Annotated in this window: 59 protein-coding genes and 1 other annotated feature (2 of these 60 only partly in view); of the genes, 40 read left to right on the forward strand and 19 right to left on the reverse strand. The window is 53.2% G+C overall.

What is annotated here, in order from left to right:
* The 3 genes in view from NNL35_RS04035 to NNL35_RS04045 are tightly spaced (each overlapping or abutting the next) and all read right to left on the reverse strand, a layout consistent with a single transcriptional unit that may run on beyond the window.
* Nucleotides 1-379, reverse strand: partial view of an ABC transporter ATP-binding protein gene (locus NNL35_RS04035; protein WP_006678581.1) — the 5' portion only. It extends 494 nt beyond the left edge of the window; 379 of the gene's 873 nt are visible here — the first part of the coding sequence; it begins with the start codon at nucleotides 377-379; its stop codon lies off the left edge, out of view.
* Complete coding sequence (locus tag NNL35_RS04040; protein WP_006678582.1) at nucleotides 363-1,190, reverse strand: hypothetical protein; 828 nt, start codon at nucleotides 1,188-1,190, stop codon at nucleotides 363-365. The genes NNL35_RS04035 and NNL35_RS04040 overlap by 17 nt, the downstream gene beginning before the upstream one ends.
* A complete protein-coding gene (locus tag NNL35_RS04045) occupies nucleotides 1,168-1,746 on the reverse strand; it encodes an RNA polymerase sigma factor (protein ID WP_238535414.1) in 579 nt (192 codons plus the stop codon). The genes NNL35_RS04040 and NNL35_RS04045 overlap by 23 nt, the downstream gene beginning before the upstream one ends.
* Nucleotides 1,747-2,108: 362 nt before the next feature.
* Between NNL35_RS04045 and NNL35_RS30315 the strand changes: the two genes are divergently transcribed.
* Nucleotides 2,109-2,237: a hypothetical protein gene (locus NNL35_RS30315; RefSeq protein ID WP_276540119.1), complete on the forward strand. Its 129-nt coding sequence runs from the start codon at nucleotides 2,109-2,111 to the stop codon at nucleotides 2,235-2,237.
* A 120-nt stretch (nucleotides 2,238-2,357) separates the two neighbouring features.
* On the opposite strand, the gene NNL35_RS04050 is transcribed toward NNL35_RS30315, so the two are convergent.
* Nucleotides 2,358-2,561: a hypothetical protein gene (locus tag NNL35_RS04050; protein ID WP_006678585.1), complete on the reverse strand. Its 204-nt coding sequence runs from the start codon at nucleotides 2,559-2,561 to the stop codon at nucleotides 2,358-2,360.
* Nucleotides 2,562-2,737: 176 nt separating this feature from the next.
* Nucleotides 2,738-4,105 carry an amidohydrolase gene (locus NNL35_RS04055; RefSeq protein ID WP_006678586.1) on the reverse strand — a complete coding sequence of 456 codons (1,368 nt, stop codon included), beginning with the start codon at nucleotides 4,103-4,105 and terminating at the stop codon, nucleotides 2,738-2,740.
* A gap of 285 nt (nucleotides 4,106-4,390) precedes the next feature.
* On the opposite strand from NNL35_RS04055, the gene NNL35_RS04060 reads away from it, so the two are divergent.
* On the forward strand, nucleotides 4,391-4,843 hold the full coding sequence (locus tag NNL35_RS04060; protein ID WP_254552937.1) for an SRPBCC family protein: 453 nt from the start codon (nucleotides 4,391-4,393) through the stop codon (nucleotides 4,841-4,843).
* Nucleotides 4,844-4,930: 87 nt separating this feature from the next.
* Here the strand turns inward: NNL35_RS04060 and NNL35_RS04065 are convergent, their stop codons facing one another.
* The 8 genes from NNL35_RS04065 to NNL35_RS04100 form a co-directional block, all read right to left on the reverse strand.
* Nucleotides 4,931-5,368, reverse strand: a complete 438-nt coding sequence (locus NNL35_RS04065) for a carboxymuconolactone decarboxylase family protein (RefSeq protein WP_006678588.1) — start codon at nucleotides 5,366-5,368, stop codon at nucleotides 4,931-4,933.
* A gap of 102 nt (nucleotides 5,369-5,470) precedes the next feature.
* A complete protein-coding gene (locus NNL35_RS04070) occupies nucleotides 5,471-6,418 on the reverse strand; it encodes a polysaccharide deacetylase family protein (protein WP_006678589.1) in 948 nt (315 codons plus the stop codon).
* Nucleotides 6,415-7,722, reverse strand: coding sequence for an MFS transporter (locus NNL35_RS04075; protein WP_006678590.1), 1,308 nt, complete (start codon nucleotides 7,720-7,722; stop codon nucleotides 6,415-6,417). Before NNL35_RS04075 ends, NNL35_RS04070 begins: the two co-directional genes overlap by 4 nt.
* Before the next feature lie 196 nt (nucleotides 7,723-7,918).
* A complete protein-coding gene (locus tag NNL35_RS04080; RefSeq protein ID WP_006678591.1) occupies nucleotides 7,919-8,431 on the reverse strand; it encodes a DUF4825 domain-containing protein in 513 nt (170 codons plus the stop codon).
* Nucleotides 8,432-8,477: 46 nt separating this feature from the next.
* A complete protein-coding gene (locus tag NNL35_RS04085; RefSeq protein WP_006678592.1) occupies nucleotides 8,478-9,707 on the reverse strand; it encodes a hypothetical protein in 1,230 nt (409 codons plus the stop codon).
* On the reverse strand, nucleotides 9,694-10,311 hold the full coding sequence (locus NNL35_RS04090) for an ABC transporter ATP-binding protein (protein WP_006678593.1): 618 nt from the start codon (nucleotides 10,309-10,311) through the stop codon (nucleotides 9,694-9,696). The genes NNL35_RS04085 and NNL35_RS04090 overlap by 14 nt, the downstream gene beginning before the upstream one ends.
* Nucleotides 10,308-11,249 (reverse strand): hypothetical protein, encoded by a 942-nt coding sequence (locus tag NNL35_RS04095; RefSeq protein ID WP_006678594.1) that lies wholly within the window; start codon nucleotides 11,247-11,249, stop codon nucleotides 10,308-10,310. The genes NNL35_RS04090 and NNL35_RS04095 overlap by 4 nt, the downstream gene beginning before the upstream one ends.
* Nucleotides 11,250-11,346: 97 nt before the next feature.
* Nucleotides 11,347-11,580: a hypothetical protein gene (locus tag NNL35_RS04100; protein ID WP_254552938.1), complete on the reverse strand. Its 234-nt coding sequence runs from the start codon at nucleotides 11,578-11,580 to the stop codon at nucleotides 11,347-11,349.
* Between the two features lie 719 nt (nucleotides 11,581-12,299).
* Here NNL35_RS04100 and NNL35_RS04105 point away from each other — a divergent pair.
* From NNL35_RS04105 to NNL35_RS04130, 6 genes are all read left to right on the forward strand, one after another.
* Nucleotides 12,300-13,007, forward strand: coding sequence for a DNA alkylation repair protein (locus NNL35_RS04105; protein ID WP_006678596.1), 708 nt, complete (start codon nucleotides 12,300-12,302; stop codon nucleotides 13,005-13,007).
* A gap of 12 nt (nucleotides 13,008-13,019) precedes the next feature.
* Complete coding sequence (locus NNL35_RS04110) at nucleotides 13,020-13,256, forward strand: DUF6953 family protein (RefSeq protein WP_006678597.1); 237 nt, start codon at nucleotides 13,020-13,022, stop codon at nucleotides 13,254-13,256.
* 2 nt (nucleotides 13,257-13,258) lie between these two features.
* On the forward strand, nucleotides 13,259-13,903 hold the full coding sequence (gene rnhA / locus NNL35_RS04115; RefSeq protein ID WP_006678598.1) for a ribonuclease H: 645 nt from the start codon (nucleotides 13,259-13,261) through the stop codon (nucleotides 13,901-13,903).
* Between the two features lie 46 nt (nucleotides 13,904-13,949).
* Nucleotides 13,950-15,230, forward strand: a complete 1,281-nt coding sequence (locus tag NNL35_RS04120; RefSeq protein ID WP_006678599.1) for a hypothetical protein — start codon at nucleotides 13,950-13,952, stop codon at nucleotides 15,228-15,230.
* Nucleotides 15,231-15,359: 129 nt separating this feature from the next.
* Complete coding sequence (locus tag NNL35_RS04125; RefSeq protein ID WP_050979474.1) at nucleotides 15,360-15,806, forward strand: spore coat protein; 447 nt, start codon at nucleotides 15,360-15,362, stop codon at nucleotides 15,804-15,806.
* 227 nt (nucleotides 15,807-16,033) lie between these two features.
* Nucleotides 16,034-16,747 (forward strand): YebC/PmpR family DNA-binding transcriptional regulator, encoded by a 714-nt coding sequence (locus tag NNL35_RS04130; protein ID WP_006678601.1) that lies wholly within the window; start codon nucleotides 16,034-16,036, stop codon nucleotides 16,745-16,747.
* Nucleotides 16,748-16,813: 66 nt separating this feature from the next.
* Here NNL35_RS04130 and NNL35_RS04135 read toward each other — a convergent pair whose 3' ends face one another.
* Nucleotides 16,814-17,149: a DUF6054 family protein gene (locus tag NNL35_RS04135; protein ID WP_202947084.1), complete on the reverse strand. Its 336-nt coding sequence runs from the start codon at nucleotides 17,147-17,149 to the stop codon at nucleotides 16,814-16,816.
* 540 nt (nucleotides 17,150-17,689) lie between these two features.
* Here NNL35_RS04135 and NNL35_RS04140 point away from each other — a divergent pair.
* Together NNL35_RS04140 and NNL35_RS04145 are read left to right on the forward strand one after the other, a co-directional pair.
* Nucleotides 17,690-18,709, forward strand: coding sequence for an IS110 family RNA-guided transposase (locus tag NNL35_RS04140; protein ID WP_254552939.1), 1,020 nt, complete (start codon nucleotides 17,690-17,692; stop codon nucleotides 18,707-18,709).
* A 37-nt stretch (nucleotides 18,710-18,746) separates the two neighbouring features.
* Nucleotides 18,747-18,923, forward strand: coding sequence for a hypothetical protein (locus tag NNL35_RS04145; protein WP_254552940.1), 177 nt, complete (start codon nucleotides 18,747-18,749; stop codon nucleotides 18,921-18,923).
* A gap of 384 nt (nucleotides 18,924-19,307) precedes the next feature.
* Here NNL35_RS04145 and NNL35_RS04150 read toward each other — a convergent pair whose 3' ends face one another.
* The 3 genes from NNL35_RS04150 to NNL35_RS04160 all read right to left on the reverse strand — a co-directional run bounded on the left by NNL35_RS04150 (nucleotide 19,308) and on the right by NNL35_RS04160 (nucleotide 23,131).
* Complete coding sequence (locus NNL35_RS04150) at nucleotides 19,308-19,475, reverse strand: hypothetical protein (RefSeq protein WP_254552942.1); 168 nt, start codon at nucleotides 19,473-19,475, stop codon at nucleotides 19,308-19,310.
* A 652-nt stretch (nucleotides 19,476-20,127) separates the two neighbouring features.
* On the reverse strand, nucleotides 20,128-20,799 hold the full coding sequence (gene pgmB / locus NNL35_RS04155) for a beta-phosphoglucomutase (protein ID WP_006678701.1): 672 nt from the start codon (nucleotides 20,797-20,799) through the stop codon (nucleotides 20,128-20,130).
* Nucleotides 20,800-20,842: 43 nt separating this feature from the next.
* The gene (locus tag NNL35_RS04160; RefSeq protein WP_006678700.1) at nucleotides 20,843-23,131 is read right to left on the reverse strand and encodes a glycoside hydrolase family 65 protein; all 2,289 of its coding nucleotides are present in this window, start codon (nucleotides 23,129-23,131) and stop codon (nucleotides 20,843-20,845) included.
* Nucleotides 23,132-23,297: 166 nt separating this feature from the next.
* Between NNL35_RS04160 and NNL35_RS04165 the strand changes: the two genes are divergently transcribed.
* From NNL35_RS04165 to NNL35_RS04200, 8 genes are all read left to right on the forward strand, one after another.
* On the forward strand, nucleotides 23,298-23,990 hold the full coding sequence (locus NNL35_RS04165; RefSeq protein WP_050979477.1) for a helix-turn-helix domain-containing protein: 693 nt from the start codon (nucleotides 23,298-23,300) through the stop codon (nucleotides 23,988-23,990).
* Nucleotides 23,991-24,014: 24 nt separating this feature from the next.
* Nucleotides 24,015-25,922 (forward strand): sensor histidine kinase, encoded by a 1,908-nt coding sequence (locus NNL35_RS04170; RefSeq protein WP_254552944.1) that lies wholly within the window; start codon nucleotides 24,015-24,017, stop codon nucleotides 25,920-25,922.
* Between the two features lie 5 nt (nucleotides 25,923-25,927).
* On the forward strand, nucleotides 25,928-27,475 hold the full coding sequence (locus NNL35_RS04175; protein ID WP_254552946.1) for a response regulator: 1,548 nt from the start codon (nucleotides 25,928-25,930) through the stop codon (nucleotides 27,473-27,475).
* A gap of 186 nt (nucleotides 27,476-27,661) precedes the next feature.
* Nucleotides 27,662-28,915 carry an ABC transporter substrate-binding protein gene (locus NNL35_RS04180; RefSeq protein WP_254552948.1) on the forward strand — a complete coding sequence of 418 codons (1,254 nt, stop codon included), beginning with the start codon at nucleotides 27,662-27,664 and terminating at the stop codon, nucleotides 28,913-28,915.
* Between the two features lie 135 nt (nucleotides 28,916-29,050).
* On the forward strand, nucleotides 29,051-29,995 hold the full coding sequence (locus tag NNL35_RS04185) for a carbohydrate ABC transporter permease (protein ID WP_006678695.1): 945 nt from the start codon (nucleotides 29,051-29,053) through the stop codon (nucleotides 29,993-29,995).
* Between the two features lie 4 nt (nucleotides 29,996-29,999).
* The gene (locus NNL35_RS04190) at nucleotides 30,000-30,824 is read left to right on the forward strand and encodes a carbohydrate ABC transporter permease (RefSeq protein ID WP_006678694.1); all 825 of its coding nucleotides are present in this window, start codon (nucleotides 30,000-30,002) and stop codon (nucleotides 30,822-30,824) included.
* A gap of 18 nt (nucleotides 30,825-30,842) precedes the next feature.
* Nucleotides 30,843-32,966: a beta-glucosidase BglX gene (gene bglX, locus NNL35_RS04195; protein WP_006678693.1), complete on the forward strand. Its 2,124-nt coding sequence runs from the start codon at nucleotides 30,843-30,845 to the stop codon at nucleotides 32,964-32,966.
* A gap of 74 nt (nucleotides 32,967-33,040) precedes the next feature.
* The gene (locus NNL35_RS04200; RefSeq protein WP_254552950.1) at nucleotides 33,041-35,107 is read left to right on the forward strand and encodes an amylo-alpha-1,6-glucosidase; all 2,067 of its coding nucleotides are present in this window, start codon (nucleotides 33,041-33,043) and stop codon (nucleotides 35,105-35,107) included.
* Nucleotides 35,108-35,194: 87 nt separating this feature from the next.
* Here the strand turns inward: NNL35_RS04200 and trpS are convergent, their stop codons facing one another.
* Entirely contained in the window at nucleotides 35,195-36,187 is a 993-nt protein-coding gene (trpS, locus tag NNL35_RS04205; protein ID WP_254552951.1) for a tryptophan--tRNA ligase, read from the reverse strand.
* Nucleotides 36,188-36,293: 106 nt separating this feature from the next.
* Nucleotides 36,294-36,545: a binding site (T-box leader), on the reverse strand.
* 188 nt (nucleotides 36,546-36,733) lie between these two features.
* On the opposite strand from trpS, the gene NNL35_RS04210 reads away from it, so the two are divergent.
* The 3 genes from NNL35_RS04210 to NNL35_RS04220 all read left to right on the forward strand — a co-directional run bounded on the left by NNL35_RS04210 (nucleotide 36,734) and on the right by NNL35_RS04220 (nucleotide 39,148).
* Nucleotides 36,734-37,282 (forward strand): NADPH-dependent FMN reductase, encoded by a 549-nt coding sequence (locus NNL35_RS04210; RefSeq protein WP_111156459.1) that lies wholly within the window; start codon nucleotides 36,734-36,736, stop codon nucleotides 37,280-37,282.
* A gap of 253 nt (nucleotides 37,283-37,535) precedes the next feature.
* Nucleotides 37,536-38,066, forward strand: a complete 531-nt coding sequence (locus tag NNL35_RS30605) for a tubby C-terminal domain-like protein (protein ID WP_420832852.1) — start codon at nucleotides 37,536-37,538, stop codon at nucleotides 38,064-38,066.
* Nucleotides 38,067-38,380: 314 nt separating this feature from the next.
* Entirely contained in the window at nucleotides 38,381-39,148 is a 768-nt protein-coding gene (locus NNL35_RS04220) for a hypothetical protein (protein WP_254552955.1), read from the forward strand.
* A 472-nt stretch (nucleotides 39,149-39,620) separates the two neighbouring features.
* Here the strand turns inward: NNL35_RS04220 and NNL35_RS04225 are convergent, their stop codons facing one another.
* Entirely contained in the window at nucleotides 39,621-40,823 is a 1,203-nt protein-coding gene (locus tag NNL35_RS04225) for an IS256 family transposase (RefSeq protein WP_111155816.1), read from the reverse strand.
* 836 nt (nucleotides 40,824-41,659) lie between these two features.
* Between NNL35_RS04225 and NNL35_RS04230 the strand changes: the two genes are divergently transcribed.
* The 19 genes from NNL35_RS04230 to NNL35_RS04320 all read left to right on the forward strand — a co-directional run.
* The gene (locus NNL35_RS04230; RefSeq protein WP_254552957.1) at nucleotides 41,660-42,337 is read left to right on the forward strand and encodes a helix-turn-helix transcriptional regulator; all 678 of its coding nucleotides are present in this window, start codon (nucleotides 41,660-41,662) and stop codon (nucleotides 42,335-42,337) included.
* 36 nt (nucleotides 42,338-42,373) lie between these two features.
* Nucleotides 42,374-43,162, forward strand: coding sequence for a molecular chaperone DnaJ (locus NNL35_RS04235; RefSeq protein WP_254552959.1), 789 nt, complete (start codon nucleotides 42,374-42,376; stop codon nucleotides 43,160-43,162).
* A gap of 182 nt (nucleotides 43,163-43,344) precedes the next feature.
* Complete coding sequence (locus NNL35_RS04240; RefSeq protein WP_254552961.1) at nucleotides 43,345-43,803, forward strand: hypothetical protein; 459 nt, start codon at nucleotides 43,345-43,347, stop codon at nucleotides 43,801-43,803.
* A gap of 31 nt (nucleotides 43,804-43,834) precedes the next feature.
* Nucleotides 43,835-44,233: a nucleoside 2-deoxyribosyltransferase gene (locus NNL35_RS04245; RefSeq protein ID WP_111156809.1), complete on the forward strand. Its 399-nt coding sequence runs from the start codon at nucleotides 43,835-43,837 to the stop codon at nucleotides 44,231-44,233.
* A 221-nt stretch (nucleotides 44,234-44,454) separates the two neighbouring features.
* The gene (locus NNL35_RS04250; RefSeq protein ID WP_276540120.1) at nucleotides 44,455-45,198 is read left to right on the forward strand and encodes a DUF4184 family protein; all 744 of its coding nucleotides are present in this window, start codon (nucleotides 44,455-44,457) and stop codon (nucleotides 45,196-45,198) included.
* A 76-nt stretch (nucleotides 45,199-45,274) separates the two neighbouring features.
* Nucleotides 45,275-45,829 carry an RNA 2'-phosphotransferase gene (locus tag NNL35_RS04255; protein ID WP_254552965.1) on the forward strand — a complete coding sequence of 185 codons (555 nt, stop codon included), beginning with the start codon at nucleotides 45,275-45,277 and terminating at the stop codon, nucleotides 45,827-45,829.
* Between the two features lie 14 nt (nucleotides 45,830-45,843).
* Entirely contained in the window at nucleotides 45,844-46,332 is a 489-nt protein-coding gene (locus NNL35_RS04260; protein WP_254552967.1) for an effector binding domain-containing protein, read from the forward strand.
* A gap of 41 nt (nucleotides 46,333-46,373) precedes the next feature.
* Nucleotides 46,374-46,919, forward strand: a complete 546-nt coding sequence (locus NNL35_RS04265) for a GrpB family protein (protein WP_254552969.1) — start codon at nucleotides 46,374-46,376, stop codon at nucleotides 46,917-46,919.
* Between the two features lie 180 nt (nucleotides 46,920-47,099).
* On the forward strand, nucleotides 47,100-47,486 hold the full coding sequence (locus tag NNL35_RS04270; protein ID WP_111156822.1) for a VOC family protein: 387 nt from the start codon (nucleotides 47,100-47,102) through the stop codon (nucleotides 47,484-47,486).
* A gap of 60 nt (nucleotides 47,487-47,546) precedes the next feature.
* Nucleotides 47,547-47,801, forward strand: a complete 255-nt coding sequence (locus tag NNL35_RS04275; RefSeq protein WP_254552971.1) for a hypothetical protein — start codon at nucleotides 47,547-47,549, stop codon at nucleotides 47,799-47,801.
* A gap of 136 nt (nucleotides 47,802-47,937) precedes the next feature.
* The gene (gene yqeK / locus NNL35_RS04280) at nucleotides 47,938-48,573 is read left to right on the forward strand and encodes a bis(5'-nucleosyl)-tetraphosphatase (symmetrical) YqeK (RefSeq protein WP_254552973.1); all 636 of its coding nucleotides are present in this window, start codon (nucleotides 47,938-47,940) and stop codon (nucleotides 48,571-48,573) included.
* Between the two features lie 154 nt (nucleotides 48,574-48,727).
* Nucleotides 48,728-49,666 (forward strand): phosphotransferase enzyme family protein, encoded by a 939-nt coding sequence (locus NNL35_RS04285; RefSeq protein ID WP_254552975.1) that lies wholly within the window; start codon nucleotides 48,728-48,730, stop codon nucleotides 49,664-49,666.
* A gap of 48 nt (nucleotides 49,667-49,714) precedes the next feature.
* Entirely contained in the window at nucleotides 49,715-50,674 is a 960-nt protein-coding gene (locus tag NNL35_RS04290) for an alpha/beta fold hydrolase (RefSeq protein WP_254552976.1), read from the forward strand.
* 78 nt (nucleotides 50,675-50,752) lie between these two features.
* On the forward strand, nucleotides 50,753-51,031 hold the full coding sequence (locus tag NNL35_RS04295) for a Rossmann-fold NAD(P)-binding domain-containing protein (protein WP_111156832.1): 279 nt from the start codon (nucleotides 50,753-50,755) through the stop codon (nucleotides 51,029-51,031).
* Between the two features lie 128 nt (nucleotides 51,032-51,159).
* Nucleotides 51,160-51,705, forward strand: a complete 546-nt coding sequence (locus NNL35_RS04300) for a GNAT family N-acetyltransferase (protein ID WP_254552978.1) — start codon at nucleotides 51,160-51,162, stop codon at nucleotides 51,703-51,705.
* Nucleotides 51,706-51,798: 93 nt separating this feature from the next.
* Nucleotides 51,799-52,611, forward strand: coding sequence for a GNAT family N-acetyltransferase (locus NNL35_RS04305; protein WP_254552980.1), 813 nt, complete (start codon nucleotides 51,799-51,801; stop codon nucleotides 52,609-52,611).
* Between the two features lie 40 nt (nucleotides 52,612-52,651).
* A complete protein-coding gene (locus NNL35_RS04310) occupies nucleotides 52,652-53,464 on the forward strand; it encodes a class I SAM-dependent methyltransferase (RefSeq protein ID WP_254552982.1) in 813 nt (270 codons plus the stop codon).
* 36 nt (nucleotides 53,465-53,500) lie between these two features.
* Nucleotides 53,501-54,049 carry a nucleotidyltransferase family protein gene (locus NNL35_RS04315; RefSeq protein WP_254552984.1) on the forward strand — a complete coding sequence of 183 codons (549 nt, stop codon included), beginning with the start codon at nucleotides 53,501-53,503 and terminating at the stop codon, nucleotides 54,047-54,049.
* Nucleotides 54,050-54,223: 174 nt separating this feature from the next.
* On the forward strand, nucleotides 54,224-56,931 hold the 5' portion of the coding sequence (locus NNL35_RS04320) for a copper amine oxidase N-terminal domain-containing protein (protein WP_040734634.1). 709 nt of this gene lie beyond the right edge of the window; 2,708 of the gene's 3,417 nt are visible here — the first part of the coding sequence; the start codon lies at nucleotides 54,224-54,226; its stop codon lies off the right edge, out of view.

Consider the following 56,931-nt stretch of genomic DNA (forward strand, 5'->3'; position numbering starts at 1 on the left):
TCGCCTGATCCGCCAAGCCGACTAACTGCAGCATCTCATCGACCTTGCCGACGGCATAACCTCGATCCATTCCTTTCAACGAAGCGATATACATCAGAAATTTCCGGGCCGTAAACTCCTTGTAGTATCCGCATTGCTGCGGCAGATAGCCCAGTATGTCGCGATAGGCTTCTCCCAGCGTACGAATATCGTGATTGTTCAAGCGAATGCTCCCGGAGGTCGGGCGCAGGATATCGGCGAGCATGCGAAGCAGCGTTGTCTTGCCCGCTCCATTGGGGCCCAGCAATCCGTATACGCCAGGGGTCAGTTCTGCCGTAAAATGTCGCACCGCCTGCTTGTCCTTGTATTGCTTCGATATGTTGTCAATCGTTAGCTCCATAATTCAGACTTCCCTCCACGATAAATGAATGGCGCCGGACAAGGTGCATGCCCTCCCGAATGAGGAGCAGGAGGGCTCCGGCATTGATGATAACGGTGATGCCGATGTTGATTCCCATCAAGTACGGCATGACATTCGAATTCGTCAGCACGATCATGCCCAGCGCCATCCAGACGGCGGTCAGAACCATGATGGCAGATGTGCCGCGGATGCGCATGGCGATCCATAGGGAAATGGAGGCGATGATGATGAACGGCGTGAACCAGCTCCATGTCAGACTCCAGAACGAAAAGTCATCCCGTACCAAATAAAGCAGGCCGGACAAGCATGTGTTCCATACCAGGCTGTGCAGCAAAATGAACAGCAACCGCGACAGCATAATCTCTTGAACGGATATTTTGCAGGCCAGCTCGACTTCGAGCACTCCCTGCTCTCGGCCCTTGAATACTTCTATCAATCCGATAATAAACGGAAGCGGCGCTAATAGGATGACTGCAGCATAGGAAGAATGAGCAGCCGCAATCGTGAACCACAGCCCTGCTCCGAATAGAATCAGGCAGCCGAGCCAGTACAAGCGGCTGAACATTGCGATGTCTGCTCCCGCCCGGCGCATCAATTCGCCCCATCGCCGCTTCGGAGGCGGCACTGCTGCCGATTTTACAGGGACATGTCTTCTTAATGCTTCGATTGTCCGCTCTACCTCATTGTCGGTCGGGAGCTCTACCCGATAGGGCTTCAGCAGGTTGCGGATAGCTTCGTAATCGGCGTCATGCAGCTGTTCTGTTGGCTTACCCTTGCTTCCTGTGGTCACTGCCCTCACCTCCGGCCAGCAGTATTTGTTTGAGCTTGGATATTCCCGCTTTGATGCGGTATTTGATCGTAGACTCGCTCGTGTCCGTCATCTCCGCAATCTCTCGAATCTTCATATCATGATAGAAGTTCAGTATAATCGCGTCCCGCTGCTTCTCCGGCAAGGAGAGTACGGCCTGCTTCGCTTGCTCCTGCTGATAGTGGCAATGGAACAGATCCCATACATTGCTGTTCTCATCCGGCATGTCCACTTCCAATTCCGTATGCGCATGCCGGTGCCGGTACTGCTTACTGCGGTAATAGTCATAGCAGTGATTGACGGCGATTTTCAACAGCCAATGCCGGAATTTCCCCTTGTCACGGTAGTTGCCGAGCGATTGCATCATCTTGATAAATACTTCCTGGGTCAGATCGTAAGCGGTATGCCGATTCCCGATTTTTCGATACAGATAGGAGTAGACGTCCGAATAATGGCGCTTCACAAGCACTTCCATCGCAGCTTGACTCCCGTCTCGGATCTCTTCAATTAATTCCTCATCGGTAAGCACGGTGCTCACCCCCTCCTCTAACTGTAACGAAAAAAGTCGAAAAAAAGACGAAGGGCTTGCGATTATTTTTGTGTAATGAGGTGTAAAGCGAAAAGAGGACCGGGCTCTATATGAAAAATTGCCCGGCACCGGAAGCACAAACAGAGGCATACCGTTCGTATGCCTCTCGCTCAATCTACATATGACACTTTGGCCACATGCCCAAAGTGGATAAGGCGAATAGACTGCACTCGAATGGCGTCTCGAAGAATTGGAGAAGTCAGAGCCCGGAGTTCCCCATCCTTGGCCTCCGGTGCGATGCGGAGCGGATGATCGTCCCCTCGGTACCGGGGGTGGCACATGATCTCGGTCGTTGTTCCCTCTTGCAAATAATGGATATGATGCAGGAGCCGGGCCAGATGCGAATCCAGGTGGGTAGGCATAATTCCGGCAGTGACCAGCTTGTTGAACTGATGATTCAGCTCGACTTCAATCTCCGCTTCTCTTCATTCACGAGATGAACATGCTCTATCGTATGCGGGGGCTTATATAGGAGTACGCTGCCCGCACCATGAATCCATGAATGCGGGGTCGGCCTGTTTCCCAACTTCGGATTTCCCTGTCAAAGCGTTCACGCCATGTTACAGCGTATGCTTCCGGTACAAGCGGCGAAGAAGCTTTCTCGTGATCAGGTACGAGATGATAACGGAGATCACCAAGGAAAGCGAGTATCTAAACTGAGGTGTCTCGATTGAGCCAAGGATCGGGGTAATGAACGCTTGGGTAAGGATGAGAACGACGACAAAGCTGAGAGTGGCATGCACAATCTTTTTCGACCGGTTCACGGTTATACCTCCTGCTGTTGAATGAGATGTTTCCTGAAATGAACGATAATCATAATTATCGGAAAATATGAGAAAATAGTGAAGAGCAGGGAGGCGGGCGGAGAGATTACCGAACAAAAAACCGCCATTCCCCAAAAATGAGAAAATGGCGGCTCCAAGGATAACCGTGTCTAAAATTAACGCACTTTCGTGACCGGATAAGGGTGCGGAAGCTCGATGCCCGCGCGCTGAACGATCGCCCGGGCCGTGTCCTGCACGCGATCGAGAATCGCGTCCTCGTCCAAGGTGACAATGCGGCAATCCTTCATAATCCATTGTCCGTTGCACATCGACGATTCGACGTTGCTGGAATGCATCGCGTAGACGAGCGTCGATACTGGATCATGCACCGGCAGCACGCCCGCGCTGCGTGGATTGATGATGATAAGATCGGCTTTCTTGCCAACCTCCAGTGATCCGATCTCATCCGCCCACCCGAGACAGTGCGCTCCGTTGACCGTCGCCATCTCCAGCACCTGCACGGCCGGCAGCTTCGTCGGCGTAAGCGTGCGGCCTTTGTGAATGAGCGCGGTCAGCAGCATCTCGTCGATCATGTCCATCCGGTTGTTGCACGGCGCGCCGTCCGTAGCGATGGATACGGTAATGCCGCGTTCCAGCATCTCCGGAATGCGGGCGAAGCCGAGCACGCGCATCGCCGCTGCCGGGTTGTGGGATACCTTCACATCGTGCAGGCGGAACAGATCGATCTCCCGATCCGTCATCCATACGGTATGAACGGCCAGCATATTCGGGCCGAGCACGCCGAGATGGGCGAGATGTTCTACGGTCGTGCGGCCGCGCTGCTCTTCCACGAAGCGGATCTCCTCCGGAATCTCCGCCACGTGCATATGGATCCCGACGCCATGGCGATCGGCCAATTCCTTCGTGCGCACAATCAACTCGTCCGAGCAGTTGAAGATCGTGCGCAGGCCGAACCAGACGCGCAGGCGCCCGTCCGCCTGGCCATGCCAGCGCTCGAACAGTTCTTCCTGCACGGCGAGCGAATGCTCCGTCGACTCCCGCCATGGCTCCGGCAGTCCTTCCGGCATATCCATCGTCGCGCGGCAGAGCACGGCGCGAATGCCTGCCTCCTGCACCGCCCGGGCGATGCCGTTCACTTCCTTGCCGCCCGCCTCTGCGAACGTCGTTACACCCGAGCGGATGAGCTCCAGGCTGCAAGCCAGTGCGGACAGATACGCTTCTTCCTCCGTCATGCAGCTCTCATAAGGGAAGACGCGCTTGTACAGCCAGGTGAGCAGATCGACATCGTCGGCAATCCCGCGGCCGAGCTGCTGCATCGTATGGACATGCGTATTGATAAGTCCCGGCATAACCGTCTTTCCGTTCAGCTCTACCACTTCCGCATCCGCCCGCACCTCGGACGGATCAACGGCGCCTATCGCCTTGATGCGATCGTTCTCGATCAGTACATCACCGTTCTGGAAGACGCGGCGCTCCCCATCCATCGTCAATATCCAGCCGTTCTTCAACCATACTTGTCTCACCGGATAATCCCTCTCTTCGCTTCTGCAAGATGTATATCGTCATCGTCGAGCAAATCACTTTATTCCTTGTTTACGATACCAGTCTACCCGACCCGATGTCAATTAAATCACGAACATTTATCAATGGTAATAGATATAACGTTCGCTTTTACCAAAGATCGGGAGCGGCGTACAGCTTGTCGCATTTTTACAATCCTTGCTGTACAGAAGAAGCTATAATCGAAGCAATATCGCGGCACTATATGGAGAGGGAGCCTTCTCCCTGAGAGCAGAGGAGTGAGTGACATGGAAGATTTGAAATACGAGTTCTATATCGGCGCCCCTGCCGACACGGTCTGGAATACGCTAGTGTCGCCGGAAGGGACGCGCCAGATCTTTTTTGGCAGCGAGCTTCGGTCTACGTTCCAGGTCGGGGATACGTACGAATACGTAGGCCCGGGCAATGATGGTGAAGAGACAGTCCACGTGTATGGCACCGTGCTGCAGTACGAGCCGAACAAGGTCTTCAGCGGAACGGAACATCCGGGCCCGTCCTATTATAGCAATCACGCCGAGCTGGAGACGAGAATCACCTTCACGCTGGAGACCGTTGGCCAGTGCACGAAGCTGACGCTAGTCAATGATCAGTGGCCGGCCAATCATCCTTCCTATCCCAATGCGAGTTCCCATTGGTGGATGATTCTGTCCAACGTCAAGACGCTGGCCGAGACGGGCAGAACGCTGGATCTCGGGTGGTAGTCCGCTGCATTGCACGAGAATAGAGAGCCTTACATGAGAGAAGAGCACCTGCATATCGCGGTGCTCTTCAATATGGGTAAGACACTATTACTGGGGCATCTTGCGCGTTGAGATCGCAATGCGGTTCCACGCGTTGATGGTGATGATCGCCATAATAATATTGCCGAGTTCGGCGGGTTCAAAATGCCGTGCGGCCTCATTATAGACGTCATCCGGCACATGAGTCTCCGCCACCAGGGTGACGGCCTCGGTCAGGGCCAGCACGGCTTGCTCTTGCGGACTAAAGTAAGGCGTCTCGCGCCACGCGGGAAGCGTATAGATGCGCTGTTCGGTCTCTCCCAGCTTCCTCGCGTCCTTCGTGTGCATATCTAGGCAGAAGGCGCAGCCGTTGATCTGGGAAGCCCGAATCTTGATTAATTCCAGCAGGCGCGGCTCCAATCCCGAGGCGGCAACGTATTTTTCGAGCTGCCCCATCGCCTGGTAGGCCTCGGGGTTGGTTATATTCATTTGCGGTCTCTGAGTCATTCGAATCTCCTCCATCGATTAGATTGCCTGATCAGGCAGTTACACCCTTAAGACAAGAGAGAGGAGCCGTTTGTGACACAACGAGATTATTTTTCCGCGTTCTCATCTGGCTCCGTTCTTGGATTCGGGGAGAAGCAGCGCGAGCAGACGCAGCGCTCCTCTCAGCCTGACCGGCTTCCGAGTCTTCCGGACATAACGGTAATCGGTCAATTCCACCCCTGCATCACGCCTCGCATAGGCGAAATCATCGTCCAGCATGAGCCGGTACTCCCACACTCGCTTTTCCCAAGAAGGAATCCGCGCCGCCATGAAGCTGTCTTCTACCCCCGGGTGGATATAGGTCTCGACGATGCCTTCCGGCAGATCGTACAGCTTGCCGATCAGCATCCGCTTGAAGCTGTCATAGGTTTCTCCTACTTCAATAAAATACGGGTGCGAGAGCAGGTAGTCGGGCAGGGGAACGCCCAGCGCATCGGCGAGGGCAACCACCTTCCGCAAGGTCTGGTGCGCCCCGGGGATGGAGGCGAGGAGCTGATCCCGCTCATCGATGCGCCGGAACAGCCGGAAGGGCAAGCCCCAGCGGGAGCAGCGCCACAGGACATAGGGCAGGAAGCTTCGGCCCGTGGCCATCCCGTACAGGCTCCCCATATGATTGTCGACATGAGAGATGTCGATGCCAGCTTGGCGGGCGGCCTCGTACTGGGCGTGCAGCTCTCTCTTCACGTCGGGAGCGCTCGCATTCTGTTCGAACGCTTCGACGGTGGCGTGCAAATAGCCGGACTCATCATGCAGGGACGGACCCCCGGTCAGACCGCTCCAGCGGTAGCCCTCGAATTCGCTGGTCAGCGTGAGGTGCAGGCCGACATTCCGCTGACCGGTCCGTCTGCACCATTCCGCCGCTTCCCCGAAGGCGGGAGCAGGGGGCATTATCGTAGCGGAGGAGACAGTGCGCTCCTCCAGCAGGTGAATGATGGCCTGATTAGCTGCCGGGCTCTGTCCGAAGTCGTCGCAATTGAGGATGAGTCGGGTTCGAATAGGGCGCTGAGTCATGATGAATGGTTCCTTTCAAAAGAATGGGGATGATCATTCGGCTTCACGGCCAAGGATAAGAGAAAGGCGACGGCCAGAAGGCAGAACGGGACGACGCTGATTAATACCCGGAACGTCCCTTCCGGGTTCGGTCCCGGGTTGTCACCGCTGACGTAGCCGAAGAGCAGGCCGACGACCCAGAACGAGAGGGCCGAGATGAGTCCGCTGGAGCGGGTGATGAAGCCGCCGACCGCCGTATAGACTCCTTCACGGCGCTGTCCCGTCTTCGCGAAATCCCGATCGATGATCTGGCTGCTCAGCACCGGCGGCGTGACGAGGAAGCCGGCCAAGCCGAACCCAACGATGATGCCGGCGGCGATGCCGCTGGCCAGACCGCTGCCGAACCAGAGCGGAATGACAGACAATCCGTAGACGGCGAGCGCCAGCCGCCAGCCGCGGACGCCGCCCAGCCGGTTCACGATCCAGTACCAGACCGCGACGAGCGGGATGACGGAGACGAAGACGGCTGCCAGCAGCAAGGATACCCGCGATTCGGGAATCATCAATACGTATTTTGCATAGAAGGGGATCATGGAGCTGACCAGGCCATTTACGGTCTGGGCGAACGAGTTGGCGATGTTGAAGATCCAGAATTCGCGATTCTTCAGCGTTTCGCGGAACGCTTCCTTCAGCGGGAGCTGCGGCTCCTGCTGAATATTCATATTTTCCTTGACGGAGCCCATGCATAGCAGCATGAATACGGCGAAGAGAAGGGCGTAGACCAGGGACATATAGCCGAAGCCCATTATGGCGAACAGAATCGGAGTCAGGGCGGAGCCGATCAGGATAGCGACGATCTGGAAGCCTTGCTGAATTGCGGAGGCCTTGGCCCGGAGGCGTTCCCCCCGGAACAGCTCCGGGAACAGCGCCCCATAGTTGACCCAGATGACGGTCGACACCGCTTCGAAGAGCAGGAGTGCGACGAGGAACCAGAGGAACAGGCTGTTCTGGTGCTGCGCCAAGCCTTGCGGCACGGCGAAGATCATGCAGAACGTCATCATGAACAGCGGGATCGAAGCCCAGATCCACGGCTTGCGCCGCCCGAACCGCGTTCGGGTGCGATCGGACCAATGGCCGAACAGCGGCTGGTTGACGGCATCCCAGACTAAATAGATCGTGCGGGCCAGCGTAGCCAGCCCGACGCCGAGTCCCAGCTTCTCGACGTAATAGTAGCTGTAGAAGGCGCTGAAGGCTTGTGTCGGCACCATCATCGCGAACATACCGAGCGCGTAGGACAGCGGGGAATTGAGCCACGTTCCGCGCATCAGGGGCTCCTCCGTTCTTGGGAACTGTCTGCCGTCTTATGGAACGTTCGCAGAACCGCTCCCATACGGCGTTGAATGAATCCGCTACTTACGTATGTATGCGGCCGGAGCGCGAATTAGAATGAGATTAAGCCTGCCGGGCGGCAGCCGCCGGGCCGCGGTTTCGCGGGCCGGCCTGCGAGCTCTTCCCCCGCTGTCACTGCTGCTGCAGTTTCGCAAATAATTGCTCCACTTTGTCTGTATCCGGTATGAACTCCTGCGTCAAATTTCTGAGATCCTGTTCGTTCTCGAATTGATCCAGGTCTTGGCCGTACCAGCTCTGCAATTGTTCTCTGGTGATGAGGTAGCTCTGGCCCTCGAGCTCCAGGTGGACTTGGTCGACATTCCGTACCAAGGCGAACAAAAAGGTAGCGTTGAAAATGACGGTCTCTCGAATATCGCTTTCGCTCATCGGAGAAGCTGCCTCATTGTACTGCACCGTGATACGGTAAGGCTTCTCAGCCGTGCTCAGCGAGAACTGCTTCACTCGGTCGCTCTGCGGCAGCATCCCCAGAATGCTGCCGATGGCGCTGTTATCGCCGACATAAGAATTTTTGTACTGGAAAATGTCTTTGTCTCCAGCTCCTCCGCTACGGCTGTTGGAGTCGCAACCCGCGAGCGCTAACAATAGGACAAATAAAAAAATCAAAGGTCTGCTCACTTTTTTCATCGATGATCCTCCCTGTTCGGTCTGCCCTCGATTTCGAAGGATGGCGTCATTCGAATTCCTTGTTCGTCTTCAGCAAAGTCAGAATATCTTTGGACGTGTAGCCTTTGGCAATGACAAGCACAATAATCCGATTAATTATAAATAATACTATCATTAGAAAAAATAGTAAAGAAAATGAATATAGCAAAAGCCGTTCCTTAACGAACAACAGGCAGATGATCGCGGTGTATGCCGCGATTCCCGCGGCAACCTGGCCAAAAATACGATTAATGTTGCCGGCGTATATATGTTGAATCATCCGATTTCCATATCCGAACTGTTTTAAGATGCCCATGTCTTTCTGCTGCACCTTTAAAAAGGAATGAAACGACAGCAGCACATGGGACGCGGTAATGATGAGAATAAGACTGGCCAGCGAGACGGACAACACAAGCGTATTGTTCATCGATTGGCTGAAATCGTCGAAAGCTTTGAACGTATAATTGGTATTATACCCCTTGTCGTTCACGAGCTCGGCAATCTTTTCGACTTGGGACAAATCCTCCACATAGATATACATCTTCCTCAGCGCTTGAATGCCGAAGGGATTGTCCTCGTCGTATTGCGTGACGAATTCGTCCCACGAGACGGAATACGCCGCCTCAATCATATCCTTGAACGTTGCGCTGCCGACGTACACGCTATCCAACTGTTCGTCATTATACAGGGAGAAGGGGTTGTTCTCGGCTACCCCGGTGTTGTGCGTGACGGTATAATCCGCGAAGCGGCTGCTGCTCAGGCCGTCTTCATGAATGTCAATCACGGGAATCCTCAAGGTGGCCGCGGGCCCCTTATCGGTCTGGCCGCAGGTTACCGCACGCTCCAGGCTGCAGTCTCCCAACAAGGCGGCGGCGTCCTCGTCCAGGCCGTAAATGAAGTGAGTATTTCCCTCGCTGTCCTGAATGCCGAAATTAAACTGATATTCTTTGAACAGACGGTACTTCGTCCCGGACCCCAGCGAAGAAATGTGATCGCGCAAAACAGGTTCATCGGCAAATTGCAAGGGCACGGCGTGCATGGCGTTCCCTCTGGCCGAAGTAATCTCGATCGTATGCGTATTATGATTCGCAATAAAATCTTTTTCCACTTGCAAGTACTGGTTAATGAAAAAGACAGACGCCGTTGATATTAACACGAGCGAGACGACAAAGAGTAAAATCGATATTTTCAGGTGCGAGCTGGATTTCTTCCGGATTAGACGAGAGATGTTTGCCGCTATTTGTTTATCGCTTTTCATCATGCAATCTCCCATGCTCCAACGTTAGATTGATGCTGGCATCAATGAGCCGGTTGTTTTCATGACTGACGATGATGACTAATTTCTGATGAAACACTGACATGATCGCTTCATAAATCGTTTTTTTATTGTGCAGATCCAGCTTGGACGTCGGTTCATCCATCAAAATAATATCGGGATCCGAGATGAGGATGGAGGCCAACTGGACTCGTTGTTTTTCTCCGCCCGAGAGCATCGATATTTTCCGGTCCGCCAGATCGAGGATATTGAACTGGGCCAACGTGCTCTCGGCAAGCGGCGTGAAGCCTGCGTCATCGCGGTTGCGCGCCCTATACTTAATATACATATTCTCTCTTGCCGTCAGATTCGAGAACAGCATTTCATCCTGGAACAGATATTCGATTTTTGTATTCGGCTGCATTTCCAGCCTGCCGGCATCCGCTTCAATATATCCCGCGATAATATTCAACAGGGTCGTCTTGCCGGAACCGCTCTCCCCTCTGATGATATAGATACGGCCAGCATGGAATTCGAAATCGATGGCGTCGAGCAGCAATTTGTCTCCGAACTGCTTGGATATGTTAATCAAACGCAGACTGCTCATTGGTCCCCCCTCGGCTTCAATGGAATGTGACCGATATGGCCTTGGCCGTAGACCGTAATCTGATGGTCCTCAATCGCAAAATCAATGATGTTGCTTACGGTTCCAATCACTTGCTTGGTGGCGGTATCGATGGCGTCGAGGGCGAGGTTGGCATTGCTGTCAGGATAGATTTGAATCAGGATGCCGTTCCCGGAATCGAAATAGTTGAGGGGCTGCTTCACAAAACGTTCCTCGTCGTTGTAAATATATTGATGATCCGACACCAGCAGGCGGCCATTCAAGGCATATAATTCGCTTGCTTCCAGATTCTCTCCGACGAGCTGCGGCTTGCTTGACAAGTCAGTGACGTCTAACGCATACAGGGAGTAAGCGTTGATGGCTTCCTCATAGGTGGTGTAGAACAGTTGCTGGCCGATGAGGACGCCCGAAGACACGAGCCCCGTTACATTTGAAAAGTCGGACAGCGTATTGTCCGGGTTCAACTGCGCGATAGAGCGCTTCGATTCCATACCATCATTGTCATAATAGCTCCGAATGAATAGATGCTTCCCGCCGTCCGTCGCCAGAGGGAACACGGCTTCGTTTTTCTCGTCTGCGAGGCGATGGACCTCTGTGATCTCCTTCCGGTCGACCGATAGAATGGCAAAGCCGTTCGTGAGGCTGTTGCCGGCGGTAAAGTAACGGTTCTTCGCCTCATTGAACTCATACTGGATGTAATTGACGATATTGGACTGCTGTTCAACGGTTTGGGCATCTACATTATAGGATAATAATTTCTGGGAATAGCGGTTATACAGGTAGATGCAATTCTCCGTTGAACCGCACTCCGGCAGCGCGATCCTGGGTGGAGCGTCTGCTATCGTGCCGGGGCTGCTTTTGCCGCAGCCCGTGGCCAAGGAACAAAGAATGAACAGGAATGCGAGCGTGAACTTTTTCATTTCTCCCCCTCATCGCAATGGTTGCCGTCTATTGTGACAAATAAAGAATCGACAGATGCGTCTGCCGATTCTTTATTTAATTGGATACGTTCTTCAATTATACGCCGGCGCTGATCTCGTATGTTTTCGGATCGCTTGAGAGCTTCACCTGTGCCTTGTTGGTCGTTACAATCGTTCCGCTCCGGTAGTCTTTCTTCGGTCCGATGACGATGTTCGAGCGCCAATCCGAGGATTTGGAGCCGTTGGAGTTCTCCCAATATTTTTCCTTCGTAGATATCGACTGCCATGACGAGCTGCCGCCGGCGCTGGCTCCGTCAGCGGATACGCCCATGCTGATGGAGGCGGAACTTCTTAGTGACGCGGTGCTCTTCCAAGAGGCTCTTACTCTTTGCACTGTTTTGGAGCCGCTATAGACCGCCGATACTTGCCAATCCCATTGATACGTGTTCCCGGAGGATGTCGGCGACGTACTTCTCCATACATTCGACGTTAATTTGCCTTGACCTCCCGGAATCGTTAACGGTTTGGACTGGGAATCAGCGAAGGATACCCCGGAAAATAAGGACAAGCTAAGAACAGGTACGGACAATAGTGCCAATAAGGATTTGTTTACTATCTTCTTAGTACGCATCACCAATGAGACCTCCATGAATAAAGTGATATATTTGAAAGCTGGCCAGCTAATCAAATCATACCGAAGCATGGATCGAACCTAAGCGATGATGAGATGGAATCGCTGCTGAAGTTAGGCAAGGGAGCATCAGTATCGGTTTATGCCGCACACGGAGTATGTCAGAATCGGAGCGTATGGAAGCTAAGACGCTTCCCCTATGTAATGTTTAAACTAGCGTCCATAAGAAATTGCTTATTATGCTGCGGCAAGACTGCATTCCGTCGTAATGGAACGCGGAATAAGAGTCCATTATGGGGAATTATTGGAAAACATGCACATCAATAACACTAGCATCAAACTCCACTTTTGTAAAGATTTATTTTTTGACGGCATGATATAATACACCCATAATCATTCCGCTCAGAGAGGTGAAGCGCATGACCGTAGAAGACATCATGAAGAAGCTGGAAGCGATGGGGTCGGAGCAGACGAAAAAAACGTTCCTCCGGCATGGGGCCCAGGAGCCGCTATTCGGCGTCAAGGTGGGGGACCTGAAGAAGCTGGTCAAAGATGTGAAGAAGGATCAAGCGCTCGCCCGAGCGTTGTACGAGACGGGCAACAGCGATGCGATGTATTTGGCCGGGCTGACGGTGAACCCGAAGACGATGGACAGGGAGACGCTGCAGGCTTGGGCGAAGCGGGCCAATTGGTATTTACTTGCGGAGTATACGGTAGCAGGCGTGGCGGCGGAGAGCCCGTATGCCCTTGAACTGGCCCGGGAATGGATGCAGTCCAGCGACGAGATGATCGCTGCTTGCGGCTGGAGCACGTACGCGAACTATATCTCGATTACGCAGGATGAAGACTTGGATCTGGAAGAGATCCGCCGGCTTCTGCAGCAGATTGCGGCAACGATTCATAGCGAGAAGAATCGGGTGCGCTATACGATGAACATGTTCGTGATCGTCATCGGATCTTATGTCCGGCCTCTGCACGAGGAGGCAGTCCAGGTGGCCGAGGCGATCGGGAAGGTCCAGGTTCATATGGGGCAGACCGCATGCAAGGTGCCGGATGCCGTGCCTTATATCGAGAAGACGGTCGCCGCCGGCAAGCTGGGGACCCGGAAGAAGACTTGTATTTGTTAAGGAGTGGACAGGATGGAAGCGACCGCACAGCAAGTGGCGGAATGGATGGTATCCGAGATTCAGGCGAAGGGAGTCGTCCATCAGAGCGATGTGATTGCGTATGTGCGCGCTCATTTCGGCGAAGCGTTCGTGTTCGTCAATGAGAGAGGCAATGCGTCGCTGGACAAGGAAGTGAAGAAGGCATTCCGGAAGCTGCACCGCGGCCGGATTGCCTGGGATCGGGACGGCTTCTGCTGGGGGTGGACATAATCGTGGCACAGGCAAAATATTACGTCGTATGGGCCGGTCATCGTCCAGGCATCTATGCAAGCTGGGCGGAATGCAAGGCGCAGACGGATAACTATAAAGATGCCAAGTACAAATCTTTTCCTTCCAAGGCCGCGGCGGAGCAGGCCTATCGGGACGGCTGGCAGAAGCATTGGGGCAAGAAGAAGGACGGGACAGGCTCGCCAGCCCGGGGAGGCGCGGCTTCCAGTGCCCCGCCGGCCGAGGTGGATTACGACAGCATCTCCGTCGATGTCGGCACGAGGGGCAATCCGGGGCCGGTGGAGTACCGGGGCGTGTCAACGCGGACGGGCGAGGTGTTGTTTGCCGTCGGTCCGATCCCGAACGGTACGAATAATCTGGGAGAGTTCCTGGCTATCGTCCACTCGCTGGCGTATTTGAAGCGGAAGGGCAGCAACCAGACGGTGTACAGCGACTCTCGAACCGCCATGAAATGGGTGCGGGAGAAGAAGGTGGCCACCACCCTGGAGCGCAACGAGTCTACGAAGGAGATCTGGAATCTCGTGGATCGGGCGCTTGGCTGGCTCCAGACGAACACCTATAACAACAAGGTGCTGAAATGGGACACGAAGGCATGGGGCGAGATTAAGGCCGATTACGGCCGGAAATAGGGAGAGCCGCCATGGCGGCAGAGTAATACGGGGGAGGAGTAAGCGAATGAGCGAACGCATTCCTTGCCGGACGGAAGGATGCTCGGCGACGATTCTGCCGGCGACGGCGGAGAAGACGGGCGGCATCTGCATGCCGTGCCACCAAGAGCTTCTCCGGCTTGAGCGCGAGGCGTATATCCGGGAGAACCGCAAGGATATTGACGTCTATGCAGGGATTACGGATCCGGTGGAAATATTGCGGCTGATGCATACGCCGCGGCCCTACAATCCATTGGAGCGGGTTCTTCCTTATGAGAAGAGCCGCGAGGAGATGTACGCCTCGCTGTCGAGCGGGGATATCGAGCGGCTGAAGGCGTATGCCGCTGCGTTGATCGAGGAGGATGAACTGGATACGGCGCAAGAGATTTTGACAGCGCTCGTCTGCTGGACGGAGGCGTCCATTGCGGACTGTCTCCCCTTGCTTATGCGCCGGCAGGAGTACCATCCGAGCATCCTCTATATGCATGCCTCCGCCGAGATTCGGGACGAGTTGATCCGTCAAGTGAATCTCGATGCGGAGAACCGCAACGCCATTCTTCTCGCTTTGGCCTGGATTGGCGACGACAAGGTTGTTGAGCTGTTCCGGGAATGGAAGGCTCACCCGCCGGAATGGGCGAAGGAGCTGTATATCGCGCCCGAAGCGTATGCACGGGAAGCGGGCTGGGAGCTGACGGCGGACGGTCAGCGGCGGAATTTGTACAATTCGGAGTGCTACCCGGTAGTATCGGGGATGCCGCCCGGGGAGGAAGGCGAAGCGGCGGCGATCCTGCAAAAAGCCGAGCAGCAGTGCCGGTGGTGCGGGAGCGAGTTGACCGTATTGTTCGATCTGGATATGACCCACCCGCTGTTGCAAGGTTTTGGCCTCCCGTGGAACAGACTGCGTATCGCCACCTGCATCAGCTGCACCTGTTACGGCTATATTTATACTGATGTCGATGCTGAAGGGCAGGTTCAGTGGAGTCCATGGAACCGGGAGCCCGACTATTGGGTGGAGCCGGATGAAGAGAGCCCCTTCGCGGAGACCACTCATTCGCTCGGCCTGTCCGCTTCGAAGCGAAGCGCCTTCCATGCGGCGAGTTGGACGCTGGAGGCGGCCTCCTCCCAGCTCGGGGGACATCCGACCTGGATCCAGGACGCCGACTACCCCGCCTGTCCAAGCTGCTCGGCCACGATGAAGTTCGTTGGGCAGCTGGACTGGGAAGACGTAGAGGAATACGGGGAAGGAATCTATTACGCCTTCATCTGCCCGGATTGCCGCATCGCCGCCACGACTTATCAGCAGACATAAGCTGCGGCGCCCCCGGAGTGGGCAGGCACCACCCGCCTAATATAGGCATATGCTACCCCATAATCGAAGGTGGGGGGATTAGGATTGGCTGAGAGTGAACGGAAGAAGCATCTGGCATGGCATGAGACAATGGAAATGCACGAGTTGACGGCGTTCCAGGCAAACCATCTGATGGCGTTCAAAATGATGCTGGATGACGTCAAGGATGCGAAGCTGCGCGGATTATATGAGGAAGCGATCTATGCAATGGAGAACAACTTGAAGGAGCTGCTTGGATATTACCCGATGGCCCCGGCATTTGTTCGTCATGTGGGGGACGGCGCGGATATGACCGGGTTCTACGCCGGGCATCTGCTCGCCTTCTGCAAGACGACGGTCCGGAGCTACGCCATCGGCATTACCGAGACGTCGACTCCGTCGCTGCGTCAGACGCTGAAGAAGCAGCTCAATGCCGCGATCGACCTGCATGCGAAGGTGTTCCATTATATGCTGGATCGCGGATATTATCCTTCATACGACCTGCCGAAGCTGCTGGAGAACGATATGAAGAACGCCAACAAGGCATTGTCAATGTGAACAGGATAGACGCATTAAGGCTCTTAATCCTCTTGCCGGGGAAAGGGCCTTTCACTATTTAGCGGGACTTGCTTCGGAACGGTACCGTTGTTTGACCTGGAATTGGCCAGGCCCGTTCATCGCAAATCTTTACTGTGTTTTGTGACCATTGTTGCTCAAGATTCGGTGAAGAGATATTATTATAAATATGATTGTGGACATTCAATGTGGAAAGTGAGCGAGTACAGATGGGGCGTAAATGGAATAACATTAAGGAAAAGAAAGCATCCAAGGATACTAACACGAGTCGTATATATGCCCGATTCGGCAGAGAGATTTATGTGGCTGCGAAGCAGGGGGAGCCGAATCCCGAATCCAATCAAGCCTTGAAGTTTGTAATAGAGCGCGCCAAAACATACAATGTGCCGAAAGCAATCATTGATCGTGCGGTTGAGAAGGCCAAAGGCGGCTCGGATGAAAATTATGATGAGCTTCGCTACGAAGGCTTCGGTCCGAATGGGACCATGGTGATTGTGGATGCCTTGACCAACAACGTGAACCGGACAGCGTCCGAGGTGCGTGCCGCATTCAACAAAAACGGCGGCAGCCTGGGTGTTAGCGGATCGGTCAATTATATGTTCGATCAGACGGCCGTCATTGGCTTGGAAGGCAAGACCGCCGAGGAAGTGCTGGAGATTCTGATGAATGCGGATCTGGATGTCCGCGACATCCTCGAAGAGGACGAGACGGTCATCATCTATGCAGAGCCCGATCAGTTCCATGCGGTCCAGAATGCGCTGCGCGAAGCGGGCACTGAAGAGTTTACTGTGGCGGAGCTGACGATGCTGCCTCAAACCTATGTGTCCCTTCCGGAAGACGTGCAGGGGCAATTTGACAAAATGATTGATGCGCTGGAAGATTTGGACGATGTGCAGCAGGTCTACCACAACGTCGATCAATAGAAGCTTGCCGCTGAAGGCGCGCTGAATGAATTGCATCTCTTAGAGGACAAGCCCGCCATGGATGGGTCATGTCTGAAGTGCACCCCTTAGAATAGACATTGGAACCCCCTTAGGTATCCAATGAATTCTAGGTGGTGCATTTTTATTTGAGCGCTCAACGGAAGAAGTGAAGTTCGATGCCGCACCCCAATCGATATTGAAAAACAATCCTTCGGAGCTTCCTGTCGAGATCGCACGGACGTGGGTTCGCCCGTAGAGGTTATCGATAATGACTACTAATGCCACCCTGTTTTTGGAGCGGAAATAATAGTTTTCGTACCCTTGCGTACCGATGAATGTCCCCTTTTGCAGATCATGATATTCCTCATGAACCAGATTGGCATTTTGATTGTCCTTGACCAATTCCAGAGCCTTCCCGATCCGGTCGATAAGAAGGAACACCGAAAACTCCGAGTGGTATGTTCAGTATATTATCGAGCAGCGGCGGAAGGCGGGGCTTCCGGAGCTCCATGGAGTAGACGAGGCCAGGCCGTGAGGAAAGCGTTCCTGGTTCGGCCGGCTGGCTGTGACCCATCGCGAGCCGTCAAATGGCCGGATAATGCAGACACCAAACGGGGCTGTCCCAGAAGTTTTATTTAGTTACAGTGCGACAGCCCCCTGATTCTCAAAGCTCAAATGGCCGAAAACTGCAAAAACTCCCATGACGTCTACGACGTCACCCCCCAGAATGAAAATAGGTAGATGTAAACTTTTAAAGTTACTGTAGATGGTAATCATGAGACTAACAAATCCAAGGACGACTGTATTATTGGGGTACGACCCTGTTGCAAAAACCGTTCAATTGCGATCGCGAGAACCGCCCAATGCACACCCAAGTGCGTGTATAAAATTTCTTTATTCAGATCGCATGATTTGTTAGTACACATGAAAGCAGGTGCAAGCATGGATGCCGTACGCGAATGCTGTTGCGGATTAGATGTCCATCAAAAAACGGTAGTTGCCTGTATCCTTTACGGGGATTTAGAATCCAAGCCCAAGAAAGTCATCGAAAGCTTTGGAACAACGACTACCGAACTACTCCGACTTCAAGATTGGCTTAACGCACATCAGTGTAAAGAAGTAGCCATGGAGAGCACAGGTGTGCTGTGGAAACCGGTATGGAATATTTTGGAGTCTAGCTGCCATTTAGTGTTGGCTAACGCTAAACAAATCAAGAATACACCAGGGCGTAAGACAGACAAGAAAGATGCGGAGTGGATTGCACAACTTCATCGTTGTGGTCTCATTCAACCAAGCGTGGTGTTGCCGCAGCATTTGCGGGATTTACGAGATCTAACGAGGTATCGTCTGAGAATCGTGGCGACCATTGCTTCTGAGAAGAATCGTATCCATAAAATTCTTCAAGACGGAAACATCAAGCTTACGAGTTTTATGAGCGATTTGTTCGGCGGTTCCGGGCGTCTGCTCCTGGAAAAGCTCATGGACGGAGAAGTACTCGTAGAAGATGACGTACGCGAACTCGTCAAAACCAAGCTAAAAACAAAAGTGCCTCAGTTAGTTGAAGCTCTGAATGGTCAGCTACGGCGACATCATCGTGTTATGATGCGTGCACACTGGAAGCACCTGCTGTTTGAGGAAGCACAACTGCAAGAAATTGAATCATTAATCGACGAACAGCTTGAGCCTTATCGAAAAGAGATTGAGTGTTTAGACAGCATTCCCGGAATTGACAAGTCTTGTGCTTCCGCTATATTTGCAGAAATGGGGCCGGATATCGCCACGCGTTTTCCCACGGTCGAGCAATTCACCTCATGGGCAGGGGTATCTCCAGGTAATAATGAGAGCGCGGGGGCGCAAGAAAAGCCGGAAATGCCTGCAAGGGAACAAGTATCTGAAACGCAGCATAACGCAAGCGGCATGGGCAAATTACAGGTCAAGGAATCGAATCGGGGAGCACTTTAGACGGATACGGAAACGACGAGGCGAGAAAACAGCAAGTGTGGCAACCGGACATCTCATAATTAAAATCATATATGCCATGATGAAAGAAGGAACGCCATACAAAGAAATAGACATGCAGGCACGCATGTCTAAACAAAGAACAGCTAATTTTTACGTAAAGAAACTCCAAGAGCTGGGCTTTGCACTTCAACTAACTGAAAACGAAACAAGCTAAATTTTGAAAATGATGTGATCATTTTCGGGGGGTGAGTCTTTTTTTGCTTTCTTAGAGTAATAATGGCCCGAAAAAGTTCTATTCATACATTTTGAAAGGACTGTCGTGCTTACTTCAACGTTTTTATTTTCGTATAAAATACAGCTTTCCCTTATGACATTGACTTCGTGACAGGAATTTCTGCAAAACCCAGACTGTTGAGAAAGTCCAAGGGATTTTTTGGCACTTCATTTTTTATGTGGTGGATCTCGTCTCTCAGTAGAAAAAATCGAGGTAAAACGCTATGGGTGCCAAGTTTTGAGTAGGAAATGGACAATCTCCACCCCTTAATAAAAACAGGGGTTTTCCAACGGCCTGAAAGCTGGACCATTTCCCTAGACACGCCTATTCGGTAAGCGAAATCCTGTGAAAATACAGCAATTCGATGTGGACGACTTTACCAGAAAGGGAATCCTGCAAAACTGCAGGAATTTCACCCGTTTTGCTTCGGCTTGAAGCAAAAGGGCCATAAATGATGTAGATTTGCAGCAATTCCTCGGGATGCGGACTCATTGAGCCGAAATTCCTGTAAAATAGCAGCAATTCCCTCCACACGTTCAAGCCTCGAGAGGCAACGATGCCTCCTGAAGGCAACGAGGCGATGATACCTCCTGGAGGCGATGATGCCCCCAGGATCCGAGCTGTCTCTTGGATCCCGTAAAATCAGGCCGTTGAGAATTCTGTGGGAATTTTCTCTACTTCCATTTTTTATATGGTGGATCTCGTCTCTCAGTAGAAAAAATCGACTTAAAACGCTTTGAGTGCCAAGTTTTGATTATGTAAATGGACATCTCCACCCCTTCGTAAAAAACAGGGGTTTTCCAACAGCCTGAAAACCGCATCAATTTCGGCAATTTGAAAGAGGTAGGAAGCAGAATCGGCGAGAATAATGTACTTTTGCAGGAATTGAATAAAATATCGGATCAAAGAGCGTAAATTGCTGCAGTGACGCAGGATTTCACTGGATTATCCATCTGACTTCATTACATTATGCGTCTGATTCACGGCGTCATTCATCTTCCGCCGCTTCCCCCGGCACTTTTTCTGCTTTTTTTCCTACAGCTTTCCCTACCACAACTAATGGGACAGCCTCGTTCCATTCAAGCGAGTTATACAAAACAGGCAGAGACGGATGTCTCTGCCTGTTCGCGTGAGATAACGCGGCTTAGGTGAACCGCTTCGCCAAGTCTTCGAACCGAAGCTGCGACGTGCTCTCCAGCACCAGGTCGGCGTGCGGGAACGCGGCCGGGCTTCCGATGGCCACCGCGAACATGCCCGCGGCCTTGATGGCGTCCACGCCCGCGACCGCATCCTCGACCCCGATGCAGTACTTCGGATCGGCGTTCAGCGCCGCTGCGCCGGTCAGGAAGATTTCCGGATCGGGCTTGTTGTTCTTCAATTTCGCGGCATCCACGATGACGTCGAACTGATCCGCGATGCCGAGGCGGCTGATGACCGCCAGCGCGTTTTTGCTGGCGGAGGCGAGCCCCATCTTCACGCCGTGCCGCTTAATATCGGCAATGAAATCCGCGATGCCGGGCAGCAGGTCGGCGGGCGTCACCTTGTCGATCAGCTCTTGGTACAGCTTGTTTTTCCGATCCGCCAGCTGATCCAGCTCCTCTTCCGTATAGGACGGCGGTGTTGGCGCTTGGCTGAGCAGGAGCTTCAAGGAATCCATGCGTGAGACACCTTTGAGATTCTCGTTGAATTCGCGGCTGAACGGGATTCCCAGCTCTTCGGCAATCGCATTCCAGGCCAAATAATGATACTCTGCTGTATCCGTAATGACGCCATCCAGATCGAACAGGACAGCCTGCAGCGAACTTGTCTGATTCATCGTTATCGCTCCTCCCATAGGTTCCGGTTTCTTCTTCGATGTCTTACTTGGCGCCAAGCGGACGGTGAACCGCCCCGGTGTTGTCCAGGCTTACCGGCTTGCCGTACAAGGCGATGTCCAGCTTGTCGCCTTCCAACAGCTCAAGCGTGACGCCATTGCCGGCGACGCGCACCGCGATCAGGCGTCCGCGGAACGTAAGGCGGAAGGCGTATTGCTCCCATGCTGCCGGCAGAACCGGCGCGAGCGACAGCCCGCTCTCCTTCAGGCGCATTCCGGCGAAGCCGTAGACGATCGACATCCATGTGCCGCCCATGTTGGCGAGATGCAAGCCGTCCTTCGTATTGCCGTGCGTATTGTCCAGATCGAGGCGCGCCGTCTCGATGAAGTAGTCGTATGCCTTGTCCACGTCGCCGATCTTGGCGGCCATAATGCTGAAGATGCAGGAGGACAAGGAAGAGTCATGCGTTGTGATCCGTTCATAATAATCGTAAGACCGGCGGATGGTGTCGAGATCCTGCTCATCCTCAAGCAGGAAATGCGCCAGCACCGTGTCCGCCTGCTTACAGACCTGATAGCGGTATATGGTCAGCGGATGATAATGAAGCAGGAGCGGGTACTTGTCCTTCGGCGTATTCTCGAAGTCCCAGACCGCCTTGCGCAGGAACGTATCATCCTGCGGGTTGATGCCCAGCTCTTCATCATACGGAAGCAGCATTGCCTCCGCGGCCTTCTCCCATGCCTCGATTTCCTCGGAAGTGACGCCGAGACGATCGCACAGCGCCTGCAGCCCCGCCGTATCGTAGGATTGCAGGATAGCACAGCTCTTGGCCGCCCATTTCAGGTTATGCTTGGCCATGACGTTCGTATAGTAGTTGTTGTTGACCAGACAGGTGTACTCGTCCGGACCGGTGACCTCGTCGATATGGAAGGCCCCTTGATGGTAATGCCCGATCTCCGCCCATAGGCGGGCCGTCTCGATGAGCACCTCGGCTCCATAGGACAACAGGAACTCGTTATCCAGCTCGGCCAGATAATATTGGATATAGCTGTAAGCGATATCGGCGCTAATATGGTACTGCGCGGTGCCTGCCGGGAAGAAGGACGAGCATTCCGTCCCTGCGATCGTGCGCCACGGGAACAGCGCGCCCCGGCGATGCCCCATCTCCCGGGCTCTCGCTCTCGCCTGATCCAGAATCGAATAGCGGTACAGCAGCAGCTGCTTCGCAATCTCCGGCTGGTTCATGAGGAAGATCGGGAACATATAAATTTCCGTATCCCAGAAATAATGGCCTTCGTAGCCTTCTCCGCTCAAGCCTTTGGCCGAGATATTGCTGTGCCGGTCCCGTCCCGCCGATTGAAGCAGCTGGAACAGATTGAAGCGGATGCCTTCCTGCAGCTTGTCATCCTTCTCGATGACGATGTCTGCCGACTTCCAGAAATTCTCCATATAATGCGCTTGCTCCGCAAGCAGTTCGTCGAACGACAGCGCCGCAAGCTGATCTTGAAGCGCGATGCCTTGCTTCACCAGACCGTCCCCATGGCGCAGCGTGTCGGTATAGATGCTGTATTTGGTGAAGCTTACCGGACCGGATACATCGGCCGTTGCCGTATAGACAACCTGGCCGGATGCGGCTTCCCAAGCTTCCTTCGCCTCGCCATCGAAGCGGTGGCAGGCCACGCAGGCCGCCTGCAGCGAGGACGTCATCGTCTCGTCCACGACATAGCCGTACGAGCCCTCGGTTCCGAAGTCCGCTACGGTCAGACGCTTGGCATGGCCTGCGCCGACGCGGGGATCATTCGGGTTGGTGTAGTTGGTCACATTGCCGTTGACCGTCGAGACAATCTTGATGCCGCCCGTGAAGTTGACCGGTTCAATCAAGATGTTGATGGCGAACAGTTCCCTGCGGATGAACGATACCAATCGGCGGAACGTCAGCTTCAACTCCTTGCCCGATGGCGAGGTCCAGCGCACCGTGCGTTCGGCATACCCCTTGTCCAGATGAAGGCGGCGTTCGAAGGCCGTCACTCGGCCTTGATCGAGGCGGAACGGCTCTTCCTCCTCGCCGACATAAATCTGGATAGTCTGAGCGTCGATGAGATTGACCAGCTTTTGCTGCGTATCCGGGAAGGCGAAGAGCTTCTCCCCGTAAGGAATATCGATAACATCGTGAAAAGCGTTCAAATAGGTGCCGCGAATCGTCGGCATGGCTTCCCCGTAGCCTTCTTCGAAGTTGCCCCGCACGCCCAAGTAACCGTTGCCAAGAGCAAAGATACTTTCCATATTGAGCAGTGCGTCCGATGTCAAATCACGGTTGGAAATTGTCCAGGTCATGGTTGCGCAGCCTCCCTTGTGTGATTATGATTTGAATTTTAGTTCGTAAAAGAATAAGATTATACTAAAATATTCAGATTATTATCAATATTTTTAGGTGAATGGAGAGAGATGCGTGAACAAGTCGTATCATGCCGGAGATCGGCCGAGTTTCTTGTCGTCCCGCATGCAATACTTGCGGGATAATTATGTTCATCCTCCGTTCGATTATGAACAAGAATTGCTGGAGGCGATCCGGTTCGGCGACGAGAACAAGGCGCTCGATATGCTGAACCGCATCAACAAGCTGGAAGGCGCGGTGCTGGCTACCTATCCGCTGCGCTCCAGGAAGAATGCGCTGATTGCTTCCTGCACGCTGTTCACCCGGGCGATTATTAAGGGCGGCGTGGATGCGGAGACCGCCTTTCAGCTTAGCGATACGCTGATTTTGGAGATCGAGCGGATGAGCGACGTCGAGCGGCTCAACCTGTTCGAATACGAAATGCTGATGCAGTTCATCGCCACGATCCGGCGGGAGAAGGAAGTGCTGCCCTATTCGCATATTGTCAATCTATCGGTGCATTATATTCGGGAGCATATTTTCCAGGATCTTGCCTTGAAAGGGATCGCGGACCATATAGGCGTGCATCCGAGTTATTTGTCGGATCGCTTCAAGCGCGAGACCGGCATGTCCATTACTTCGTTCATTCACGCGAAGAAGGTGGAGGAATCGAAGCATCTGCTCATTTATACGAATCAGTCCATTTCCGAAATCGCTTTCCTGTTCAAGTTCTGCAGCCAAAGTTATTATACACAGATCTTCAAAAAATTTACGGGCATGACGCCGAGGGAGTTCCGCAGGGACAATTCCGGCAAGTAAACCTGAAAAAAGTAGGAATCAGCTATGAACAAACTGAAGCAGAAAATATTGCATTGGAGCCTCGAGAAGAAATTAATCGCGGCATTTTCCTGTTTTATTATCGTCCCGCTGTTGCTGATCGGCGGCATTGTATCCTGGGTATATGTGGACAATAACCGAAATACGATGCTGGATGCCGCGGTCGAGAACAACCGGCAGATTATGAACAATATCGACACGTCAATGCAGCCTCTGCTGCGCTTGTCCATGTTTCCGCTGCAGGAATCGACCATATACCAGATTATGCGCAAGGAATACAGCATGATGCCTTATCCGATGCTGGAACGCGGACGGGACTTCGACACGGTGAACGGTCTGATCCTCAATGGCATGATGCTGTACTCCGATCTGATCGATTCGGCTATCATTTACCATGGCAATGACCATATCATTATTGGCCGCAGCAACAGTCAATACTTGAACATGTCTTACCTGGACAAGGAATTCATCCACGAGCCGTTCGTGCAGAGGATTAGAGAGGAGCACGGAGGATATGTTCCTATCGGGATTCACCAGGAACGGCTGCTGTCGCCGCATGGCCAGCCCGTCGTGTCTGTCGGGAGAGCCATTCGTGATCCATATACAAAAAAAGACCTGGGATTCATCCTGCTGAATATATCCGTCGACAAGCTGAAGACGCTATGGAGAGATTCCTCCATGACGGAGAATACGAATTTTTATTTGATCGACGAGGACAACCGCATTATATACAGTAAGGATCCGAACGGGATGAAGACGCTATGGAGAGATTCCTCCATGACGGAGAATACGAATTTTTATTTGATCGACGAGGACAACCGCATTATATACAGTAAGGATCCGAACGGGATCGGCCAGCCGGCTTCCAAGATTCTCGGGGAACCGTTCCAGGAGCTGCCTGGCGAAACGCTGACTCAAGAGAAGAAGGATACGTACCTGATATCCTCCTCCTCCAAGCTGTCGAACTGGAAGGCGGTTACCGTCATTCCGAAGCATGAGCTGTTCTCGATCGTCTATCTGATGGTCGCGATTATGGCGGTCAGCCTGATCCTGCTGCTGGTGCTGTCCATCCTGATCTCGGCACAGATTGCGACCATGATCATGAAGCCGCTTTCGGACTTGAACAGCAAGATGAAGCTGGTCTCCCAGGGCCAGCTCAATGTGCAATTCGACAAGCAGTATGGCGAGATCGGCATTATCAGCAATACGGTCGATAATATGCTGAAGGAGATAAGGGGCTTGATTGCGCGGATTTACCGCGAGGAAGAAGAGAAGCGGGATTTGGAAATGATCGCCCTTCAATCTCAGATCCGCCCGCATTTTATTTATAATACACTGAACGTGATTAAGTGGATGGCCAAGATCCAGGGGGCCACGGGAATCGAAGAAGCGCTTCATGCGTTCTCGTCCGTCATCAAATTCACCGTAAAGACGAGCGGCAACTATGTCACGATTGCCGATGAAGTGGAATTCATCCGGAATTATACGAACATTCTCGATTACCGTTATATGAACAAATTCGATGTGACCTATGAGATCGATCCTGGCGTCCTCTCCTGTAAAACCTTGAAATTCTTGCTCCAGCCATTGGTGGAGAACGCGGTATTCCACGGATTTACCGGAATCGACTACAAAGGCAGCCTGATTATTTCGATACAAGAAGATAAGGAACGAAATGAGCTGGTCATGCAGGTAACGGACAACGGGCGCGGCTTACCGGAAGAAGGACAAGAATCGCGGACGGAAGAAGATAGCCCGCGCGATCCGTTCACTTCTATTGGCATTGCGAACGTGCGAAGCCGCATCGAGCTTCATTTCGGAACGGAGTACGGCTTATGGATTACAGACCGGGAGCAGGGCGGGACCGTCGCGACGATCCGGGTTCCGGTTATCAACGAAGAAACGGCAGGGTGATATCGATGCGATTGCTAATTGTAGATGACGAGCCGCTTGTCCGAATCGGGATTAAATCGGCGATCGATTGGGATAAGCAGGGCGTGGACATTGTCGGGGAAGCGGGCGATGGCGAAGAAGCGCTCGAGATGATGAGGGCCCATGCGCCGGATGTGGTGCTTCTGGACATCAAAATGCCGAAGATGGACGGCCTTGAAGTGCTGAAAGCGATGAAGGAGAGACATATCCCGGCCAAGGTCATTATTTTGAGCAGCTTCGATGATATTTCGTATGTGAAGCAGGCGCTGAAGCTGGGGGCGGTCGATTATTTCCACAAGCCGGACATTAACGAGCGCGAGCTCGTCTCCATGCTGACGGCCATCAGGGAGCAGAACGCCGCGAACGGTACGGAAGCAGCTGTGCCCGAAGCCGGGAGTTCCACCCGCCAGGCCGATCAGGCCTTGATAGACGCGCTGCATGGCCATCCGCACAGTATGTCGGCGACGGGGCTGCGCGAAGGGAATCTGTACGTGGTGCTGTTCGCCGTCAAGGACTATGACAAGGTCATCCGGAGGTACACCGCAGACACGGAATCGGTGCTCCCCAATACGATCCGGAACATCGTCTCCGAGCTGCTATCCAAGGAGAAGGAGATCGAATATTTGCAGCTGGATCAGCGGCTCAGCGCCGTCTTCATCAGCAACAGCGAGCTGAAAAGCTTGCTGGCCTCATTGACCCGGGTCAATGAGAAGGTTCAAATGATCGGATCCGCCCTCAAGCGGTTCGTCAATATCGATCTGGTGTTCGGCATAAGCGACTGGTTCGCCGATTTCAGCGGGATACCGAACGGCTACGCGCAGGCGGAGGAGGCGCTCTCGCGAAGCTTCTATCACCCGAATGCTTCGATCTTCTATTATCAGCATCTGAAGCGGCCGAGCGAGGATGCCGTGGAGCGGGCCGACGCGTATGTCTCGGAGATGAAGGCGGCTCTAAGAGAAGAGGCGGATCAGACCTTCATGAGCTTGCTGACGCGCTGGGAGGGGCATCTCCGTCAAGAGGAATGCCTGGACGAGAAGGAAGTGCGCAAAATCTATGAAGGCCTGCTGTTCATGATGGGGGGAGACGGCAATGAGATCGATTCCCCGGATGGCGACGGCAGTGCCGCTGATTTGGAGAACTTCGAACAACTGTCCGCGTACTACCGGGCGATCTTCATGAAGCGCGTGCAGGACAGGGAGCGGGAAGATAGAGGCTACAGTCAACTGACGCGGAATATCATTCACTATACGCATGAGCACTATCAAGAGCGGTTATCCTTGAAGATGCTGGGCGAACTGTTCCATGTCAGCCCGAATTATGTCAGCAGATTGTTCAAGCAGGAAGTAGGAAGAGGGCTGTTCGACTATATCAATGAGCTTCGGATCGAGAAAGCCAAAGCCCTGCTCAAGGACTACCGTTATAAAATTTATGATATTGCGGAAATGGTCGGCTTCAATAATCAAGCCCATTTCTCCATTGTTTTTCAAAAATATACGGGCCTGTCCCCGATGCAATATCGCAAGGAAAAAGTGTGATTATAGAAAAAAAAGCACAAAAATTTATAAAAATGATTTTTTCGGTACAGTATAAAAAAAAGAAAAGGGCCCAGTTGGCCGATATTTTGAAATTAATCATTATTTGATTAATTTTTTTTGTACCCATTTCATCTTATGCTGAAGTAGCAAGGGAAAGTCCAACATACTACATGGGGGGTACCGTACATGCGCAAGATGAAGAAAAAAATCTCGGCCACGCTGATTCTCTGTCTGGCCCTGCTTGTCGGCTTGACGGCCTGCGGAGGCGGCAAAGCGGACAACACCGCGGATCAAGGAACAGGCAACCAGGCTGCGGGCGAAAAAGTAACCGTTAACATGGGGTTCTGGGGCACCGCGCAGGACTTGAAGGTCTACCAGGATGCAGCCGCGACGATTTCGGAGCAATATCCGGATATCGAGCTGAAGATTAAGCAATACCCAAGCAGCGAGCAGTTCTGGAACACGCTTCCTGGCGAGATTGCCGCAGGAGTGGCTCCGGATTTTATCAAAATTTCCAATGAAGGCGCTTTTGAGTATATCAATAAAGGATTGTTCACTCCGTTGGATGAGCTGATCAGTTCGACGCAGGTCGACATGGCCCGCTTCCCGGAAGCTTCGATGAAGATCTGGAACGTGGACGGCAAGCAATATGGCGTGCCGAACAGCGACATGCCGGCGATGTTCCTGATTAATGAGACGATGTGGAAAAATGCGGGCCTGGGCGATTACCCGACAACCTGGGATGAGGTAAAAGCGGCGGCGAAGAAGCTGAATACCGATAAAGTGCACGGTATGATCATCAATCTGGATGCATTCCATATCACCAACTATGTGAAAAGCTTCGGCGGCGGCTGGGGAAATGGCAAAACGATTAACTCCCCAGAGAACGTCAAAGCGCTGGAAACGATTATCGACATGTACAATGACGGACTGGCCGTAACGCCGAAGGCGCTTGGCTTCGGCTGGGACGGCGAAGTATTCAGCAATGAGCTGGGCGCGATGAGCACCGGCGGTTACTGGTACAAAGGCTTCTTGAAGGATGCGAATCCGGATCTGAAATATGCCGCGATTCCGGTTCCGAAGGGCACGACAAATGGCAGCACGATGAGTTCCGACGCTTATGTGGTGCTGAAGGATGCCAAAAATAAGGAAGCTGCGCTCAAAGCCGCTTACTACATGACGAATGACAAGACCCAAACCGAGTTCATGGAGCTTGGTTACAACCCGGCCGTTCCGGAGCTGTCGAAGCAGTACTTCGAGAAGAATCCGGAATTCAAGCCAGTACAGCCGGCGCTGGAATACAGCACGGACTATGGATATCCGACAGACACGAAGCGGTTCACCGATGAACTGGTCAAGCAGTTGGAAGAACGAATTCTTGGCGGTTCCGGCAAAACGGCACAGCAAATTCTGGACGATATTCAGAAGCAATTCCAATAAGGTGAGTCGGCCGTCTTGATTGCTGCTCCTTTCTCCCTCCCCGGGAGGGGGAGCAGTACCTTTTTACCTGCTGAATTTCATTGACAGAGGTTGTTCACAGAGGCCGCTTACACTTTCAGTACCGGGAGGAAAACAATGTCCAAACATGGCAGCAACAACGCGGAAGCAAGGGGGGCGAAGATTAGGCAATCCTGGTTCCGTTCCCTGGCGGATTCCGATATGACACTGGGCTGGATGTTTTCACTACCTTTTCTAATTTTATGGGCATGGTGGTTTTTATATCCGTTTATCCAGTCCTTCGTGAGAAGCTTTCAGGATGCGAACTTTGCAAATCTTGATCAAGCCAAGTTCATCGGACTGGAAAACTATATTGCGATTCTTCAAGACAAGGAATTTTTCCGGGCAGTGCTTCATTCCCTGCAAATCGTGGTCTTGTCCGTTCCGATTCAGACGCTGCTTGGCCTGCTGCTGGCGCTGGTCGTGAATCAGAACCTGAAGGGGAAGGGGATGTTCCGAACCGTCTTTTTCCTCCCCTATATTACGTCTCAGATCGCGATTACGACGGTATTCATGATGCTCTTCAAGAAGGGGACGTTCCTGACGGACTTCTTCGGCATGCTGGGCTTCGGCAATGTCACCTGGTTCGCGGATACGAACTACGCCTTGCTGTTCGTCTGCATCCTGTTTATTTTCCAGCAGGCGGGCTTCACGATGATTGTGTATTTGTCCGGGCTGCAGGAGATTCCGAAGGATCTGTATGAGGCGGGCGAGATTGACGGCGCTTCGAAGTGGCATAAGTTCCGTTATATTACGGTGCCGTCGCTGCGGCCGATTACGTTCTTCATCGTCTCGGTCTCTACGATTACCGGCTTCCAGATTTACGACCAGATCGCGGCCATCTCCAGATACGGTGCGCTCGGTTCGCCGGCCGGCGCCACGAGCACGGTCGTGACGTATTTCTACCAGCACGGGATTCGCTATATGAACATCGGTTACGGAAGCGCGGCCGTCGTGCTGTTCTTCTTCATCATTATGTTCATCACGTTCCTGCAAAAAAAATTATTGGACGAGAAGGGGTGAGCGCATGAAGACTCGAAGCAGAACCGGGAGGCTATTCCTGTACCTCGGCGCGATCCTGATTGGGCTCTTGTTTGCCCTTCCTTTTCTCTACACGATCTATACGTCGCTCGTTCCGATGCGATACGTCAACAAGCTGGTGTCGCCTGAATTGTGGACGCTCGACAACTATAAAATGTTCTTCACCAATGAAGCGTATGATGTGCCAGGATGGTTCCTCAACACGCTCATTATGACGGGGATTGTCGTGATAGGGAATCTGATCATTAACCCGATGGCGGGATTTGCGCTGGCCAAGCTCGATTTCCGGGGCAAAAGCGTTATCTACTGGATTGTCGTCGCGACGATGATGGTTCCTTACCATATGATTTTGATTCCGGTATACGTCAATGTGGCCCAACTCGGCTGGCTGAACACATTCTGGGCATTGACGGTGCCCTTCTTGTACCAAGGCTTGTATATCTTTATGCTGCGCCAATTCTTCATCTCGGTGCCGAACGAATTCATCGAGGCGGCCCGGATTGACGGCTTGACGAAGATGGGCGCCTTCTGGCGGATTGTATACCCGCTGGCTCGTTCTTCGCTGATTACGATGTCGATTCTTGCTTTTGCCGGAACATGGAACAGCTACCTGATTCCGAGCACCCTGGCCAATACGCCGGAGAGATACGTGCTCGTCGTCGGTCTGAACAGCGTGAAGGATATGTTCTTCGAGAATACGCCGCTCATTATGGCCGGGGTTGTTCTCTCTACGCTGCCGATTATCATCTTCTTTTTCGTGTTCCAGCGCCAATATATTGAAGGCATTTCCAATGCCGGCGTCAAAGGCTGACAGATGGAGGAGAGCGGAATGGAAAAGAGCGGGTTGGAGCAATGGAGGAGCCGGGCGGAGGAGCTGCTTGGCAAAATGACGCTGGCCGAGAAGATCGGCCAGACTGTTCAATACGGCCGCTGCGAGGAGCGGGAGCGGGAACTGATCGCGGAGGGAAAGATCGGTTCGCTGCTGAACGTGCACGGCGCCGAGAAAGTGAATGAGCTGCAGCGAATCGCGGTAGAGCAGAGCCGGCTCGGCATTCCGCTGTTGATCGGCGACGATGTCATTCACGGCTTCCGCACCATCTTCCCGATTCCGCTCGCCGAAGCGGCGAGCTGGGATCCGGACGCGATGGAGAAGAATGCCCGCATCGCGGCGATCGAGGCGGCGGCGGAAGGGATCCGCTGGACGTTCGCCCCGATGGCGGACATTACGCGCGAGCCCCGCTGGGGGAGAATCGCGGAGAGCACGGGAGAGGACGTCTACTTGTCATCCCTGGCCGCAGCCGCGAAGGTGAGAGGCTTCCAGAGCCCGAACGCGGAAGGGTATCCGACGGTCGCCGCCTGCGTCAAGCATTTCGCCGGATACGGCTGGGTGGAAGGCGGACGCGATTACGATACGACCGACATGTCGGAGCGGACGCTGCGGGAGACCGTGCTGCCGCCTTACTTCGGCGGCATTCAGGCCGGCGCCTTGACCGTCATGAGCGCCTTCAGCGAGCTGAACGGGGTGCCTGCCACCGGCAGCTCCTACTTGCTGCGGGATATTTTGCGGGAGGAATGGGGCTTCACCGGCATGGTGGTCAGCGACTGGGAATCGATTGAAGAATTGATCTATCACGGCTATGCGGAGGATCGCCGCGATTCCGCCCGCAGAGGGCTGCTTGCCGGGGTCGATATGGACATGCATTCCGGCGTCTACCTGGAGCATCTCGAATCGCTCGTCCAGGAGAGCCCCGAGCTGATGAAGCTGCTGGATGAAGCGGTGCTGCGCATTCTGATGGTGAAATTCCGGCTCGGTTTGTTCGAGCGGCCGTATGTCGATGCCGGGGAGCCGCCAGCGGTTGGCATTCCGGCGGAACATGCGGAGCAGGCCAGAGACAGCGCGCGCAAATCGATCGTGCTGCTGCAGAACGACCGCGGCATCCTGCCGCTCGATTATGGCCGGCACCGGAAGATCGCCTTGATTGGCCCGCTGGCGGATGATCGTCACAACTCGATGGGCTGCTGGGCCTGGAAGGGCCGGGACGAGGATGTCGTGACGGTATGGGATGCGTTCCAATCCGAGATCGGGCCTCATGCCGAGGTGTCCTATGAGCCGGGGAGCGGCATCAACGAGGCGATACCGGGCGGCATCGATCGCGCCGTCGAGCTGGCCAAGCAATGTGATGTCGCCGTCGTTACGGTGGGCGAGAGCGAAGCGATGACAGGCGAGCATTATAATGTCGCCTCAATCACGCTTCCGGCTTGCCAGGAGCGTCTGATCCGGGAGCTGAAGGAGAAGACCAATACGCCAGTCATCGTCGTCCTGATGAACGGGCGGCCGTTGGCGACCGAATGGGTGCATCATCATGCAGATGCGGTCGTGGAGGCTTGGCACTTGGGAACGATGACCGGCTATGCGTTGGTCGATGTGCTGACGGGGCGCCATAACCCCAGCGGGCGCTTGCCGGTCACGATCCCGCGTTCTACCGGACAAATTCCGATTTATTATAACCGTAAAAATACGGGCCGCCCGCATTTGTATGAGGATTATATCGATTGTGACGATTCGCCGTTGTATCCGTTCGGATACGGCCTCAGTTATACGATGTTCCAATATGAGGATCTGCAATTGGAACGAAGCACGATTCACCGGGATGAGTCGGTCTCGGTCTCGGTGCGGGTGACGAATGCGGGAACGCGCGCCGGGGAAGAGACGGTGCAGCTGTATATCCGCGATCTGGTCGGAAGCACGACGCGTCCCGTCAAGGAACTGAAGGGCTTCCGCAAAGTATTTCTCCAGCCGGGGGAAAGCCGGACCGTCAGCTTCGACTTGACGCCGGCAGAGCTGGGACTGCTGGATGAACAATTCCGGTTCAAGGTGGAGGCGGGCAAGTTCCATATCTGGATCGGGCCTCATTCCGAGGAAGGGCTGCAGGCTGAATTGACGGTAACGTAGATGTTTGGCACGCACCAAGGAGATAGATGGAGCTGCCGTTCATGCAGACACTATGAATAGATGGGAGATCGATCATGGACTATCGCGTAATCAAAGAAGGCGAGCTGTTTTTCCTGACGGGTCTGGATGGAGATATCGTCGCGGGCGATGATCAGGGTCACGGATTGTATATGAAGGACACGCGCTATCTAAGCCGCATGGAAGTGTGGATTGACGGCGAGAAGCCGACACTGCTCTCTTCCGTCGGCGATAAGAGTTATCTGGCTTCCTTCCGGCTGATGAAGGACAAGAAGGATGAAGGAGCCATTGAAGTGCTGCGGGAGCGGTTTATTTATGATGGCATTTTATATGAGCGCTGCACGTTAACGAACTATTTTACCCATCCGGTCGAGTTTGAATTTTCGGCCTTCTTCGATGCGGATTTCCAGGACATGTTCCTCGTCCGGAAGTATCGCACCGGCGAAGTGGGCAAGCAGGAGGAGACGCGGGCTGGCAACCGGGAATTGGCCCTGTCGTATCTCGGGGCCGACAAGGTGAGAAGAGCGACGCGCATCGCGTGGGACGCGGAAGGAACGGCAGATGCGAGCGGCACCGTGCGCTTCCCTGTGTCGCTGGACGCGCGGCAGAAGAAGGAGATTACGTTTTTCATCACTCCGTCATCGGATCATCATCCGGCAGCGGATCCATTGACGTATGAAGAAGGGCTGCGGAAGCTCGAGGCGTCTTATGTCCAATGGTACGAGAACAGCTCGAAGGTAAGCACGGATTCGGAACGGTTCAACGGGCTGTACCAGCGGGGGCTTCAAGATCTGCGCATGCTGACGACCGATGTCGGCTATGGCGATACGACGGTGGCGGGACTGCCATGGTTCGCCGTGCCGTTCGGAAGAGACAGTCTGATTACGGCGCTGTTCATGCTGCCTGTTAATCCGGGTATCGTCAAGGGCACGCTCCGAACGCTCGCCGCTTATCAGGGAGAAAAGGTCGATCCGTGGAGAGACGAGCAGCCGGGCAAGATTATGCACGAGATTCGGTTCGGGGAATTGGTCACGACGAAGCAATCGCCGTTCTCTCCTTATTACGGCACGGTGGATGCGACGCCGCTGTTCCTGGTCGTGCTCGGCGAGTACTACCGTTGGACGGGAGATCTCGCTCTCGTCGAGGAATTGAAGCCGAATGTCATCCGCGCGCTGGAATATATCGATTCGGCCCTGGAGGCGGGCTCCGGGTTCGTCGCTTACCGTCAGGAGGCGGAGAAGGGATTCCCGAATCAAGGATGGAAGGACTCGGCGAATTCGATCGTGCATCGCTCCGGCGAATATGCGGAAGCTCCGATCGCGTTGTCCGAGGTGCAGGGATACGTCTACCAGGCCAAAAAATCGCTTGCTCCGATTGTGGCTGTCATGGGCGATGCCGAGTGGGCGCAGCGATTGGATGAGGAAGCGGAGCGGCTCCGCGCGAGCTTCGAGTCCTCCTTCTGGATGGAGGACGAGCAGTGCTATGCGATTGCGCTTGACAAAGACCAACGCCAGGTCCACAGCGTCACCTCCAATCCGGGCCATCTGCTGATGTCCGGCTTGCCGGAGGCTTCCCGGGCGAAGGCGCTGTCCCAGCGCTTGATGAAGGACGATATGTTCAACGGATACGGCATCCGCACGATGAGCACGGAAGCGGCAGGCTACTATCCGATGAGCTATCATAACGGCAGCGTGTGGCCGCATGACAATGCGATGATTCTGCTCGGGCTGGGCAAGCTTGGCTTCAAGCAGGAGGCGGGACGGGTCATATCAGGCCTGCTCCAGGCTTCTTCCTTCTTCGAATATCAGCGGCTGCCTGAATTGTTCTGCGGCTATGGATCCGAGACCGGCCATCCGGTCCCTTATCCGACGACATGCTCGCCGCAGGCCTGGGCGGCAGGAACATCGATCGTCTTCCTGCAAGCCATGCTGGGTTTGTACCCGAATGCCGTGAAGCGGGAGATTGCGCTCTCGCCGTTCCTTCCGGAAGGAATGGATCAATTGACGACTGAGCGCATCGCCATCGGTTCGGGCCATCTGTCGGTAAGCGTCACCCGCCGCGAGGGCGAATCGTTCGCCGTTGAAATTTTGGAGAATACGACGGGATTTGAATTGATTCCATAAGGGAATAACGCCCCCTAGAATCGACATGGGCCACTACCGGGCCTTGCGGATGGATTCTAGGGGCGTTTTTTTGGCCATATTCAAGGTTTAGCGTATGAAATAATTCAAGCCCATTGCCTCGCGCACCTCGAGCATCGTTTCCTTCGCGGCGAGACGCGCCTTTTCCGTGCCTGCGATCATGATCTCGTCGATTGTTCCGGGATGCTTCAGATAGGCCGCTCTTCGTTCTCTCATCGGCTCAAGCAGATCGTTAATGCTCTGGGCAATTTTTTGTTTGCATTCGGCGCATCCGATGCGCCCCTTGGCGCAGCTGTCGTAGATCTCGTCGGCACCTTCCTTGCGGAACGCTTGATGATAGCTGTATATCGGGCATACCACGGGATGGCCGGGATCGTTTTTATGGATGCGGGCCGGATCGGTTTTCGCCTTTTTGATTTTTTCCTGGACCTCTGCTGCTGTCGAATCGAGAGGAAGAGCATTGCCGAGGCTTTTGCTCATCTTATGATTGCCGTCCAGCCCGATGAGGCGAGGCACGTCGCCCACCAACGCTCGCGGTTCCGGCAAGACCGGCCGGTATAACTGGTTGAACCGGCGCACGATTTTTCTCGTCTGTTCCATCACAGGCAACTGATCTTCCCCGACAGGGACGAGCGTCGCCTTGCAAAAAGTAATATCCGCCGTCTGACTGACCGGATAGCCGAGGAAACCATAGTGCATCTCTTGGTAGCCCCGATCCTTGGCTTCGGATTTGATCGTCGGGTTGTGGCGCAGCGAATTGACCGTGACGAACATCGAAAAATAGGCGGTAAGTTCCGCGATCTCAGGGATAAGGGATTGCACGAAAATGGTTGCTTTTTCCGGATCGATTCCGGCCGCCACATAGTCGAGTGCCACGTTGCGCAAATGGATCTGCAGCAGTTCTGGCTGCTCAAAATGAGTCGTCAGCGCCTGCACATCCGCCAGGATGAGGTAGGTGTCGAATTGGTGCTGCAGTTCGACCCGATTTTTGAGGCTGCCGGCGTAATGGCCAAGGTGAAGCTTGCCGGTTACGCGATCTCCCGTTAATATACGTTCTTGCATAGAGATTCCTCCTTGTGATTTGCCATACTTCTGTCGTACTAGAGAACCACCAGCCGTCATCCATGACCATCACCCCCTTTGCCAAATAAACAAAAAAACCCCGTCACCAAAGGACGAGGTTATCGTGGTACCACCTTCATTAATCGCCGCAGCGATTCACTCTTGCGCACGGAAGGAGCATCTTCCTTCGATACGCCTCTCAAGATAACGGAGAGAGAATCCCGGCCACGCCTACTCCCAGGTTCAGCGAAGCGACTCAGAAGCCCATTCGGCATCAGGCGAGGATCGGTTCACAGCAGCCACCGACTCTCTGGACCTCGATCTCCGATACGTACTTGCTCTTCTTCCATGTCGTTAATTTGGATACATATGTTGGACATGATTTTACACCGGTATGATGCCGGAGTCAATCCGGGACAAATTCTATTCCGCGTAAGCAGGATTAATCATTCGCTTTGGAGAATATATCAGGGCTGGATAATAAAGGATGCACCCGAGAGGATAGGTTAAAGCGATTGGACTTTTATTTCAGAGGAGGCGTGATCCATGAATATTGTTGCGCTTGTCGGAAGTAACCGCACAGAGTCTTATAACTTGAAGCTGGCTGCTTATATGCAAAAAAGGTATCAGGAGCGAATCGATATCGATATCGTCAGCATCAAGGAGCTCCCCTTCTACAATCAAGATATTGAAAATAATGCGCCGGCCGAAGTTAAGGAATTCGTCCAAAGGGTAGGCGCGGCAGACGCCGTCCTATGGGTGACGCCGGAGTATAACTACTCCATCCCGAGCGTATTGAAAAATGCGATTGACTGGCTGTCCCGCGGGGAGAAGGTGTTGGTAGGCAAGCCGTCCTGGATCGTCGGCGCTTCGATGGGCACATTGGGAACCGTGCGGGCCCAGGAACATTTGCGCGATATTTTGTTCTCGCCGGGCGTGTCTTCTCCCCTTCTTCCCGGGAATGAAGTGTATGTCGGCTCCGTTCATGAGAAGATTGACGATAGCGGGACATTGATTCATGAGCCGACCATCGCGTTTCTCGATTCGGTCGTCGATAATTTCGTGGCATGGTACAATAAGCAACACGCTAAGTAAGTCCAGGCGCAGCGGTTCGGTTCGTGGCCTGGGCGTTGTTAATTTCTAATTGAGAATACTCAAGGCACTCGGAAAGGAAGGCGAGGGATCGCTTTTTTTTCTGGGTGCTTTTTCGTGATGGGTAGATAAAGAGAGAAGAGCCTATTTTTCCAAGCCTAAGAAAAAGATTGAGGGAGTATCCAATATTCGGGTTGGGTGATAAACTTAAGGAGATTAAGTTTCAAAGTGTAAAACAGATATAAGGAGTCTCTTTATGGAAAGGTATTATTACACTTGTCCATTGCTTAAAATGTCAACAGCTCCTATAGCAATCGAGGATGAGGGCGGTAATGCAGTCGGCTCTTTTCACCGAATATTTACGACGAGGGCAAATAAAGCATTAAGCTGGGTGGTTGATAACTGGCAATTGAGCTTGGAGGGGCGACATATACACTCGGAGCTGCATGTAAAAATTATGGATAGCAGCCCATGGCTTGGACGCAGAAAATGGACGATTACGACGATGCGTGAAGGCAGGGAAAGCTTGTCTTTTCTCAAGGATCGGTCGAAGATTGCCACACATCCCCGGTTGATATGGACGAATGAAGAGCATGAGTATGTCATAGCCAAAGATCCGCTGAACAGGACGACAACGATATCAGACTCCTGCAGCCATGCCGTTGTGGGTGAGATTGCAAAAGTTCCGGGAGGCAAGCTGAATCAACGGGAACTCGTAATCTATGAGAATGCGTTATGTCCGCTTGTGCTGCCTTGTATAGACCGTATCATGAAGACGATATATTGAGTGACAAGGACTGAATCGATGAAATCATTGTTTCTCTATAGAGGTGTCGGCTCGGTACTCAAAACTCTTTTTCATATCGTTGATATCGAGTACAGTTGGATCCGAGTGGTAGAAAATTAAAACGGTTATTGATCCCGATTATGAGGATTATATGAGCTTGGAGTCTGTGAAGGCATTGTCCGACGAATACCATAAGGAAATCAGAGATGTCATCATGAATTGGTCTGGGCAAGGGAGCTGGGAGTTGAACCGCCTTCGGCCAATGTTATCGGGCGCTGTCTGAATCGCAAACTACATGAGTAAAGAGAAGTGATATGGTGGACAGAATGACGTCGAGAGAGGAAATTGCCGCCAAAGCGATAATGCTTAGAAATATGTATGTAAACGGCCTGTTGGGCGGAGAAGTGATGCCCGAAGATGCGAATCCAGGCTTGCCGAAAGATTCGGGTTTGAATTATATGTACTTCACCTTGCCCATGGCCTTGAATTATCAACGCAACTCCTACACGCTGTGGGAGTCGGCCCTCCATTCCTACATGGATGAAGCAACGGCAACAATCTATGAACCCCGGTTTGTGGCATCCATCGATGAAGATAAGCTGCGAGAGATGCTGACAAAATATAAAGTCGCGCTTCAGCCTGTGAAGCAATGCGCTGCCTGGATGACATTATGCCGCACCTTCGTTCGCCATTTTGAAGGCGATATACGCAACTTGTTCATCATGTGCAACTGGAATATCCCACACATTCTCGACTATATCCAAAAGACCCATAAGAAAGAGTTCCCTTATTTAAGCGGTCCGAAAATAAGCAATTATTGGTTATATGTTCTTGCTAATTATACAGACGCTTCATTTTCCGAGCTGGATGCTCTCTCGATCGCACCAGACACTCATGTCATCCAGGCGACCGTCCGCTTGCAAATGATTAAGGAAAGCGACTTGAAAAAGAACAACCTGCAGGAACTAGTGAATCACGCGTGGAAGGAGGCGCTGTCCGGGACAGAGCTGTCGCTTATCGATCTTCATACGCCGCTATGGTTATGGAGCCGCAACGGTTTTCGGGAACTGGTGGAGTGTTAATGCGCCTTATTACGTGCTCGTGGCAAAATACTGCGATTATACAGTTTTTTCTTTCGTTAGAGGGTGTTTTCGGCAATATTCCTGCAAAAGTCAGGCTGTTAGAAAACCCCTGTTTTTTACGAAGGGGTGAAGATGTCCATTTACCTAATCAAAACTTGACACTCAAAGCGTTTTAAGTCGATTTTTTCTACTGAGAGACGAGATCCACCATATAAAAAATGGAAGTGGAGAAAATTCCCACAGAATTCTCAACGGCCTGATTTTACGGGATCCAAGAGACCGCTCGGATCCTGGGGGCATCATCGCCTCCAGGAGGTATCATCGCCTCGTTGCCTTCAGGAGGCATCGTTGCCTCTCGAGGCTTGAACGTGTGGAGGGAATTGCTGCTATTTTACAGGAATTTCGGCTCAATGAGGTCAAGTCCAAATTTATGTGTAAATTCCTCAATGAGATTGCCAGAGCAAAAAGATGCCTAAGCTGCAGGCTTGTTTAGCTTCTTCCTCCACTCATGGTACTCTTTCATCTCGATATACTTTTTCCCAGCAGACCACTTTTCGTCCTGCTCAATCAACAAGGCTCCAAAAAGACGAAGGACAGAGGCTCGGTTGGGAAAAATGCGAATGACGCGTTCTCGCCGCCGCAACTCGCCATTTAGACGTTCTACGGCATTTGTGGTGCGCGTACGTATCCGACAGGCAGCCGGAAGTGCCAAGATCGCTGTCGCATCGTCAAAGCCCTCTTCCAAGACCCTCATGGCTTTTGGAGCTTTATCTTCAAATGCTTCTTGTGTCCGTTTCAGCAGTGTACGGGCACTGGTCTCGTCCGCAGCTTCGTAGATGGCCCTTACATGGGCCTTCAATTCATCACGGCATGATTTAGGAGCAGCGTCCAGAATATTACGCATAAAGTGGGTTTGACACCGTTGCCAGGTTACGCCTTGGAAATGTTGCCGAATCGCACTAACCAAACCACCGTGATGGTCGCTTGTAATGACATCAACACCGTGCAACCCGCGACTTTTGAGGTGCGTAAAGAAAGCCCCCCACGTTGCTGCTGACTCGGTATCATCTACGGTAAGTCCAAGCAGTTCCCGATAGCCCTCCGCATTAATCCCTGTGGCAATCATCACGCCACGTGAGCGCACACGGCCGTCTTCCCGGACTTTGACGTACAGGGCGTCGACAATAAGAAAAGGGTAGGCCTTGTCCAGTTTTCGGTTATTCCACTCTTCTACGAGGGGATCCAACTGTTTGCAGAGCTCACTAACTGTTGATTTGGAGAACTCTGTCCCGCATAGTTCTTCGGTGATATTGCTTACTTTTCGCGTTGACACACCATTAAGTACCATCTCCATCATGGCTAAGACAAGGGCCTGCTCGCTTCGTTGGTAACGAGCAAAGAGTTCCGTAGAGAACTGACCGTTGCGGAAACGCGGTACTTGCAGGGTTAATTGCCCCACCCGTGTTGTCAGCCGATGAGGGTACGTTCCATTACGGTAACCTGCACGCTCTTCTGAGCGCTCGTAGTGTCCTGCCTTCAACTGTTCCGTTGCCTGCGCCTGCAAAACTTGATTCAAGATAGATTCTAATAAGGTCGCTATCCCCTCATCTCTTGATTCGGATAAAAACAGTTGATGCAAAAGTTGTGAATCTAGGGTAATCTGGTATTGAGTCATAGCTAGATCCTCCTTTGGAATGTTGTCTCGACAACCTCATTCTATACGAGGATCCTTGCTATGGCTCTACTTTTTTGCCATTTTCTTTTTACACAATTATATGGACTTAGCTCTCAATGAGTCCACATCCCGAGGAATTGCTGCAAATCTACATCATTTATGGCCCTTTTGCTTCAAGTCGGAGCGACACGGGTGAAATTCCTGCAGTTTTGCAGGATTCCCTTTCTGGTAAAGTCGTCCATATCGAATTGCTGTATTTGCGCAGGATTTCGCTTACCGAATAGAAGTGTCTGGAGAAATCGTGTAGTTTTGCGGATTTCACCTACCGGATAGCCGTGTCTAGGGAAATGGTGCAGTTTTCAGGTCGTTGGAAAACCTCTGTTTTTTACGAAGGGGTGGAGATTGTCCATTTTCCTACTCAAAACTTGGCACGCATAGCGTTTTAAATCGATTTTTTCTACGGAGAGACGAGATCCACCACATAAAATATGAAGTGCCAAAATATCCCTTGGACTTTCTCAACAGCCTGAAAAATACATGATACTGCCCTTGGAATCTCAATTCAGGAAGAAATGGAGTAGAATTGATGTTTATTTGCAGGATTTTTTTATCCGAATAGGGGAGCTGGGAAAAATACTGTAAATTTTCAGGATTTAGGGCGTTTGTTCGAGGTTCAGCAACAATTTTTTTTGACTACAAATTTTACTTCAATCAAAAATGTTTACCATATACAAAAGTTTTTCGATAAGATACAATGAGGAGGAGTGGAAACCGGGTCTGACGGCAAGCGTGGCCGTCGGAGATTTCAACAGATTGAATCGGCGGAGGGATGAGAGATGACGATTGCGCAGGAAGCCCGCCTGCTCAAGCAGCCCACGCGCAGAGACATCCTAACGATGCTGAAGCAGCAGGGGCCCATTGGCATTCAACCGCTGGCGGATCAGCTGAATCTGACGTGCATCGCGGTCCGCAGGCATTTGTACGATCTGCAGAAAGGCGGATATGTCCGCATTCAATTGACCCGCCCCGCCATCGGCAGGCCGGCCTATCTATATAGCTTGTCGGCGAAGGCAAGCGCGTTGTTCGTGAACAAGTATGACGCGCTTGCGCTGGACTTGATTGAAGAGATGCAGGCCATGGCCGGCGATACGTTCGTGGAGCGGTTGTTCGAGCGGCGGAAGCAGAAGTTGATGCAGCAATATGCGAACTTGCTGGAGGGACAGAAGCTGGAGCAGCGGGTGCAGGCGCTGGCTGATATTCAGGACAAGGAAGGCTATATGGCCCGGTGGGGACACAGCTCGGATGAATCGTTCTGGCTGGAAGAGGCCCATTGCCCGATTGCGCAGGTGGCCGCCAAGCATTCCCCGCTCTGCCAGTGCGAGTTGGCTTTGTTCGCAGATATTCTGAAAGCCGATGTGGAGCGGACGGAATGTATGGCGGAAGGCGGGCGCAAATGCATGTTCCGCATTACCGGGAAGCCAGCAGTCCCTTCCGGTCAAGAAGGCGAAGAATGAAGAAAAGAGATTTCAGACGGCGTCGCCTGGGTCGAGGTGAAGAAGGATATGCAGAGCGGCAGAGAAGATGACTACATGGAAGGGGCCCAGTTCGCCAATCTGGACGATTCGAGTGGCATTACGGTGACCGAACCTTATATCGTAGAGTTCGTCCGGGCCTTAATGAGCTTGAACAGGGATTGGCAGAACAAAGTGAAGGCCGGCACCATCAAGCTGCAATTTGCCGTCCAGATCGGGTCGAGGCTGAACGAAGAGCAGCAGGAACGATTGATGGAGTTCTTGCAGGAGGTGCCGGTGCCGGAGAAGGAGATGGGCAAGGTGCTGCATGCGTTCGCATTGGAAATGCCGGAATGGGCGGTACGGCAACTGTTGCGAATCTACAGGCTGGCAGACCGCATGAAGGCGACCCTCATCATGTATAACGATCTGATGGAGCAACTGGAGCAGATGATGAGGGAATTCGAATTCGAGTTCTGGGAAGGCGGCCTCCCGCGCGAGGAGGAGAGGCTGGAGGCAACCCTGGAGCACATGCATCATAAGCTGTCCGAGCTGGCTGCTCAGGCTCCGCGCCGGGAGAAGTCGTATAACCGCTCTTACGGCGATAGCTCCTCGAACTCATGGGAGCATCGCCAGAACGGGGCCATGTCCTATCATGTGCTGATCGGCGTGCCTGAGGAGGCGGATGACAAGCAGGTGCGGAAGCAGTCGAAAAAGCTGCTGAAGCTGCTGCATCCCGATCATGGAGGCAGCGCCTATCTGTTCGACTGGGTGAAGAAAGCATACGATGCTTATAGCGCCAACGGCGAAGCGGACAAGAAAGGGTAGCGGAGTGAGGAGAGACGGCAATGAGGCTGTCTCTCCTTTTTTTATGCAGGGCGATAACCCGAGATCCGTTTGAGTATTTTTACATAATCTACTACAATATGTGACAAGACGAAGGGAAGGCAGCAGGTTCCCTCCCTGGACATAAAGAGGTGGCTCTCATTTCACGGACAATAAAAATATCGGTGATGACAGCGGTTGCATTTTTCCTGTTCGCTTCAATGTCTCTTGCCAGTTGGGCGTTTGCTTTTGTCGTGAATGACGGGAAAATGTATGTCATTGCCGATGAAGCGGTAAATTCAGGCCTGTTAGGCGAGGCCATTGGAGAAGTAACGACTTATTCCGATCGGGAGGGGACATATCGGGGCAATTTTTCTAATATTTTTCCTGAAGGGACACTGTATTATGAAATCAAAGGGATAGACCCGAATGAAGCGATTGCCGTTGAAGATCAGCGGGAGAATCGGTTTGTAAAGGCGACGTACCGTGGAGAGTATGCGGGAAGCCAGGGAACGGGCATTTTTCAATCGTTTTTTACGAATCGGGACCCCGTGAAAGTGTCCCTTGCTTTGTTGATCACGCTGATTATCGTCGCGATCATTCTTGTTTTGTATCAAAAGCAACGAAGAAGCGTCAGGAAATAAGGCGAAGCATCGCAATAAAGAGGGCGGAACGATGAACATTTATTTCGGCATCAAATATGTTGATGATTTTTCCAACCGGCATGTCATTGAATCAATCCTCTCCGTGCTGGAGCAGCAACTTGGGCATCAGGCGAGTTGTATTGTCCGGGATGTGGAGGAATGGGGGCGTCGATCCTTTTCGCCTGCGGAGTTGATGCAGAAGACATTCGAAATCATGGATTCGTCGGATCTTATTCTTATTGAGTTCAGTGAAAAGGGAACAGGGTTAGGGATTGAGGCTGGGTATGGATATAGCAGAAAAAAACCAATCCTTGTCATTGCCCAAGAAGGCTCCGACATTTCCGCCACGCTTCAAGGAATCGCGGATCATATCCTCTTCTATCGGGATAGGAACGACTTGGAAATGAAATTGGCGGCAGCGCTGGAATAGAGGTGCTTTTATGCGGAAGCGAATAGGCATTGTTGTAACTACCATCGATGCCGGCAAATACGAACCAATCAAGGACGGATTGACTGTCGAGTACCATGGCTTGATTCGGTATGAGTATACGAGGATGTAAATCACGCCTTCAGCAGTGGATGGCTCCTAAGCCGGATCGGCCTTCGTGAAAAAACGCCTATGTCAGAAACCTTAGAATAGTGAGGGAAGCTATGCCGTATACGCTTGCACATCCGTTGTATGCTGCGCCGTTGAAGCTGTTGCAGCCGAAGTACCTCAGTTTGACTGGCATTATTTTGGGGAGCATGGCTCCCGATTTTGAATTTTTTATTGCGCTGGAGCCTTATCAGACGATCGGCCATTCGACGCTGGGCCTGTTCCTGTACGCCATCCCGTTAAGCTTGCTGTTGGCGGTGTTGTTCCATTACCTGATCAAAGATCCTTTGGCGCGTCATCTGCCGTCAATATGGGATCTGGACCGGAAAGCGCAGGGGCTTGCGCGGCCTTGGAGGGTGTCAGGCATTCGTGGCTGGACCGTGTTTTTGATCTCGGTCATTATCGGGTTCTACGCTCATGTGTTATTGGACGGTTTTACGCACGAGACAGGAATATTTGTGGGCCTCTATCCATTGCTACAACAACATATTATGGGCACGCCGGTGTACAAACTCCTTCAGTATGGGCTGTCTATCATAGGTCTGCTCGTGGAGGGGATAATTCTGGTTCTGCTGCTCAGCAAGGCCCGGTGCGGGTTCGGGTTTGTTCGAGTCAAGAGAAGCGCCAAGGTTCAATACTGGGCGGTCGCATGTGGTACGGCAATCGCGGTCGCCGGAATCAAGCTCTTCTCCGCATCGAGTACGAACTACATCGGCATCATCGCCGTCGCCCCGATCTCGGGCTTCTTCCTGGGACTTATTGCAGCCAGCGCATTAAGCAGGATGAAGGTGATTTCTTAGAAGCTGACGTACTCACGATATCACGAGTCTAATGTTCCCATTTATTCCGCTATAATCGTAGGGCAGGAGGCCGTTTATGAATACAGAACAGGGCAGGGACGAGTTGCGCTCATTTATGATCCGGTTGCTTCGACATACGCCTCACGACTACGGGATCACCCTGGATGAGCAGGGGTATTGCAGTCTGGCGGAATTGCTCGCCGCCGTGCGGAAAGAGCCGCAATGGGCGGACCTCGGGATCGTCGATATCGCACAAGCCGCTGGCGACTGCCGCCACCGGCGTTATGAAATATCGGGAGGCCGGATCAGGGCGAAGTATGGACACAGTGTCCAGCGGTTGAAGTACGAAGAAGCTCGTCCTCCCCGTATTCTCTACCATGGCACTTACAAGAGCGTCCTCGAGAAACTCCTGGCAGAAGGTGTGAAGCCCGTCAGAAGACCGTATGTCTATTTGACGGAATCGCCTGACCTGGCCGCCGACGTAGGGAACAGGCAGGGCGAGGCCGTCATCGTTGAAGTGGAGGCGGCAAGGGCCGGCTCGGAGGGCGTGAAATTCTATCTTGCCCCGAACGAGATCTGGCTGTCCGATTACATTCCGCCACAATATATGTCATTGTTCAGAGACTGTTAAGGAGGATAACCAGCGTGGAAATAACGAGCAAGCTGCCGAATATGGAGCCGGTAGTCGTACGGCATGAAGAACTAAAGCTGATAGGAATTCCGTGCATCAGCCTGCACGATATGGGCAGCAAATACCGTCATGCCAAGGAGGGCCTGCTATCCTCAACGAAGCATTTCCCCCATGTGGTGAATCCGCGAGTGCATTACGGGATATGGCCGAATGCCGATTCTCAGGGAGATCCGGACCGCCACGCGTACATTCTCTGCGTTGAAGTCAACGGCTTCGAAGGGATACCGGAATGGTATGTGCGGGTAACCATGCCTGCGCAGCAATGCGTTGTCGTGGCCAATGAGCAGGGGGATTTCGATGCGGCCAGCTCCAGGGTCGATGCGTATGTCGCGGAGCATCAGTTCGACGTGAGCGCGGCAGGCAGGGACTATATCATTTGCGAGAGATACAGCTATGACGGCGAAGGCTTCGCCCGGTATTCGTTGCCGATTATTTCGACTTAAGGGCAGCAAGAGAACAGGCACAATAGGAAAAAGGAGTCATTATGAACGAGTACAGCATGGTCGTCGCGCATGATCCCGGGTGGAGTGAAGAATTCAAGGAGATTGGCACACGGATACGTGATGCTTTGCAGGATGCCGCTCTCCGTATCGATCATATCGGCTCCACGGCGGTTCCTGGACTGGATGCCAAGCCGATTATTGATATTCAAATATCGGTTCGTTCCTTTGAGCCGCTTGCTTCATACCGGGATCCTTTGCAGGCTATCGGTTATCTGCATCAGGCCGGCAATCCGGAACTGACGAAGCGCTACTTCAGAGAAGGGCCCGGCATGAGAAGAACTCATATCCATGTAAGGGAGGCCGGGAGCTTCGCCGAGCAGTTCGCGCTGTTGTTCCGTGATTATTTGCGGGTGCATCCGGAAGAGGCGGCCCGCTATGGAGCGGAGAAGCGCCAGTTGGCCTATTTGCTGAAGCAGGACAGAACACGTTACGTCGAAGCGAAGGAGCCCTGCATATGGGAGATGATGAGAAGGGCGAGCCAATGGAGCCAGGATACAGGATGGAGGCCGGGCAAGCCGGATGCATGAAAGGATAAAATGATAGCCCAATCTAAAGCGAACACTTGTTTGCATATTCATTTTGAAGTACAATGAGTATACAAAAATATCAAGCTACCGCTGTTCTGTTGAAACAGGAGAAGACCCACCCTAAGCCAAGCGCCGGAAGGTGGGTTTTGTGTTAGTGCGGTAGAAGAGCAGGAGGCCTACATGCTGCATCATGTCGAGTTTAACGTATCGGATTTGGAACGGTCCATCGCCTTTTGGGGATGGCTGTTCAAGGAGTTGGGATATGAGGAATTCCAGAGATGGCCGGAAGGCATCAGCTGGAAGCAGGGAGACACCTATCTTGTCTTCGTACAGACGGAGGCCCGATTTCTTGATCATCCATACCATCGCAAGCGCACCGGCCTGAACCATATCGCTTTCCATGCGGAATCGAAGGCGCGAGTTGACGAACTGCGCAGCATGCTGGAGGAGAGAGGCGTTCCCATGCTGTATGCGGACAGATATCCGTATGCCGGGGGCAGCGGTCATTATGCCGTGTTTTTTGAGGATCCGGACCGGATGAAGGTGGAGATCGTCGCTCGCCAGTAGCATGGTACATACATGGTACATAGACCCGGTTGCCAATCCATCCTGGAGAAGGTGAGAAAAATGGGGGATAATCGAGCACGCATTGAGGAGACGAAGAGCATACTGCGGCGAATGATATCGAAGGACATTGCCATTCATACGGGGTGCCATCTGCTGTCTGGCATGTACCATCGAGGGGCTCATTGGGTATGGTACGATTTTGCCGAGTACTGCTCCTTGCTGCAGGATGTGCCGCTTCCGCCTGAATATCCGCAATGGAATCAATCCGCGTTGGGCGAGAGGCTGGCGAAGCTGGAGGAGAAAGGATCTGAATGAGATGTTTATACAACTTTAACCCTCTTGGTTCGCTTCTGTGCTACGATGAAGCTGATCAACATACACAATTATACAAAAATGTGTAAATCGGATGGCTGTATGCGCATGGCGATGCGGCTCGTAAGAGGAGGCGAATATGAATCCGGTCTATGCAGATCTAAGGGTTGAAGCGTTGTCGGGCGATTTACGTGAAGATGTTTATTGTTTTTTGGTCAGGAACCAGTGTCCCGGGACGGCGGAGCATTGCATGAAGGTAGGGGAAGAAGCGCGCCGTCTTGCGGTGCGATTCGGCCTCGATTCGCAGGCAGCGGAATACGCCGGTTATCTCCATGATATTAGCGCGGTCTATCCCAATAATGTCAGAGTGCGTGTATCGCGTGCCCTTGGCATTGAAGTGCTGCCGGAAGAAGAGGCCTTCCCGATGATTGTTCATCAGAAGCTCTCCAGACAGATGGCCCGGGATCTGTTCCAGGTCTCCGAACAAGACATATTGGATGCCGTTGGCTGCCATACGACGCTCCGCAAGCAGGCCACGATGATAGACAAGGTGTTGTTCGTTGCAGATAAGATCGAATGGGATCAGGAAGGAACTCCTCCCTATTTGGAGCAAGTGGAGGAGGCGCTTGAGACCTCTCTGGAACATGCTTCCTATGCATATGTCAACTACTTGTGGCAGCGGCGGGACACGCTGAAGGTGCTCCATCCTTGGCTGCGCGATGCTTATCATGATCTGGCTGGCATTACGAAGGACGAAGCGATGTACGGCCGTTAATATGATTTCGATGATCCGATCGATTCGGGAATCGGATGAGGTGAATGCTGCCTGGTATCCGGATACCGGTATCTTGTCCACCTCAAACCGAGGGAGCGGCGCCTGGCAATGTCGATCACGGCAGAGAACTGTTTAAGCGACGGAGGAACGGCCAATGGAACAGCAAGTAATCAGCTTTCTCAATGAGAACTATCCGCTTCACATACATACGGCAAAGGCGGTAACCAATGAAATGTACCGCTGCATAGACGATCAAGGAACATATTACGCCCGCGTAACCAACTATAAACCGTATGAGGAGCAGCTTGAAGAAGTATCCTGGACGAACGCGTTATACCGGGAGGGTGTCGGCGTGGCGCCGGCCATCCCCTCCTGCCGCGGCCAGATCGTCGAACTCATGCCTCCGAAGGACATTATCGTTGTCGTATATAAGGCAGCTCCGGGCATTCACCTGCCCCGTGCGGAGTGGAATGCGGACGTGCTGGCCGAATTGGGCAGGCAGATCGGCAGAATGCACCGGATTACGCAGAGTTATGAGGCGAATCATCGGCTTCACCATCTGGGGCACTGGCATGATCAAGAAGAGTACAACTTCGCGCAATACATCCCTGCAGAGGAGACGGCGATCCGGGCGATTGCGGCCAACGTGCTGGCCGAGGTGAAGAAGCTTCCTCGGGAACGTGCGACGTATGGGTTGATTCATGGCGATTTGTGGCTGGAAAATATCCTCGTTGTCCGCGGTTCCTCGCTTACGATGATTGACTTTCAAGATTGCGAGAAGCACTACTATATGTATGACCTGGCCGTCCCTCTCTACTCGGCCCTGGAATTTTCGTTCGCGGGGGCGGGGAACATCCGGGACTATGGGCGCTCCATTGCGAACGCTCTGATAGAGGGGTATCAGGAGGAGCATACGCTGAATCCGGAGATGCTGAAGCAGCTGCCGTTGTTCTTGAAATTGAAAGAGATATTCGAGTACAACCTCATGCATATGTACTGGGATCGGGAGCGCTTGAGCGAAGAGCAGATCCGCATCATGAATCTGTACCGCCTTCGGATCGAGCATCACGTCCAGTTGCTCGAATGGGACTAACATGAGAATCCAAAAGCATCCGAGTGAGCGGTGCATAGGAGGCGGCGGATGAATCTGTATTTTTGGGAGCTCGGCGTCAAAGACGCGCCCTTGCTCGTATTGCTGCATGGGGGCGGCGTGAGCGGATGGATGTGGGAGAAGCAGGCGGAATACTTCAAGGGACGTGGCGGGAGAGAAGGAGAGGGGGGGGATGAAGGATCCGCTGCCTTCATCGCCTGCAGTCATCCCGGTGCAGAAGGCTATCTCGTTCCTGCCGCGGGGCCTGATCTCCCCCTTAGGGAATCCCTGACCTTCCATCAAGCCCTGGAAGCTTGGATGTCAGGCGGCGAGCTTCCCCCGGGAATTTCGGATACATTAGGACAGCAGCATCAACTCGTCAGGGGACGCGGTTCAAAGGCTTCGAGCGTTCGCATGAACAGTCTGAATGATTGGGGGATGAACATGGGGGCGAATGAGGTGAATGATTCCCATTCCGAGGCTGGTGCATTTCAGGCCCGCCGCCGGTATTTTGTCATCGTGCTGGTCCTCTTCTTTATCGTGACTCTGATTGGGGTGGGGCTGGTCGATATGTTCACTTTCCGGGTACGACCGGGCGGAGACATGTCCGGGAACGGGAATCCGGCGCTGTTGATTCTGTTCCCCCTTGTTCCGCTGTATGCGGTCCTGCTGGCGATGCTCGGAGTCGCTTCGCACCGGTTCTTCGCGCGCGGGCTCCGTCGGGGTGACAAGCCAGCCCTTATCTTGCTACTGCTTACCCTTCTCGGCGTTGGGCTTGTTGTGATGGAGTGGCTGTATATGAAGCAGTTCATCGGCAATCTGGGCGGTCCCCCGGATAATCCCCGTTCGGCTATTTTCCGTTGGGGATGGTGGAATCCATATACGAATACGGCGTACATTAATGTTTTTACGTATACGTTCGGAATCGACCTGGCGATGATTGTCGGATATGCGGCCGCATGGATTGCTGATGCGATCAGGAGGAAGAAGGGGCAGCCGCATAAGGCGTGAAAGAGGCGGATGCGAGGAATTCCAGGCCGGAGATGTCCATTAGAGATGTATCGCACGGAGGTTAGGCTAGGATGAAGCATGTGCTCGTCATTGGCGGTTCCGGCAAGCGAGATCGTCCGCCGGGCTCCGGTCGAGATGGAGGTTGCCTGGGTGCATCGGCAAGCGGCACCGCGGGCGATGCAGCTCGTGATGAACAAGCTGGACGGACAATTGATATCGCGGTGGAGACTTTTTCACATTCTCGGGGGCAGTGCAAATTTGGTTGAAGTGGAAAATGCTATGGACTTTTCTCCGAAATGCGAGTACCATCAAGTTCAACTTGGATTTGTAGTCGAGCAGTCCCGTACCCGCTGTTGACCCATTCCGAGATTGCCGGAGGCGTTATCGAGGCGATGATGCGGAATCAGGCCGTCTATACTGCGGGGACGACGCACCCGCCCGGGCTCAGGCCAAGTACGTAACCTTGGACAGAAAGGATGATCCGAATGCCGCATATCGCAGGAGAGCGCATAATTTTAAGAGAGTATCAAATGGAAGATTTGCCGTATATGCGGGAGTGGGTCAACGACCCTGAGATTACGGATACGTTGAGCGATATCTTCACCTATCCGCAGACGCTTCATGACACGGAGTCCTTTCTGAAAATGATGATCGAGGGAAACAGCCGCAGCAAAGGCTTCATTATAGCCGACAGAGATTCACTGGACTACATCGGACAGATCGATCTGCATCGGCTCGATTGGAAAAACCGCTGCGCTGTCCTGGGCATCGTCATTGGCCGCAAGTCGCATCTTGGCAAAGGGTATGGCAAGGAAGCGATCGCCTTGATCAAACGGTTCGCCTTCGACACGCTGAATCTGAACCGGCTGGAGCTGGAAGTGTTCGAATTCAATGAGCGCGGTCATCGCTGCTATCTGGGCAGCGGCTTCAAGGAAGAAGGCCGGCTGCGGCAGAAGCTGTACCGCGAAGGCAAGTATTGGGACATTATTCAGATGAGCATTCTGCAGAGCGAGTATGTAAACGAGGCTTGACCGATTTCAGCTAATTTTAAAAAGGGAAAACCATTTTGCTTCGCCGGTAATCTAACAGAGGCGATGGTTTTGCCTCTTGCGGAGGATAGAGGGATGAATGCCATACATCCGTCAGAGAATGTGATGCAAGCCATTGAGCAGTCGGAAATCGATTATATGACCGATCGAATGAATGCGATCCGGGAACGTCCGGGCAATCCGGAAGGCGTGGAGGTGGCGCAATTCGGGCATGCGGTCTGCTTCTTCAGCGAGACGATGCCGTGGCCTTCCTTCAATACAGTCAAAGGGCTGCGAAGCAGCGATGTCGAGTATATAGACGACATTATCCGCTTCTACCGGAAGCGGGCGCGGAAACCCCAATTCGAAGTGCTGCCCGGACTTGCCGATCAGCCGGTGCTCCGCTCGCTGGCCGAGCGGGGCTTGTATCCGTCGGGCAGCCATACGTCCTTGTATGCGCAGCCTGCCGCCGCCAATCGGGAGCCTGCGCCGGAAGCGGTGCGGATTGAAGAGATCGGGGCGTCGGAGTTCGATACATACGCGATGATTCACTGCCGGGGGACGGGGCTGCCGGATGACGGAATCCCGCATGTCGCGGCCAACAACCGCGTGCTGCATCAACGTCCGGGCTGGTTTTTTTATCTGGCCTATTACGAGGAGCGGCCGGCGGCGGTCGGCGTCATGCATGTGAAGGGGGACGTCGCTTCCTTGACGTTCGCGGCTACGCTTCCCGAATATCGGCAGCGAGGCTTGCAGTTGAGTCTGCTGCGCTGCAGACTTGCCGAGGCGGCGCGCCGCCAGTGCGGCATGGCCGTGAGCCAATGCGCTTTCCTGTCAGGCAGCCACCGGAATATGGAGCGGGCCGGCATGCGGATCGGGTATGTGCGATCAACGTGGACCGAGCTGTAAGAGTTGGATCGATAACGGGAAGACAAGGGCAGGTGCCGCCATGAACAAAATTATCGATTATTATAACGGGTTTGACGAGTGGGGCCGCCTGGACAGGGAGCCTCTCGAATTTATGGTGAATTGGCACCATATCCGCAAGCATTTGCCGCCTGGCGGGCATCTATTGGACAACGGAGCGGGCCCGGGCAAATATGCTCTGGAATTAGCCGCAGCGGGCTATCAAGTCACCTTGACCGATCTTACCCCAAGACTGGTGGAGATCGCGCGGGGCAAGGCGGAAGAGTGGGGCCTGGCCGGGCAATTCCAAGGGTTCTATACAGCGGATGCCAGACATCTGGGGATATTTGCCGACGAGCAGTTCGATGCGTCGCTGATGATGGGGCCGCTCTATCATTTGCAGGCGGAAGAGGATCGGCATGCCGCCGTGCAAGAGCTGTTTCGCGTGACCAAGCGGGGCGGCATCGTCTTCGTCGCGGTGATGACCGTGGTCCGCCATGTGATGAATTCGCTCCTTTATCCGCAGCAATGGAAGCCGAATGACAGCATCCGCCAGATTCGCGGCTTCATGGAGACGGGAATCTTCAATCACCAGGATGAAGGGCGGTTCACCGGCGCGTATTATTTCCGGGTAGAGGAGATTGCCCCGTTCATGGAAGCGCACGGCTTCGAGACGGTGCAGCTCCTTGGTTCTTCCAGCATTGCCGGGGCGATGAATGAGCAGCAATTCGACTATTGGCGTTCACGCGGAGAAGACGAATATCGCCAAGTGATGGAGCTGATCTATGAGATGGCTTCCAGCCCTCATGTGCTGGGCGTCTCTTCTCACCTGCTCTACATCGGCCGGAAAAAATAAGGGCCAGCCGCCCGCCTGCCAAAAGGAGGACTCTCCGTGTTGGAGCAGCGTCTGATTCATTATTTGCAAGAACATGAGGAATTAATGGCTGACTTGCGGATCGTCAGAGAGTTGCAGCTTCCGCAATGCTATATCGCCGCCGGGTATATCCGTAATTATATCTGGGATCGGCTGCATGGATTCGAATACCGGGCGCGGCATCAGGATATCGATGTCGTCTACTATGACCCGGGGGATCTGTCTGAGCAGCGGGATGCTGCTCTGGAGCAGGAACTGAGAAGGCGTACGGGCAACGAAAAATGGTCGGTTAAAAACCAGGCCAGAATGCATATCCGCAATGGCGTAGAGCCTTACGCGTCTACCTTCGATGCGCTGAGCCGATGGCCGGAGACCGCCACGGCGGTAGGGGCGCGTCTGAATGGGGAGGAGCGGATAGAGCTGATTCATCCGCACGGCTTGGAGGACTTGTTCCAGATGGTCGTCAGGCGGAGCCCGTCATTTCCCGATCCCGCCTATTATATGGCGCGGGTGAATGCGAAGCAATGGCGGGAGCAGTGGCCACTGCTGACGATTATCGAAGCATAGGAGGCAGGGCCGGAGAGCCGGCCTTCATGGCTCTCTTGCATCAGGGCACCTGTTCGATATTTTGCCCAAATATGAAAATATTTTAAAAAAGGAAGAAACATTTACCTCAGTAACCGCGTTACACATATCAGAGGTTTGAAATGACATCAAATGGAGGATGAACTTGTGAAAAGGATGCTATCCGGGGTGATTGCATTTGCCTTGTTGTTTACATTTGCCATTCAAGCGCAAGTGCAGGCGGCCCCGCAAATCAGTGTGTATATCAATGGTTCCAGGCTAGTGACGGATCAACCGCCAATGATGATTAAAGGGCGGACGATGCTGCCGCTACGGGCAATCTTCGAGGCGTTGGATGCGAGGGTAGGATGGAACCAGAGAACGAAGACGGTGACCGCGACCAAGGCGGGTACGACCGTTGTCCTCAAAATCGGTTCCAGGGTAGCTACAATCAACGATTCGAACGTGAATCTGGACGTTCCCGCCCAGACGATACGGGGAAGAACGATGGTTCCGGTGCGCTTCGTCAGCGAAGCGATGGGCGAGCAAGTGCTGTGGAACTCCAGAACGCAGACCGTAACGATTAATACGACGGATCGTGATTGGGACGATGATCCGAGCGACCAAGTCTATCAGGCAACGAATGTAAATGCGAAAGTAACCGGCCAAGCGGGTAACGGCAGCGACCTGACCGTCAGCTTCTCGCGGGCGTCCCAGGAATCGAACATCGATCACTACCGGATTCTCGTCGTCAAGGCTTCGGATTCATCGTCCTTTACGCTGGCGCGGGCTCGTTTGGTTTCGGACAATAACTATACGGTTGTCGATACGTATGGCCGCAATCCTTCTATTTCGCTTAATTCCTGGACCCGCGACGTGAACGGAGATGTTCTCCGGGCGAACCAATCCTACGTCGTGTATGTGCTGACTGCAGGCAAGCGCAGCCAGGATGTATTGTCCCGGCCATCGCAGACCGTGACGTTGACAGGCGATTCAGCCTATGCCGCCACGAATGTGCAGGCACGTGACGTTGCCGATTATGGCGATGGAAGAGATATGTCCGTGAGCTTCTCAAGGGCTTCCGATGAGAGCAATATCGCCAACTATCGCGTTATGGTCGTGAAGTCGAAGGATGCGCATCGCTTCGATCTGAACGCAGCGAATGCGGTATCCAGCTCCAACTATACGACCGTATACAAATCCGGATCGACCTTGTCGACGACGCTCAGCTCGTCGTCCCGGGACACGTCCGGAGACAGAATTCGCAATGGCGTGCCTTATACGGTGTTCGTCTTGTCCGTAAGCAATAATGTGAATCGTCATTCCAATCAGCTCTCTGCGTCCACGGCGACCATTACGCTGGGCACCACGGTCGGCGCGCCAGTCATTACGAGCGTGGCGGATGTGAGCAACTATGGTGACGGACGAGACCTGCAGGTAGCGTTCTCGAGATCTTCCGATGAGTCGAAGGTGAGCCACTACCGGATATTCGTCGTGCCGAACCGGGACTACAGCCGCTTCGATCTGGCTGAAGCGAACAAATTGTCTTCCAGCCGCTATTATCAAGTGTCGAAGACCGGATACAATATCACGACGACCTTGTCTTCGAGCTTGACGGATGTCAATGGCTCTTATATTCGAAATAATGAGACCTACCGGGTATTCGTCATGGCGGTGTCGAATGACGGGTACAGCTCTAATAATGTGCTGAGCGGCGCGTCTTCGTCGATTACGCTATCTCATAATTCCATCGCCAATGCGGTCACGAATGTGCAAGTCAGCGATGTCAGCGACTATAACGACGGCCGCGACATGCGGATCACGTTCAACAAGGCTTCTGACGAGTCGTTGATTGATCACTACCGCGTTATGGTCGTGAAGACATCCAATGCGGACCGGTTCAATGTATCGGATGCGAACAATGTATCCAGCTCGTACTACACGAAGGTGAACAAGACGGGGCGCGATCTTAGCTTGACGCTCTCCTCCAGCGCTAGAGATGTGGACGGCTCTTATATTCGGAACGGTGTGAGCTATCGCGTGTTTGTCCTGTCGGTAGGCAGAGGCAGCTATTCCAATGCATTGTCTTACGCTTCCAGCACCATTACGCTGTCCAGCAATTCGGGCGTGTATGCCGCGACCAATGTTCAGGCTTACGATATTAATGATTACGGCGATGGGCGCGACATGCGGGTAACGTTTAACCGTGCGGCGGATGAGTCGAATATCAGCCACTACCGCGTCATGGTCGTGAAATCGTCCGATGCGGGACGCTTCACGGTCGGGGATGCGAACAATGTATCCAGCTATAATTACACGTATGTCAGCCGCAATGGCAGCAACCAGAGCGTGACGCTCTCGTCCGGTGCGAGAGATGTCGACGGGTCGCAGATTCGTAACGGGGTAAGCTACCGCGTATTCGTCCTGTCTGTCGGCTCAGGCAGTTATTCCAATACGTTGTCCAGCTCATCGAACACCATCACGTTGAGCAACAACTCGACAGTGTATCCGGCGACCAACGTCATGGCAAGCGACGTCAACGATTATAACGACGGCCGCGATCTGCGAGTCAGCTTCAACCGGGCGGTGGATGAATCGAACATCTCGCATTACCGGATCATGGTCGTGAAATCGGTTGATGCAAGCCGCTTCGACTTGTACCGTGCCAACAACGTATCCAGCAACAACTATACGTACGTCAGCAAGACAGGCCGAAATATTGATCAGATTCTGTCCTCCTCGGCGCGGGACGTTGATGGAGCGGCGATTCGAAATGGCGTCAGCTACAAGGTATTTGTCTTGTCCGTCAGCAACAACAATAACGCCAATATGTTGTCCGGTCCTTCCGCGGAAATCATGCTGACAAGCAACTCGTCCGTCTCTGC

It is taken from the genome of Paenibacillus dendritiformis (assembly GCF_945605565.1).
Lineage (GTDB): Bacteria > Bacillota > Bacilli > Paenibacillales > Paenibacillaceae > Paenibacillus_B > Paenibacillus_B dendritiformis_A.

Excerpts from the sequence above, each read along its gene's own strand:
- bglX (WP_006678693.1), top strand. The coding sequence starts at position 30,843 with ATGGAAAAGAGCGGGTTGGAGCAATGGAGGAGCCGGGCGGAGGAGCTG.
- NNL35_RS04165 (WP_050979477.1), top strand. The coding sequence starts at position 23,298 with ATGCAATACTTGCGGGATAATTATGTTCATCCTCCGTTCGATTATGAA.
- NNL35_RS04295 (WP_111156832.1), top strand. The coding sequence starts at position 50,753 with ATGTGCTCGTCATTGGCGGTTCCGGCAAGCGAGATCGTCCGCCGGGCT.
- NNL35_RS04230 (WP_254552957.1), top strand. The coding sequence starts at position 41,660 with ATGACGATTGCGCAGGAAGCCCGCCTGCTCAAGCAGCCCACGCGCAGA.
- NNL35_RS04170 (WP_254552944.1), top strand. The coding sequence starts at position 24,015 with ATGAACAAACTGAAGCAGAAAATATTGCATTGGAGCCTCGAGAAGAAA.
- NNL35_RS04210 (WP_111156459.1), top strand. The coding sequence starts at position 36,734 with ATGAATATTGTTGCGCTTGTCGGAAGTAACCGCACAGAGTCTTATAAC.
- NNL35_RS04060 (WP_254552937.1), top strand. The coding sequence starts at position 4,391 with ATGGAAGATTTGAAATACGAGTTCTATATCGGCGCCCCTGCCGACACG.
- NNL35_RS04300 (WP_254552978.1), top strand. The coding sequence starts at position 51,160 with ATGCCGCATATCGCAGGAGAGCGCATAATTTTAAGAGAGTATCAAATG.
- NNL35_RS04075 (WP_006678590.1), bottom strand. The coding sequence starts at position 7,722 with ATGCGCGGAACGTGGCTCAATTCCCCGCTGTCCTACGCGCTCGGTATG.
- NNL35_RS04225 (WP_111155816.1), bottom strand. The coding sequence starts at position 40,823 with ATGACTCAATACCAGATTACCCTAGATTCACAACTTTTGCATCAACTG.
- NNL35_RS04245 (WP_111156809.1), top strand. The coding sequence starts at position 43,835 with ATGAACATTTATTTCGGCATCAAATATGTTGATGATTTTTCCAACCGG.
- NNL35_RS04185 (WP_006678695.1), top strand. The coding sequence starts at position 29,051 with ATGTCCAAACATGGCAGCAACAACGCGGAAGCAAGGGGGGCGAAGATT.
- NNL35_RS04150 (WP_254552942.1), bottom strand. The coding sequence starts at position 19,475 with ATGAGTCCGCATCCCGAGGAATTGCTGCAAATCTACATCATTTATGGC.
- NNL35_RS30315 (WP_276540119.1), top strand. The coding sequence starts at position 2,109 with ATGGATATGATGCAGGAGCCGGGCCAGATGCGAATCCAGGTGGGTAGG.
- yqeK (WP_254552973.1), top strand. The coding sequence starts at position 47,938 with ATGAATCCGGTCTATGCAGATCTAAGGGTTGAAGCGTTGTCGGGCGAT.
- pgmB (WP_006678701.1), bottom strand. The coding sequence starts at position 20,799 with ATGAATCAGACAAGTTCGCTGCAGGCTGTCCTGTTCGATCTGGATGGC.
- NNL35_RS04085 (WP_006678592.1), bottom strand. The coding sequence starts at position 9,707 with ATGAAAAGCGATAAACAAATAGCGGCAAACATCTCTCGTCTAATCCGG.
- NNL35_RS30605 (WP_420832852.1), top strand. The coding sequence starts at position 37,536 with ATGGAAAGGTATTATTACACTTGTCCATTGCTTAAAATGTCAACAGCT.
- NNL35_RS04290 (WP_254552976.1), top strand. The coding sequence starts at position 49,715 with ATGAATCTGTATTTTTGGGAGCTCGGCGTCAAAGACGCGCCCTTGCTC.
- NNL35_RS04070 (WP_006678589.1), bottom strand. The coding sequence starts at position 6,418 with ATGACTCAGCGCCCTATTCGAACCCGACTCATCCTCAATTGCGACGAC.
- NNL35_RS04125 (WP_050979474.1), top strand. The coding sequence starts at position 15,360 with ATGGAAATGCACGAGTTGACGGCGTTCCAGGCAAACCATCTGATGGCG.
- NNL35_RS04100 (WP_254552938.1), bottom strand. The coding sequence starts at position 11,580 with ATGGGCGTATCCGCTGACGGAGCCAGCGCCGGCGGCAGCTCGTCATGG.
- NNL35_RS04080 (WP_006678591.1), bottom strand. The coding sequence starts at position 8,431 with ATGAAAAAAGTGAGCAGACCTTTGATTTTTTTATTTGTCCTATTGTTA.
- NNL35_RS04265 (WP_254552969.1), top strand. The coding sequence starts at position 46,374 with ATGAACGAGTACAGCATGGTCGTCGCGCATGATCCCGGGTGGAGTGAA.
- NNL35_RS04095 (WP_006678594.1), bottom strand. The coding sequence starts at position 11,249 with ATGAAAAAGTTCACGCTCGCATTCCTGTTCATTCTTTGTTCCTTGGCC.
- NNL35_RS04105 (WP_006678596.1), top strand. The coding sequence starts at position 12,300 with ATGACCGTAGAAGACATCATGAAGAAGCTGGAAGCGATGGGGTCGGAG.
- NNL35_RS04250 (WP_276540120.1), top strand. The coding sequence starts at position 44,455 with ATGCCGTATACGCTTGCACATCCGTTGTATGCTGCGCCGTTGAAGCTG.
- NNL35_RS04120 (WP_006678599.1), top strand. The coding sequence starts at position 13,950 with ATGAGCGAACGCATTCCTTGCCGGACGGAAGGATGCTCGGCGACGATT.
- trpS (WP_254552951.1), bottom strand. The coding sequence starts at position 36,187 with ATGCAAGAACGTATATTAACGGGAGATCGCGTAACCGGCAAGCTTCAC.
- NNL35_RS04110 (WP_006678597.1), top strand. The coding sequence starts at position 13,020 with ATGGAAGCGACCGCACAGCAAGTGGCGGAATGGATGGTATCCGAGATT.
- NNL35_RS04305 (WP_254552980.1), top strand. The coding sequence starts at position 51,799 with ATGAATGCCATACATCCGTCAGAGAATGTGATGCAAGCCATTGAGCAG.
- NNL35_RS04140 (WP_254552939.1), top strand. The coding sequence starts at position 17,690 with ATGGATGCCGTACGCGAATGCTGTTGCGGATTAGATGTCCATCAAAAA.
- NNL35_RS04285 (WP_254552975.1), top strand. The coding sequence starts at position 48,728 with ATGGAACAGCAAGTAATCAGCTTTCTCAATGAGAACTATCCGCTTCAC.
- NNL35_RS04160 (WP_006678700.1), bottom strand. The coding sequence starts at position 23,131 with ATGACCTGGACAATTTCCAACCGTGATTTGACATCGGACGCACTGCTC.
- NNL35_RS04275 (WP_254552971.1), top strand. The coding sequence starts at position 47,547 with ATGGGGGATAATCGAGCACGCATTGAGGAGACGAAGAGCATACTGCGG.
- NNL35_RS04130 (WP_006678601.1), top strand. The coding sequence starts at position 16,034 with ATGGGGCGTAAATGGAATAACATTAAGGAAAAGAAAGCATCCAAGGAT.
- NNL35_RS04200 (WP_254552950.1), top strand. The coding sequence starts at position 33,041 with ATGGACTATCGCGTAATCAAAGAAGGCGAGCTGTTTTTCCTGACGGGT.
- NNL35_RS04180 (WP_254552948.1), top strand. The coding sequence starts at position 27,662 with ATGCGCAAGATGAAGAAAAAAATCTCGGCCACGCTGATTCTCTGTCTG.
- NNL35_RS04255 (WP_254552965.1), top strand. The coding sequence starts at position 45,275 with ATGAATACAGAACAGGGCAGGGACGAGTTGCGCTCATTTATGATCCGG.
- NNL35_RS04220 (WP_254552955.1), top strand. The coding sequence starts at position 38,381 with ATGGTGGACAGAATGACGTCGAGAGAGGAAATTGCCGCCAAAGCGATA.
- NNL35_RS04190 (WP_006678694.1), top strand. The coding sequence starts at position 30,000 with ATGAAGACTCGAAGCAGAACCGGGAGGCTATTCCTGTACCTCGGCGCG.
- NNL35_RS04310 (WP_254552982.1), top strand. The coding sequence starts at position 52,652 with ATGAACAAAATTATCGATTATTATAACGGGTTTGACGAGTGGGGCCGC.
- NNL35_RS04175 (WP_254552946.1), top strand. The coding sequence starts at position 25,928 with ATGCGATTGCTAATTGTAGATGACGAGCCGCTTGTCCGAATCGGGATT.
- NNL35_RS04270 (WP_111156822.1), top strand. The coding sequence starts at position 47,100 with ATGCTGCATCATGTCGAGTTTAACGTATCGGATTTGGAACGGTCCATC.
- NNL35_RS04065 (WP_006678588.1), bottom strand. The coding sequence starts at position 5,368 with ATGACTCAGAGACCGCAAATGAATATAACCAACCCCGAGGCCTACCAG.
- NNL35_RS04090 (WP_006678593.1), bottom strand. The coding sequence starts at position 10,311 with ATGAGCAGTCTGCGTTTGATTAACATATCCAAGCAGTTCGGAGACAAA.